Genomic DNA, 40,475 nt, shown 5'->3' on the forward strand with positions numbered 1-40,475 from the left:
GTCAATGCCGGAGGACTGGGGCTACACCCCCGACAACATGACCGGCCCGATCCGCGGCGCCGCCCTCCCCATGGCCTTCAACCGGCAGCCCCACTACACGAAGGGCCTGCTGCTCGTCGGCGACGCCGGCGGCCTGGTGAACCCCTTCAACGGCGAGGGCATCGCCTACGCCATGGAGTCCGGCCAGATCGCCGCCGACGTCATCGTCCAGGCCCACGCGCGGGCCACCCCGGCCCAGCGGGAGATCGCGCTCCAGCGCTACCCGCGCGTCCTCAAGGACACCTACGGCGGCTACTACACGCTCGGCCGCGCCTTCGTGAAGCTCATCGGCAACCCGCGGGTCATGAAGATCGCGGCCGAACGCGGCCTGACCCACCCCTTGTTGATGAAGTTCACCCTGAAGATGCTGGCCAACCTGACCGACCCGACGGGCGGCGACGCGATGGACCGCATCATCAACGGCCTGAGCAAGGTGGCCCCGAAGGCGTGACCGGCGAAGGCCCTCTCAGGCTCAGGAGGTGAGGGCCTGCTGCTCGGCGGCCCGTCGCGCGAACACCGCCTCGCGACGGTCCGCCACCTGCCGCAGCGCTTCCTTCCGCTCCCGCTTGGAGAGCCGGTCGAGATACACGTGCCCGTTCACGTGGTCGGTCTCGTGCTCCAGACACCGGGCGAAGTACCCCGTCCCCTCGACGACCAGAGGGTTCCCGTCCTGATCGAACCCGCGCACGACGGCACGGCCCGGGCGGGGTACGTCCATCACGGCCCCCGGCACGGACAGGCACCCCTCGCCCTCGTCGAGGATGCATCGTCAGGAACATGTCGTCGATGAGCGCCGCGAGTTCGGGCCCGAACTCGGTCACGGCCCGGCACGGCTTGTGCAGGACCTCTTCGCCCACTTCGGTGATCCGCCGCACGGCACAGGGTCGTGCGGCGAGCGCGAGCCGCGGATTTGAGGGGGGACACACACAGCCGTTCCCCCCGGCAGGGGCCCGCAGGGGACGGAGGCAGGGGACGGAGAAGGGTCGCTGCCGGCCAGCGGCAGCGACCCTCACCCGTGAAATCCGTGGATCACACGTCAGTCCTCGACGGTCCGCTCAGAGAACGCGCACCGCACCCGTCGCCGGGTAGCCCGAAAGGTCCTGAATGACAACGCCCTTGGACGGGTTCGCCGCGTCCAGGTACTGGCCGTTACCGACGTACACCCCGACGTGGTACGCCGAACCCTTCGCACCCCAGTACAGGATGTCGCCGACCTGGATGTTCGACAGGGAGACCTCGGTGCCCTGCATCGACTGGTCCTGGGAGACCCGGGGGAGATCCACGCCGACCTGCTTGAACGCGGCCTGGACCAGGGAGGAGCAGTCCCACGCGTTGGGGCCCGTGGCACCCATGACGTAGGCGTCGCCCAGCTGCGCCTTGAGGAAGTCGATGACGGTCGCGACGCTGCCGCTCGCGGGGGCGGTCACCTGCGACGAGTCCGAGCTGGAGGCGGACTCCGAGGAGGAGTCGGATGCCGCCAGCGTGGCGCGCTCGGCGGAGCGGGACACAGCGGCCTCTGCAGCCGCCTTGCGGGCGGCCTCGGCCTTCTCCTTGGCCTCCGCCTTCTTCTTGGCCTCCGCGAGGTCCTTCCTGGCCTCCTGGGCCGCCTTGGCGGCTGCGGCGTCACGCTCGGCCTGGAGCTCGTAGTTCGCGGCGGCCAACTGCGTGGCGTCCGCGGACTCGGCGATCTGAGCGGCCAGGTCGGCCGTGAGGGTGGGCAGTTCGAGTGTCTGCGTCACAGGCTGCTCGGCGGCGCTCGCCGCACTGGACGCACCAGCCACTGCCAGGGTGCTGAGAACGCCACCGGCGACTCCTGCGCGCATGGCCAACGACGAGTTGCCGGCACGCCGGGGCTTCCGGTGGCTTCGTATGTGAGCGGTAGCGGTGTGGGACATGGGTACTAGCGGTACCAGCGACTCCTCCATACCTTCAAGAAACGTGTGCTGCGCCACAGTTGTTCAACGGAGCACCCAAATTCCCCGAGTGTCACTCTTTATTGACGCCGTAACGGACATTGCAGACACAGGCGATCATGCCTGTGATCATGCACTTTCATCGGTACGCCCGAATTGCCCGCTGCTTACCATCGGTTGCGGTCCGTGGCCAACCCCCGATCTTCACAGACCTTCACGGGTGTGGCACAGGTCACGGAACGGTCACCGGTCGGGGTGCGTCCCGCGAGGGAATCGCCGACCCTCGCCGCTCGTGAACGCGTGCACGTGCAGGAGGGCGTCCACATTCGCCACTCGCCCCCCTCTGGCGTGTGAACGAGCTCCACTATCAAGCTGTCCTGTCCATCTCCAATTTGCATGCAGGGGAACTCTCTTGATATGGAGATGCCGCTCGTGACCAGCGGTAACCGGCGAAAATGTCACCTCTGGTGATCACGTGGACGCTTCGAGTGTGAAGATCACCGCTCATCCGACTTCATGATCCTTCGTCAGGTGGTGGAGATCACAAAGGTTCGGCAATACCCCGTGTCGCAGATCACAGACCGGCGGGCATAGGATGCGTGGCAGTTGGGCTTGTGACCTGCTTCACATGTTCTCGATCTTCGCCGGGACGGGCGGAGTTCACGGGGCGGACGAGGTGGGAGCGCCGGCCCGATGCAATCGCCAGCAGTCAGTGCCGACTGAGAGGAGCGAGGAGCGGTGAACGCGTATGCGCCCATCCTCGTACTGGGAGCCCTCGGGGCAGGCTTTGCGATCTTCTCCGTGATCATGGCTTCGCTCATCGGCCCGAAGCGTTACAACCGGGCCAAACTCGAAGCCTATGAATGCGGGATCGAGCCGACACCCACGCCGGCCGGCGGTGGGCGATTCCCCATCAAGTACTACCTGACGGCGATGCTCTTCATCGTCTTCGACATCGAGATCGTCTTCCTCTACCCCTGGGCGGTCACCTTCGACGCCCTGGGTGTTTTCGGGCTCGTGGAGATGCTGCTCTTCGTGCTCACCGTCTTCGTGGCGTACGCGTACGTATGGCGGCGCGGCGGCCTGGAATGGGACTGAGGGGCCTCTAAGACATGGGACTCGAAGAAAAACTGCCGAGCGGATTCCTGCTGACCACCGTCGAGCAGGCCGCGGGCTGGGTGCGCAAGTCGTCCGTCTTCCCCGCCACGTTCGGACTCGCCTGCTGCGCCATCGAGATGATGACCACCGGCGCCGGCCGCTACGACCTCGCGCGCTTCGGCATGGAGGTCTTCCGCGGCTCACCCCGCCAGGCGGACCTGATGATCGTGGCCGGCCGGGTCAGCCAGAAGATGGCGCCGGTACTGCGGCAGGTCTACGACCAGATGCCCAACCCCAAGTGGGTGATCTCCATGGGGGTCTGCGCCTCCTCGGGCGGCATGTTCAACAACTACGCGATCGTCCAGGGCGTCGACCACATCGTCCCGGTCGACATCTATCTGCCCGGCTGCCCGCCACGGCCCGAGATGCTGATCGACGCGATCCTCAAGCTCCACCAGAAGATCCAGACCTCCAAGCTCGGCGTGAACGCCGAGGAAGCCGCCCGCGAGGCGGAGGAGGCCGCGCTCAAGGCACTCCCCACGATCGAGATGAAGGGGCTGCTGCGATGAGCGACGCGAACGACACCGGAGCAGGCGGGGCGAGCAACGGGGTCAACCCCGAGAAGGACCTCGCCGCCTCCAACCTCCCCGGCCAGCGCGGCGACGGCGGCGAGGAGATCCGCGTCCAGCGCGGCATGTTCGGCGCCACCAACGGCGGCGACACCTCCGGCTACGGCGGCCTGGTCCGCTCCGTCCGGCTCCCGGGAGCCTCGGCGAGGCCCTACGGGGGCTGGTTCGACGAGGTCGCCGACGAACTCGAGGGCGCCCTGGAGGAACAGGGACTGGTCCCGGAGAACGTGATCGAGAAGACGGTCGTCGACCGCGGCGAGCTGACGTTCCACGTCGAACGCGCGTACCTGCTCCGTGTCGCCCAGACCCTGCGCGACGACCCCGCCCTGCGCTTCGAACTCTGCACGGGTGTGAGCGGGGTCCACTACCTGCAGGACAAGGGCCGCGAGCTGCACGCCGTCTACCACCTGCGCTCGATCACCCACAACCGGCTGATCCGCGTCGAGGTCAGCGCCCCGGACAGCGACCCGCACGTCCCGTCGCTGGTCTCCGTCTATCCGACGAACGACTGGCACGAGCGCGAGACGTACGACTTCTTCGGGATCGTCTTCGACGGTCACCCGGCCCTGACGCGGATCATGATGCCGGACGACTGGCAGGGCCACCCGCAGCGCAAGGACTACCCCCTCGGCGGCATCCCCGTCGAGTACAAGGGCGCCCAGATCCCGGCTCCGGACCAGCGGAGGTCGTACACATGAGCACGCAGCACGCAACTCCGCGCGAGACCACCGAGGGCACCGTATACACGGTCACCGGTGGCGACTGGGACGAGGTCGTCCAGTCCGCGGCCCGTGCCGACGACGAGCGCATCGTCGTCAACATGGGCCCGCAGCACCCCTCCACCCACGGTGTGCTCCGCCTCATCCTGGAGATCGACGGCGAGACGGTCACCGAGGCCCGCTGCGGCATCGGCTATCTGCACACCGGCATCGAGAAGAACCTCGAGTTCCGCACGTGGACGCAGGGCACCACCTTCGTCACGCGCATGGACTACCTGACGTCCTTCTTCAACGAGACCGCCTACTGTCTCGCCGTCGAGAAGCTCCTCGGCATCGAGGACCAGATCCCGGACCGCGCCACCCTCATCCGCGTGCTCCTGATGGAGCTGAACCGGCTGTCCTCGCACCTGGTGTGCATCGCCACAGGCGGTATGGAACTCGGCGCCACCACGATCATGATCTACGGATTCCGTGATCGTGAAATGATTCTCGACATCTACGAGCTCATCACGGGCCTGCGGATGAACCACGCGTACATCCGCCCCGGCGGACTCGCCCAGGACCTGCCGCCCGGCGCGGTGGACCACATCCGCGAGTTCGTGAAGAAGATGAAGAAGAACCTTCCCGAGTACGACAAGCTCGCCACCGGGAACCCCATCTTCAAGGCCCGTATGCAGGATGTCGGCTATCTCGATCTGTCCGGCTGCATGGCCCTCGGTGCCACCGGCCCGATCCTGCGCTCCACCGGCCTCCCGCACGACCTGCGCAAGAGCCAGCCGTACTGCGGCTACGAGAACTTCGACTTCGACGTCCCCACCGCCGACTCCTGCGACTCCTACGGCCGCTTCCTGATCCGCCTGGAGGAGATGCGGCAGTCGCTCAGGATCGTCGAGCAGTGCCTGGACCGGCTGCAGCCCGGCCCGGTCATGGTCACCGACAAGAAGATCGCCTGGCCCGCCCAGCTCGCCCTGGGACCGGACGGTCTGGGCAACTCCCTGGACCACATCAAGAAGATCATGGGCACCTCCATGGAGGCCCTGATCCACCACTTCAAGCTGGTGACCGAGGGTTTCCGCGTCCCGCCGGGACAGGCCTACGCGGCTGTCGAGTCACCCAAGGGCGAACTCGGGGTGCACGCCGTCTCCGACGGAGGCACCCGCCCCTTCCGGGTCCACTTCCGGGACCCGTCCTTCACCAATCTGCAGGCCATGGCGGCGATGTGCGAGGGCGGCCAGGTCGCCGACGTCATCGTCGCCGTCGCGTCCATCGACCCCGTGATGGGAGGCGTCGACCGGTGACCACCACCCCCGAGGGCGTCAGCCTGGGCATGCCCCAACTGCCCGCGCCCGATTACCCGGACGACGTTCGAGCCCGGCTCGAAGCGGACGCCCGCGAGGTCATCGCCCGCTACCCGGACTCCAGGTCCGCCCTGCTGCCGTTGCTGCATCTCGTGCAGTCGGAGGAGGGCCATGTCACGCGCACCGGGATGCGGTTCTGCGCGGACGTACTGGGCCTGACCACGGCCGAGGTCACCGCGGTCGCCACCTTCTACTCCATGTACCGCCGGGGCCCCTCCGGCGACTACCAGGTGGGCGTCTGCACCAACACCCTCTGTGCGGTGCTGGGCGGCGACGCCATCTTCGAGACCCTCCAGGAGCACCTCGGCGTCGCCAACGGCGGGACGACCGAGGACGGCAAGGTCACCCTGGAGCACATCGAGTGCAACGCGGCCTGCGACTTCGCACCCGTCGTGATGGTGAACTGGGAGTTCTTCGACAACCAGACCCCGGCCAGTGCCAAGCGTCTCGTCGACGACCTGCGCGCGGGTGCGCAGGTCGAGCCCACGCGCGGTGCCCCCCTGTGCACGTTCAAGGACACCGCCCGCATCCTGGCGGGCTTCCCCGACACCCGGGACGGGGCCGTCGAGGCGAGCGGCAGCGCCGGCCCCGCCTCGCTGACCGGGCTCCGGCTGGCCAAGGGCGAGAGCCCCGCGCGCGTGGTCCACCCCCGGGGCGGCGCCCCCAAGGGCACGCGGCCGCACGACCCGTCGCCCGCCGAGCACCTCAGTTCGCACGACGCGCCGCAGGACACGGCGGCGTCCGACCCCTCCCACCCGGCGGGGCCCGTCACCGAGGAGGGGGAGTGATGACATTGGCACCCGAGATCAACGAGACCAGCCCCGAGAAGCTGCTCGCACCCGTGCTGTCGGCCTTCTGGGACGAGGACAGGTCCTGGACGCTGGACGTCTACCGAAGGCACGAGGGTTACGAGGGACTCCGCAAGGCCCTCGCGATGACACCGGACGACCTGATCGCGTACGTCAAGGAGTCGGGTCTGCGTGGCCGCGGCGGTGCGGGATTCCCTACGGGAATGAAATGGCAGTTCATTCCTCAGGGTGATGGAAAACCACACTATCTAGTTGTCAACGCCGACGAATCCGAGCCGGGAACCTGCAAGGACATCCCGCTCCTCTTCGCGAACCCGCATAGCCTCATCGAGGGCATTGTGATCGCGTGTTATGCCATCAGGTCTTCGCATGCCTTCATCTATCTGCGCGGTGAAGTCGTACCAGTGCTGCGGCGGTTGCACGAGGCCGTACGTGAGGCCTACGCGGCGGGCTACCTCGGCAAGAACGTGCTGGGCAGCGGACTCGACCTCGAACTCACCGTGCACGCGGGCGCGGGCGCGTACATCTGTGGTGAAGAGACCGCACTGCTCGACTCGCTCGAAGGCCGCCGGGGTCAACCGCGGCTCCGTCCCCCCTTTCCTGCCGTCGCAGGGCTCTATGCCTGCCCAACTGTTGTGAACAACGTCGAGTCGATCGCGTCGGTTCCCGCGATTCTCCAAAAAGGAAAAGAATGGTTCCGGTCGATGGGCAGCGAGAAGTCCCCGGGCTTCACGCTCTACTCGCTCAGCGGCCATGTCACCAATCCGGGCCAGTACGAGGCCCCGCTCGGCATCACGCTCCGCCAACTCCTCGACATGAGCGGCGGGATGCGCCCCGGCCACCGGCTGAAGTTCTGGACACCGGGCGGCTCCTCGACACCGATGTTCACCGACGAGCACCTCGACGTCCCTCTTGACTACGAAGGAGTGGGCGCCGCCGGTTCCATGCTCGGCACGAAAGCACTCCAGTGCTTCGACGAGACCACCTGCGTCGTCCGGGCCGTCACCCGCTGGACCGAGTTCTATGCCCACGAGTCCTGCGGCAAGTGCACGCCCTGCCGCGAAGGGACGTACTGGCTCGTGCAGTTGCTGCGCGACATCGAGGCCGGCAAGGGCGCCATGTCCGACCTCGACAAGCTGAACGACATCGCCGACAACATCAACGGCAAGTCCTTCTGCGCCCTCGGCGACGGCGCCGCCTCGCCGATCTTCTCCTCCCTCAAGTACTTCCGCGAGGAGTACGAGGACCACATCACGGGCCGGGGCTGCCCCTTCGACCCGGCCAAGTCGACGGCCTGGGCCGACCGCACGGAGGTGAACGCATGACGGTGACCACGAGCGCCCCCTCCGGAGGAGGCGACGCGGCGGTCCCGCCGGAAGATCTCGTCTCGCTGAAGATCGACGGCATCGACATCAGCGTGCCCAAGGGCACCCTGGTGATCCGCGCCGCCGAACAGCTCGGCATCGAGATCCCGCGCTTCTGCGACCACCCCCTCCTCGACCCGGCCGGCGCCTGCCGCCAGTGCATCGTCGAGGTCGAGGGCCAGCGCAAGCCCATGGCGTCCTGCACGATCACCTGTACGGACGGGATGGTGGTGAAGACTCACCTCACCTCGCCCGTGGCCGAGAAGGCCCAGCACGGTGTGATGGAGCTGCTGCTCATCAACCACCCGCTCGACTGCCCGGTCTGCGACAAGGGCGGCGAGTGCCCCCTGCAGAACCAGGCCATGTCGCACGGCCAGTCGGAGTCCCGCTTCGAGGGGAAGAAACGGACCTACGAGAAGCCGGTCCCGATCTCCACGCAGGTGCTGCTCGACCGCGAACGCTGCGTGCTGTGCGCCCGCTGCACCCGCTTCTCCAACCAGATCGCGGGCGACCCGATGATCGAGCTGATCGAGCGCGGCGCGCTCCAACAGGTCGGCACCGGCGAGGGCGACCCCTTCGAGTCGTACTTCTCCGGGAACACGATCCAGATCTGCCCGGTCGGCGCGCTGACCTCGGCGGCGTATCGCTTCCGCTCCCGCCCCTTCGACCTGGTGTCGTCGCCGAGCGTGTGCGAGCACTGCTCCGGCGGCTGCGCCACCCGCACCGACCACCGGCGCGGCAAGGTCATGCGGCGCCTCGCGGCCAACGAGCCCGAGGTCAACGAGGAGTGGATCTGCGACAAGGGACGCTTCGGCTTCCGGTATGCGCAGAAGCCCGACCGGCTCCAGACCCCCCTCGTACGCAACGCCGCCGGAGTCCTGGAGCCCGCCTCCTGGCCCGAGGCTCTGGAGGCGGCGGCCCAGGGACTCCTCGCGGCCCGCGGCCGTGCGGGCGTGCTCACCGGCGGCCGGCTCACCGTCGAGGACGCCTACGCGTACAGCAAGTTCGCGCGCGTGGCCCTCGACACCAACGACATCGACTTCCGCGCGCGCGTGCACAGCGCCGAGGAAGCCGACTTCCTCGCCGCCCGGGTCGCCGGACGCGGCCGCGACCTCGACGGTACGGGTGTCACGTACACCTCCCTGGAGAAGGCCCCCGCGGTCCTCCTGGTCGGGTTCGAGTCCGAGGAGGAGGCGCCCGGCGTCTTCCTGCGGCTGCGCAAGGCCTGGCGGGGACACGGGCAGAAGGTCTACTCACTCGCCACGCACGCGACCCGCGGCCTGGAGAAGGCCGGCGGCACGCTGCTGCCCGCCGCCCCCGGCACCGAGACCGAGTGGCTGGACGCGCTCGGCAGCGGGTTCGGCCTGGAGGAGAGCGGGGCCAAGGCCGCCGAGGCGCTGCGCACCGAGGGCGCGGTGATCGTCGTAGGGGAGCGGCTCGCGGCTGTGGCGGGCGGGCTCACCGCCGCCGTACGGGCCGCCTCCACGACCGGCGCCCAGCTGGTGTGGATCCCGCGCCGGGCCGGGGAGCGCGGCGCCGTCGAGGTCGGCGCGCTGCCCTCGCTGCTGCCGGGCGGACGTCCGGCGACCGACCCGCGCGCGCGGGACGAGGTCGCCGTCGCCTGGGGCGTGGCCGAGCTGCCGCACCGCTTCGGCCGCGACACCGGCCAGATCGTCGAGGCCGCCGCCGCGGGCGAGTTGCGGGCCCTGGTGGTCGCCGGCGTCGAGGTCGCCGACCTGCCCGATCCGGCACGCGCGCGTGACGCCCTGCACGAAGTGGGCTTCCTGGTGTCGCTGGAACTGCGGCCCAGCGAGGTCACCGAGCACGCCGACGTCGTACTCCCGGTCGCCGCGGTCGCCGAGAAGGCGGGCACCTTCCTCAACTGGGAGGGCCGGGCCCGTCTCTTCGAGGCCGCGCTCAAGCCCGACCAGATGACCCGTCGTCTCGCACCGCCGGACGCGCGCGTGCTGCAGATGCTGGCCGACGCCATGGACGTACACCTGGGCCTGCCGGACCTGCGGACCGCGCGGCAGGAACTGGACCGACTCGGGGCCTGGGACGGGGCGCGGGCCACCAACCCCCTGGAGATCGGCGCCCAGTTGCCGCGTCCGGCCGCCGGGGAAGCGGTGCTCGCGGGGCACCGGCTGCTGCTCGACCAGGGGCGTCTCCAGGAGGGCGACGACGCGCTCGCCGGGACGCGGCACGCGGCACACGCGCGCGTGTCCGCACCGACGGCCGCCGAAGCCGGTGTGAAGGACGGTGACCTGCTCGCCGTGACGGGTGCCACCGGGACGGTCGAACTGCCCCTCCGGGTCACCGAGATGCCCGACCGCGTGGTCTGGCTGCCCCTGAACTCCACCGGAGGCGGCGTCGCCTCCGACACCGGGGCGCTGCCCGGCGCACTCGTCCGCATCGGTCCGGCGACGCTCGCCTCCGAGGCCCCCAAGGAGGTGGAGGCATGAGCAGCCCGTACCTCGCCGCTGAAGACCTCTCCATGTTCGGCACCGACCCCTGGTGGCTGGTCGTCGTCAAGGCGGTCTTCTGCTTCGCCTTCCTGATGATCACCGTGCTGTTCTCCATCGTGTGGGAACGCAAGGTCGTCGCCTGGATGCAGCTGCGCATCGGCCCCAACCGGCACGGCCCCTGGGGCATGCTCCAGTCGCTCGCCGACGGCATCAAACTGATGCTCAAGGAAGACCTGATCGTCAAGCGCGCGGACAAGGTCGTCTACATCCTCGCGCCGATCGTCGCGGCCATCCCGGCCTTCATGGCGATCGCGGTCATCCCCTTCGGACCGGCCGGCAACGAGGTCTCGATCTTCGGCCACCGTACGACGATGCAGCTCACCGACCTGCCGATCGCGATGCTCTACGTCCTCGCGGTCGCCTCGGTCGGCATCTACGGCATCGTGCTCGCGGGCTGGAGCTCCGGATCCACCTACCCCCTGCTGGGCGGACTGCGGTCCTGCGCGCAGATGATCTCGTACGAGATCGCCATGGGCGCCGCGTTCGCCTCGGTGTTCCTCTACTCCGGGTCGATGTCGACCTCGACCATCGTCGAACAGCAGCACGACCGCTGGTACATCGTCCTGCTGCCGGTCTCCTTCGTCATCTACATCATCACGATGGTCGGCGAGACCAACCGCGCTCCCTTCGACATGCCGGAGTCCGAGGGCGACCTGGTCGGCGGCTTCAACACCGAGTACTCGTCCATCAAGTTCGCGATGTTCATGCTCGCCGAGTACGTCAACATGGTGACCGTCTCGGCCGTGTCGGTGACGCTCTTCCTGGGCGGCTGGCGGGCTCCCTGGCCCATCAGCACCTTCTGGGAGGGCGCCAACCACGGCTGGTGGCCGATGGCCTGGTTCGTCCTCAAGGTGCAACTGCTGCTGTTCTTCTTCATCTGGCTGCGCGGCACCCTCCCACGCGTCCGCTACGACCAGCTGATGAAGCTCGGCTGGAAGGTCCTCATCCCGGTCTCGCTGGTCTGGTTGATGCTCGTCGCGACCGTACGGACCCTGCGCAACGAGAACTACGACTTCGCCGACATCGCCCTCTACGTCGGCGGCGGTGTCCTCGTCCTGCTCCTGCTCTCCTTCGTGGCCGACATGTTCCGCGACCGGGGCAAGGCACCACAGACAGCCGACGACGAGCCCGTCGCCTTCGACCCGATGGCGGGCGGATTCCCCGTACCGCCACTGCCGGGACAGGAGGCGCAGACGGTGCCGCGCAGGCGCCCGCGCCGTGAGCGCGAGTTGATTGTCAGTGGTGGACCGGATACTGGCAGTGACGGATCTCTGGATGGAAAGGAGGCGTCCGATGGCTGAGGAACCCAAGGAGACCAAGCCCGGTTTTCAGAACCCCGTGGCCGGCTTCGGCGTGACCTTCAAGGCCATGTTCAAGAAGCGGCTGACCGAGCAGTACCCCGAGCAGCAGAAGACCACCGCCCCACGGTTCCACGGACGGCACCAGCTCAACCGCCATCCGGACGGCCTGGAGAAGTGCATCGGCTGCGAACTGTGCGCCTGGGCCTGCCCCGCGGACGCCATCTATGTGGAGGGCGCCGACAACACCGACGAGGAGCGCTACTCCCCGGGCGAACGGTACGGCGCCGTTTATCAGATCAACTACGCCCGCTGCATCCTGTGCGGCCTGTGCATCGAGGCGTGCCCCACGCGCGCGTTGACGATGACCAACGAGTTCGAGCTGGCCGACAGCAGCCGCGCCAACCTCATCTACACCAAGGAGCAGCTGCTCGCCGGACTCGAGGAGGGCATGGTCGAATCGCCCCACTCGATCTTCCCGGGCACCGACGAACAGGACTACTACCGAGGTCTGGTGACTGAGGCCGCGCCCGGCACGGTGCGTCAAGTGGCCGTCTCCAAGGGCGAGAAGCCCGAGGACGAGGAGGTGGGGGCATGAGCGCACAGCTCGCCGCCGCAGCCACTCTTTCTGCTGGCACCTCCACTGGTGAGGCCTTCCAGTTCTGGGTGCTCGGTACCGTCGCCGTGGCCGGGGCCCTGTGCACCGTCTTCATGAAGAGGGCCGTGCACAGCGCGCTCTGTCTCGCCGGAACCATGATCATCCTGGCGGTGTTCTACCTCGCCAACGGCGCCTACTTCCTGGGCGTCGTCCAGATCGTCGTCTACACCGGCGCGATCATGATGCTGTTCCTCTTCGTGGTCATGCTCGTCGGTGTCACCGCCGCGGACTCCCTCAAGGAGACCATCAAGGGCCAGCGCTGGCTGGCGCTGGTGTGCGGGCTCGGCTTCGGCATCCTTCTGGTCGCGGGTGTCGGGAACGCCTCCCTGACGGAGTTCACCGGCCTCGGCCAGGCCAACGCGAACGGCAACGTGGAGGGCCTCGCCGGCCTCATCTTCACGAAGTACGTGTTTGCCTTCGAGATCACCGGCGCCCTGCTGATCACGGCTGCCGTCGGCGCCATGGTCCTCACGCACCGCGAACGCACCGAGCGCGCCAAGACCCAGCGCGAGATGGCCGAAGAGCGCGTACGGGACGGCAAGCACCTGCCGCCCCTGCCGGCCCCGGGTGTGTACGCCCGGCACAACGCGGTGGACATCCCGGGCCTGCTGCCCGATGGCACCCCGGCCGAGCTGTCGGTCATGCAGACGCTGCGCCAGCGCGGCCAGATCCGCGATGTGTCCGCCGAGGCCATCAGCGACCTCAAGGCCCTGGAGCAGCGCTCCGAGGACCGCCTGGAGCGCACCAACAGCGGCCCGGGCAAGGGCTCGAACAGTGGGGAGGCGTCGAAGTGAACCCGGTCAACTACCTCTATCTCGCCGCCCTGTTGTTCACGATCGGCGCCACCGGCGTCCTGATCAGGCGCAACGCGATCGTCGTCTTCATGTGCGTCGAGCTGATGCTCAACGCCTGCAACCTCGCGTTCGTCGCCTTCTCCCGGATGCACGGCAATCTCGACGGCCAGGTCATCGCCTTCTTCACGATGGTCGTCGCCGCCGCGGAGGTCGTCGTCGGGCTCGCGATCATCGTGTCGCTGTTCCGTTCCCGCCACTCGGCCTCGGTCGACGACGCCAGCCTGATGAAGCTGTAAGGGGTCGCTGAATCGTGGAGAATCTGATCGCGCTGCTGGTGGCGGCGCCTCTGCTCGGAGCGGCCGTACTGCTGTGCGGCGGCCGGCGGCTCGACGCCGTCGGCCACTGGATCGGCACGGCCCTCGCCGCCTGCTCCTTCGTGATCGGCGTGATCCTCTTCGCCGACATGCTGGGCAAGGACGCCGAACACCGCGCCCTGATGCAGCACCTGTTCAGCTGGATCCCCGTCGAGGGCTTCCAGGCCGACGTCGCCTTCCAGCTCGACCAGCTGTCGATGACGTTCGTCCTGCTGATCTCCGGCGTCGGCTCGCTGATCCACGTGTACTCGATCGGGTACATGGAGCACGACGAGCGGCGCCGCCGCTTCTTCGGCTATCTCAACCTGTTCCTCGCGGCGATGCTGCTGCTCGTCCTCGCCGACAACTACCTGCTGCTGTACGTCGGCTGGGAGGGCGTCGGCCTCGCCTCGTACCTCCTGATCGGCTTCTGGCAGCACAAGCCCAGTGCCGCGACCGCCGCGAAGAAGGCCTTCCTGGTCAACCGCGTCGGCGACATGGGCCTGTCGATCGCCATCATGCTGATGTTCACCACCTTCGGGACCTTCGCCTTCGGGCCGGTCCTCGAAGCCACCGGTGAGACGAGCGAGGGCAAGCTCACCGCCATCGCCCTGATGCTGCTGCTCGCGGCCTGCGGCAAGTCCGCCCAGGTGCCGCTTCAGTCCTGGCTCGGGGACGCGATGGAGGGCCCGACCCCGGTCTCGGCCCTCATCCACGCGGCGACGATGGTGACCGCGGGCGTGTATCTGATCGTCCGCTCCGGGGAGATCTTCAACGCGGCGCCCGACGCCCAGTTGGTGGTCACCGTGGTCGGCGCCGTCACGCTCCTCTTCGGTGCGATCGTCGGTTGCGCGAAGGACGACATCAAGAAGGCGCTGGCCGGCTCGACCATGTCGCAGATCGGCTACATGATCCTCGCGGCGGGCCTCGGTCCCATCGGCTACGTCTTCGCGATCATGCACCTGGTGACGCACGGCTTCTTCAAGGCCGGGCTCTTCCTCGGCGCCGGCTCGGTCATGCACGGCATGAACGACGAGGTCGACATGCGCAAGTACGGCGGCCTCAGGAAGTACATGCCGGTCACCTTCGTGACCTTCGGTCTCGGGTACCTCGCCATCATCGGCTTCCCGGGTCTGTCCGGCTTCTTCTCCAAGGACAAGATCATCGAGGCGGCGTTCGCCAAGGGCGGCACCGAGGGCTGGATCCTCGGCGGCGTGGCCCTGCTCGGCGCGGCCATCACCGCGTACTACATGACGCGCGTGATGCTGCTGACCTTCTTCGGCGAGAAGCGCTGGCAGCCCGACGAGCACGGCCACGAGCCGCACCCGCACGAGTCTCCGAAGTCCATGACGATCCCCATGATCGTGCTCGCCTTCGGGTCGGTCTTCGCGGGCGGGTTCTTCGGCATCGGCGACCGCTTCCTGCACTGGCTGGAGCCCGTCACCGAGCACGCGCACGGACACCCGCCGATCAGCGCCCTCACGGTCACGCTGTCGACGATGGTCGTGCTCGTCATCGGCGCGGGCACCGCGTATGTCCAGTACGGGCGCCGTCCCGTCCCGGTCGTCGCCCCGCGCGGGTCGCTGCTCACCCGGGCTGCCCGGCGCGACCTCCTCCAGGACGACTTCAACCACGTCGTCCTCGTACGCGGCGGAGAGCACCTCACGCGCTCCCTGGTGTACGTCGACCACACCCTGGTCGACGGGGTCGTCAACGGTACGGCGGCCTCCATGGGCGGCCTCTCCGGACGGCTCCGCAAGCTGCAGAACGGTTACGCGCGGTCGTACGCGGTCTCGATGTTCGGCGGTGCGGCGGTCCTCATCGCCGCGACCCTGCTGATGAGGGCGGTCTGATACCGATGTCCTTTCCCCTCCTGACAGCGACGGCGGCGCTCCCGGCCCTCGGGGCGATCGCCACGGCGGCCGTACCGGCTGCCCGGCGCACCGCCGCAAAGTGGCTGGCGTTGATCGTCTCGCTCGCCACGCTGGTGCTCGCCGCGATCGTCCTGGTGCGCTTCGACCCGGGCGGCGACCGCTACCAGCTCACCGAATCCCGCGCCTGGATCAAGGACTTCGGGGTGCGGTACGAACTGGGTGTGGACGGCATCGCCGTGGCGCTCATCGCGCTGACCGCACTGCTGATCCCGTTCGTGATCCTGGCCGGCTGGCACGACGCCGACCCCCTGGAGACCGGGAACACACGCTGGCGGCCCACGCAGGGCTTCTTCGCGCTGATCCTGGCCGTCGAGGCGATGGTGATCATCTCCTTCGAGGCCACCGACGTCTTCCTCTTCTACATCTTCTTCGAAGCCATGCTCATCCCGATGTACTTCCTCATCGGCGGCTTCGGCGACCGTGCCCACGAGCACGGCGAGGAAACGGCGTCCACCCAACGCTCGTACGCGGCCGTGAAGTTCCTCCTCTACAACCTCGTCGGCGGTCTGATCATGCTGGCGGCGGTGATCGGCCTCTACGTGGTGGCCGGGAACTTCTCGCTCACGGAGATCGCCGCCGCGCGGGCCAACGGCTCGCTGGACATGGCGACGAACACCGAACGCTGGCTGTTCCTCGGCTTCTTCTTCGCCTTCGCGGTGAAGGCGCCCCTGTGGCCGCTGCACACCTGGCTGCCCAACGCCATGGGGGAGGCCACCGCGCCGGTCGCCGTGCTGATCACGGCGGTCGTCGACAAGGTGGGCACCTTCGCGATGCTCCGCTTCTGCCTCCAACTGTTCCCGGAGGCGTCGAAGTGGGCGACGCCCGTCATCCTCGTACTGGCGCTGATCAGCATCATCTACGGGGCGCTGCTCGCGGTCGGGCAGCGGGACATCAAGCGCCTGGTCGCGTACGCGTCGATCTCGCACTTCGGGTTCATCGTCCTGGGCATCTTCGCGATGACCAGCCAGGGCCAGTCGGGCGCGACGCTGTACATGGTCAACCACGGGATCTCGACGGCCGCGCTCATGCTGGTGGCCGGCTTCCTGATCTCGCGGCGCGGCTCGCGGCTCATCGCCGACTACGGAGGCGTCCAGAAGGTCGCCCCGGTGCTCGCCGGCACCTTCCTGATCGGTGGCCTCGCGACCCTGTCGCTGCCGGGCCTCGCGCCGTTCGTGAGCGAGTTCCTGGTCCTGGTGGGCACGTACGCGCGCTATCCGGTGGTCGGCATCATCGCCACCTTCGGCATCGTCCTCGCCGCACTCTACACCCTCGTCCTCTACCAGAGGACGATGACGGGCCCGGTGAAGGCGGAGGTCGCCAAGATGCCGGACCTCAGGGTGCGTGAGCTCGTGGTCGTGACGCCGCTGATCGTGCTGCTGATCTTCCTGGGCGTCTACCCGAAGCCCTTGACGGACATCGTCAACCCGGCGGTCAAGCAGACCATGTCCGACGTCCAGAAGAAGGACCCCCAGCCCGAGGTGGAGGCGGCCAAGTGAGCGCATCAGCCGTCCACAGCCTGTGGACAACGGCGGCCGACCCGATCTCCAAGATCGACGCGCCGAAGATCGAATACGGGCAATTGTCGCCCACCCTGATCGTCATCGGAGCGGCGATCGTCGGGATCCTGGTCGAGGCCTTCGTGCCCCGCAAGTCCCGCTACTACGTGCAGTTGTTCGTGTCCGTCGTCGCCCTCGCCGCGGCCTTCGCCGCGGTCGTGGGGCTCGCGGCGAGCGGGTACGGCACCACCAAGGCCGGTATCGCGGCGATGGGCGCCATCGCCGTCGACGGGCCCGCACTGTTCCTCCAGGGCACGATCCTGCTCGCGGGACTGGTCGGGCTGTTCACCTTCGCCGAACGGCGGCTCGACCCGGAGGCCCACGGCAACCGCGTCGACTCGTTCGTCGCGCAGGCCGCGTCCGTACCGGGCAGCGACAGCGAGAAGGCGGCGGTGAAGGCCGGGTTCACCACCACCGAGGTGTTCCCGCTGCTGCTCTTCGCGGTCGCCGGCATGCTGATCTTCCCCGCGGCCAACGACCTGCTGACCCTGTTCGTGGCCCTGGAAGTCTTCTCGCTCCCGCTGTACCTGCTGTGCGCCCTGGCCCGCCGCAAGCGGCTCATGTCGCAGGAGGCCGCGGTCAAGTACTTCCTGCTCGGCGCCTTCGCCTCCGCGTTCACCCTCTTCGGCATCGCCCTGCTGTACGGCTACTCGGGCTCCATGTCGTACGGCACGATCGCCCAGGTCGTCGACGGCACCGTCCAGGACGTCAACCCGGCCCTCGCCGACACCATGGGCAACGACGTACTGCTGCTCATCGGCGCCGCGATGATCGTCATGGGCCTGCTCTTCAAGGTGGGCGCCGTCCCGTTCCACATGTGGACGCCGGACGTGTACCAGGGCGCGCCCACACCGGTGACGGGCTTCATGGCGGCGGCGACCAAGGTGGCCGCCTTCGGCGCGCTGCTGCGGCTGCTGTACGTCGTGCTGCCGGGGCTGCGCTGGGACTGGCGGCCGGTCATGATGGGCGTCGCGGTCGTCACCATGGTGGGCGGCGCGATCGTCGCGATCACGCAGACCGACATCAAGCGGCTGCTGGCGTACTCGTCCATCGCGCACGCCGGGTTCATCCTCGCCGGTGTCATCGCCATGACACCGGACGGGATCTCGTCCGTGCTCTTCTATCTGGCCGCGTACTCGTTCGTGACGATCGGGGCGTTCGCCGTGGTCACGCTGGTGCGGGACGCCGGGGGAGAGGCGACCCATCTGTCCAAGTGGGCGGGGCTGGGGCGCCGGTCGCCGCTGGTGGCCGCCGTGTTCGCGGTGTTCCTGCTGGCCTTCGCCGGCATTCCGCTGACCTCCGGGTTCGCCGGGAAGTTCGCCGTGTTCAAGGCGGCGGCGGAGGGCGGCGCGAGTGCGCTGGTCGTGGTCGGTGTGATCTCGTCGGCGATCGCCGCGTTCTTCTACATCCGGGTGATCGTGCTGATGTTCTTCAGCGAGCCCCGGCCCGAAGGACCCACCGTCGCCGTGCCGTCGCCGCTGACCATGACGGCGATCGGGGTGGGGGTGGCGGTCACCGTGGTGCTGGGTGTGGCGCCGCAGTACTTCCTCGACCTGGCCAACCAGGCGGGCGTCTTCGTGCGCTGAGCAGGTCGTTTCGCGGATTGCGCTGGGCCCCGGTCTCCCAAGGAGACCGGGGCCCAGCGTCTGTCCCTCAGGCGGCCGGGCACGGCTCCGCGAGGTTCGGCCGGGGGAACATGCCGCTGGGATTCTTCTTCCAGATCCAGGCTTGCAGGTTGTAGTGGATCGGCACACCGCTGCTGACCACCGGCCCGTTGAAGGGGACACCGAACAGGCTGGGACGGTCGTCGTCGGTCGTCGGATCCTGGTCCTTGTCCAGCACGATCCACTCGGCGGCGACGAGCCTGCGGGACTCGGTGGCGGCCGACGGAGCGACCGGTGGGGTGCCTCCGTCGAGCGCGTCCAGATCGTCGAGCCAGCTCGTGTCGGACGCCTCGTCGATCCAGTCCTCGTTGGTCCGGTCCTCGTACAGCAGGGCCGCCGGCTTCGCCGGATCGAGCGAACCGTAGAGCTTCTTGTTGACGTAGTGGTAATTCGTCCCCCCGAGTGCCGGGTCGGCCGAGCACCAGAGGGGCTCGTAGCCGTCCGTGACGGCGAACGGGGCGTACTGGTACTTCGCCGTGCCTTCGAGCGTTTTGGCCAGCTCGATCCAGACCGCGGGGTCGACGGGATCGCTCGGCGCGGAGTGCGCGGGGGCGACGGCCAGGGAGAGGGATGCGGCGGCGGCCGTGGCGAGGGCGACGGTGACCTTGAGCTGGCGGCGGGGCATGTGGGGACTCCTTGAGCGGGAGAGGCGCCCCGGAGGGCGCCGGTCCGAGGGCGCGCGCGGGGCGCCGGTCCGTTGTACGGGCCTCCCCCTCGTCCCGCCCGAGCAGCATGTCCCGGGGTATTCGGGGTCGCCACGCGAAGCGGCCATTGGGCTGAACACCCCGGTTCGGCCGAGGGCGCCGGTGACACGGGCCGCAGGTGTGGCGGGACAGCCTGTGGATAACTCCGGGGCTGTCGGTGCGGGCCCCTATGGTGGACGCAGTGGTCGAGGCGCGACGTACGGGGGACACGACGATGAGCGCGATGAGCGTGATGGGCGGGTCGGGTGTGATGACGGAAGCGGGCGAGGGTCCGGGCACGGTCGTCGGATCGGCGGCCGGGGCGGAGGACAGCGAAGCGCTGGCCACGCTGCACCGGGTCTTCGGGTACGACTCCTTCCGCGGCGAGCAGGCGGCGGTCATCGATCATGTGGTGGCGGGCGGCGACGCCGTCGTCCTCATGCCGACCGGTGGCGGCAAGTCGCTCTGCTACCAGATTCCGTCCCTGGTCAGACCGGGTACGGGGATCGTCGTCTCGCCGCTCATCGCGCTGATGCAGGACCAGGTGGACGCGCTGCGGGCGCTCGGCGTGCGGGCCGGGTTCATGAACTCCACGCAGGACTTCGGCGAGCGGCGGGTGGTGGAGGCCGAGTTCCTGGCCGGTGAGCTGGACCTCCTGTATCTGGCTCCGGAGCGGCTGCGACTGGATTCGACCCTGGACCTGCTCTCCCGGGGGAAGATCGCTGTCTTCGCCATCGACGAGGCGCACTGCGTCTCGCAGTGGGGCCACGACTTCCGGCCCGACTATCTGGCGCTGTCGCTGCTGGGTGAGCGCTGGCCGGACGTCCCGCGGATCGCGCTCACGGCGACGGCCACGCACGCGACGCACCAGGAGATCACCCAGCGCCTTGGCATGCCGGACGCCCGTCACTTCGTGGCGAGCTTCGACCGGCCCAACATCCAGTACCGGATCGTGCCCAAGGCCGACCCCAAGAAGCAGCTGCTGACCTTCCTGAAGGAGGAGCACGACGGCGACGCCGGCATCGTCTACTGCCTCTCGCGCAACTCCGTGGAGCGCACGGCGGAGTTCCTCGCCGCCCACGGCGTCCGGGCGGTGCCGTACCACGCGGGTCTGGACTCGGGCACCCGCGCGGCGAACCAGTCGCGCTTCCTGCGCGAGGACGGCCTCGTCGTGGTGGCGACCATCGCCTTCGGGATGGGCATCGACAAGCCGGACGTCCGGTTCGTCGCCCACCTCGACCTGCCCAAGTCGGTCGAGGGCTACTACCAGGAGACGGGCCGCGCCGGCCGTGACGGACTGCCGTCCACGGCCTGGATGGCCTACGGACTGAACGACGTCATACAACAGCGCAAGATGATCCAGGGCAGCGAGGGCGACGAGGCGTTCCGCCGCCGCGCGCAGGCACACCTGGACGCGATGCTGGCGCTGTGCGAGACGGTGCAGTGCCGGCGTGGGCAACTGCTCGTCTACTTCGGCCAGGACCCGGTGCCGGGCGGCTGCGGCAACTGCGACACCTGCCTGACCCCGCCGGAGAGCTGGGACGGCACGGTCGCCGCGCAGAAGGTGCTGTCCACGGTCTGGCGGCTGGAGCGTGAACGGCGGCAGAAGTTCGGCGCGGTGCAGATCGTCGACATCCTGCTGGGGCGGCGCACGGCGAAGGTGATCCAGTTCGACCACGACCAGCTCTCCGTGTTCGGCATCGGAGAGGAACTGTCCGAGGGCGAATGGCGCGGTGTCGTACGGCAGCTGCTGGCCCAGGGGCTGCTCACGGTCGAGGGCGAGTACGGCACGCTGGTGCTGACCGAGACGAGCGGTGCCGTGCTGGGGCGCGAGCGGGAGGTGCCGCTGCGCAAGGAGCCGAAGAAGGCGGCGACCGCACGGTCGGCGGCCGGTGGCGGCCGGAGTGAGAAGAAGGCGAAGGCGGCGGCTGTCGCGTTGCCCGAGGAACTGCAGCCGGCGTTCGAGGCCCTGCGCGCCTGGCGCGCCGAACAGGCCCGCGAGCAGGGCGTTCCGGCGTACGTCATCTTCCATGACGCCACGCTCCGGGAGATCGTCAGCGTCTGGCCCGGGTCGGTGGCGGAGCTGGGCGGAATCAGCGGAGTGGGCGAGAAGAAGCTCGCCACGTACGGGGAGGGCGTGTTGGGGGCGCTTTCGGCACTGGGCGAGGCGCCTGAGGTGTCCGCGGCGGCTCCACAGGTCCCGGAGACTGGCTCGGCGCCCGGCTCCAAGTCCGGCTTCAGGTCGGGCTCTTCGGGCAGTGACAGCGGCCGGGGTGCGGGATCCGGGCCGAGGGACGAGCAGTTGGGGCCGGACGACTGGCCCGAGATGGAGATGGAGCCCGAGCCGGAGGACTGGATGTAGAGGGCTCGACGTAGAGGGGGAGCGCGGGGCGAGGCCGGGGCGCGTGGGGCCCCTTCCCGTGCGGCGCCGAATCGCTTGCCCCGCCCGCGGCTCCGGGCGCTGCGCTCAGCCTGCCGGAGTGATCCTGCCCGTCACCTCGCCCAGGCCTACACGGGTGCCGCCCGGGCCCGGGGCCCAGGCGGTGAGGGTGACCTCGTCGCCGTCCTCCAGGAAGGTGCGCTTGCCGGTGGGGAGGTCGATGGGGGCGGTGCCGTTCCAGGTGAGTTCGAGGAGGGAGCCGCGTTCCCGTTCGGTGGGGCCGCTGACCGTGCCCGAGCCGTAGAGGTCGCCGGTGCGGAGGGACGCGCCGTTGACGGTCATGTGGGCGAGTTGCTGCGCGGCCGTCCAGTACATCGTGGAGAAGGGGGGCTCGGAGATGGTGTGGCCGTTCACGGCGACGGAGATACGCAGGTCGTAGCCGCCGGGCTCGTCCTCGGCGTCGTCGAGGTAGGGGAGCAGGGCGTGGGTGCGGGCGGGCGGGGAGACCCGGGCGTCCTCCAGGGCGTCCAGCGGGGTGATCCACGCCGAGACGGACGTGGCGAAGGACTTGCCCAGGAACGGGCCCAGCGGGACGTACTCCCAGGCCTGGATGTCGCGGGCGGACCAGTCGTTCAGCAGGCAGAGGCCGAAGACGTGGTCCCGGAAGGCGGACAGGGGTACCGCGCTGCCCATGGGTGACGGTGTGCCCACCACGAAGCCGACCTCCGCCTCGATGTCCAGGCGGACCGACGGGCCGAAGAGCGGGGCCGGGTCGGTGGGTGCCTTGCGCTGGCCCGACGGACGTACGACCTCCGTGCCGGAGACGACGACCGTGCCCGAGCGGCCGTGGTAACCGATCGGCAGGTGCTTCCAGTTGGGGGTCAGGGAGTCCGCGGCGTCGGGGCGGAAGATCTGGCCGACGTTCCGGGCGTGGTTCTCGGAGGCGTAGAAGTCGACGTAGTCCGCGACTTCGAAGGGGAGGTGCAGGCTCACCGAGGAGAGGGGGTGGAGGAGCGGGGCGACGGTCTCCTGGTGGGACGGGACGGTGACCCAGGCGGTGAGGGCGCGCCGGATGTCGGACCAGGTCGTACGGCCTGCGGCGAGAAGGGGGTTGAGGGTCGGGCGGGCCAGTACGGAGACATAGGGGGAGCCGAGCGCGGCGGCAGCGGCACCCGCGTCCAGGACGTGGTCGCCGAGCCTGACGCCGACCCGGCGGTCCGTGGAGCCGGGCGGGGTGAACACGCCGTACGGGAGATTGTGCGGGCCGAAGGGGTCGCCCTCGGGGACATCGAAGGGGGGCATGGGGTGCTGCCTCGCTCTCGTGTGTCGTGCCGTGTGGCCATGTGGTCGCGCCACAGGTTACGGGTGAGTTGCGGGCTCGGGGCAGTGTCCCCAGTGTCTAAAGAGTTCGTAATGTCCGGATAAGCCTTGTCCGGAGCGGATGATTCCGGCTTAGCGTCCTTTGGGGGGACACGGACGGGGTGGGTCCGGTCCGTAGGGGGGACACGTGGGGGGACCCGTGGCCAGGAGCAGCACTGTGCCGTTTTCGGCCGACCATGCCGTGCCGGCGCTGATCGTGAAGTTCGGTGACTATCCGCTGCACCACGGAGGCGTCGGGGCCATCCGCAGTCTGGGACGGCTGGGCGTTCCGATGTATGCGATCACCGAGGACCGCTGCACGCCGGCGGCCGCCTCGCGTTATCTGCGGCGCGCGTTCGTCTGGCCGACCACCGGGACCGAGGAACCGGAGCGGCTCGTCGAGGGGTTGCTGCGGATCGGGCGGCGGATCGGGCGTCCAGCTCTGCTCGTTCCCACGGACGAGGAGGCGGCCGTGCTGATCGCCGAGCGGCAGGAGGAGCTGGGGGACGCCTTTCTCTTCCCGCGCGTGGAGGCGGCGCTGCCGCGTCGGCTCGCCAGTAAGCAAGGGCTGCACGAGTTGTGCGTGGAGCACGGCATACCGACTCCGGCCGCCGCGTTCCCGCAGTCGTACGAGGACATCGAGCGGTTCGCGCGGACGGCCCGGTTCCCGTTGGTGGCCAAGAACCGGGAGGCGTTCGTGCGGCGCGCCCGGCCCGCCGTCAACGGCACTACGCGCATCGCGAGTCGGCAGGCGCTGCTGTCCCTGGCCCGCGACTGGGGCGAGCGTCCCGGCGTGATCCTTCAGGAGTACCTGCCCCGGGAGGAGGCCGAGGACTGGATCGTGCACGCCTACTTCGACGCCGACTCGAATCCGCGCGCGTTGTTCACGGGCGTGAAGGTCCGTTCCTGGCCCCCGCACGCGGGAATGACGGCAAATGCGTACGTCGTCGACAATCCGGAACTCGCGGACCTTGCCGCACGTTTCATCAAACAGATCGGCTTCACCGGAATCATCGACCTCGACCTGCGCTTCGACCGGCGCGACGGACAGTACAAGCTCCTCGACTTCAACCCGCGGATGGGCGCCCAGTTCCGGCTCTTCGAGAGCGAGTCGGGGGTGGACGTCGTGCGGGCCATGCATCTCGATCTGACCGGGCGCACCGTTCCGGAGGGGGAACAGCGCGCCGGGCACCGGTACATCGTGGAGAACATCGACCTGCCCGCCCTCCTCGCCTATCGGCGCAGCGGCTACACGACGCCGCACGCACCGACCCGGGCGAGCGGGACGGAACTGGCCTGGCTCGCGGGTGACGACCCGCTGCCGTTCCTCACGATGCTCGCCCGCATCGTACGGCCGGGCGCGAAGCATCTGTATCAGCTGTGGCGGGCCGGCCGTCGTGGCGGCAAGGCGTAGGTATCAGGCGTAGTGGCGACAACTGCTGACCGGTTGGGCGGCAGCAGCAGAGCAGTAGAACAGCGCGAAGTGGCGAAGCAGCGTCCTGGGAGGGGACTTCGTGAATCATCCGGTAGCGGTAATCGGCGCGGGACCGTTCGGTCTGTCAACCGCCGCGCATCTGCGGGCGCGTGGCATTCCGGTGAGAGTGTTCGGCGAGCCCATGGTGAGCTGGCGGGACCACATGCCCGCCGGGATGCTCCTGAAGTCGACTCCGGTGGCCTCCAACATCGACGCCCCGCAGCGGGGTCACAACCTGGTCGACTACTGCGACGCGGCGGGGATACGCCGGTTGGTCACGGACGAGGACATCGTCCCGGTGGAGACCTTCATCGCGTACGGCGAGTGGTTCCAGCAGCGGCTCGTGCCCGAGTTGGAGCGGGTACGGGTGGTGTCCGTGGACCGGCGGCAGCACAAGGGCGCGGGCAGCGGTGGCGGCGACGGTGGCTTCGAACTCAAGCTGGACTCGGGTGAGTTGTTCACCGCGCGGGCGGTCGTGGTGGCGACCGGGTTGTCGGGGCTCGCGCATCTGCCCCCGGAGCTGGCCGGCGCCGCGCCGGACGGGCCCTCGCCCACGGGGCCGGTGTCCCACAGTTCGCAGCACCATGATCTGGGCCGGTTCGCGGGCCGGGAGCTGATCGTCGTCGGTGCGGGCCAGTCCGCGCTGGAGACGGCGGCGCTGGCGGCGGAGGCGGGGGCACGGGTACGGGTGGTGTCGCGGGGGCGCGGTCGCGTCGCCTTCGGTGCGCCCCCGTGGCGGCAGCCCAGGCTGCGGCCCGAGTCGCCGTTCGGCAACGCGTGGTCGCTCTGGGCCCTCACCTACTACCCGCATCCCTACCGCCATCTCCCGGCCCAGGCCCGCCACTATCTGGTCCGCCGGGTCCTCGGACCGCTCGGGGCGTGGTGGCTGCGCGACCGGTTCGAGGAGAAGGTGCAGGTGAGCGAGGTCGCGCGGATCGTACGGGCAACGGGGGACGCACGGGGTAGCGGGGCTGCGGCGGGCTCTGCCGGTGGGCGGCCCGTGTTGACCGTGGAGGATCTCGGCGGACGTACCCGGGAGTTGTCGGCCGACCACGTCATATCCGCGACCGGCTACCGCGTCGACATCGCCGCGATGGACTTCCTCGGGCACGAGCTGCGTGCGGAGCTGGCGGTGAGCCGGGGCACGCCGAGGCTCGGTGCCGGGTATGTGTCCTCCGTACCGGGGTTGTACTTCACGGGGTTGCCGGCGGCCGCTTCGTACGGGCCGGTGATGCGGTTCGTGTGCGGGACGGAGTTCGCGTCACCGAGGTTGGTGGGGCATCTGGCGGCCGCGCACGGGTAGGGCGCGGACGGGGGCGGGCGGCAACGGGTGCGGACCGCGATTTCATGCCGTTCGGGCCTTCCCGGGGCGGGAGTTGGGGCAGGCTGGGAGGCTGTTGCTGTCGGGATGCCGAACGTCGTCCGGTTCGGGCGGAGACCGATGTGCCGAACGATCCGTATTCTCTGGATCATGGCCGCTCCCACCTCATACGCACTTATCGCCACGGACCTGGACGGAACGCTCCTGCGTGCCGACGACACGCTCTCCGACCGGTCGCGGACCGCGCTGGCGCGTGCCACGGCCGCCGGCGCCCAGCACTTGGTGGTGACGGGACGGCCGGCGCCGAGAGTCCGGCCGCTGCTCGACGACCTCGGGGCCGGGGGGCTCGCGGTGTGCGGACAGGGCGCGCAGTTGTACGACGCCGGCGCGGACCGTCTGCTGTGGTCGGTGACCCTGGACCAGGAGCTGGCGGAGACCGCGCTCGGCAAGATCGAGGCGGAGGTCGGGCAGGTGTACGCCGCCGTGGATCAGGACGGTGTCGACGGGCTGACGCTCATCGAACCCGGGTATCTGATGCCGCACCCGACGCTGCCCGCCGTACGGGTGCCGCACCGGGACGACCTGTGGGCCGCACCCATCAGCAAGGTGCTGCTGCGTCACCCGTCGCTGTCCGACGACGAGTTGGCGTCGGCGGCGCGTGGAGCGGTCGGTTCGCTCGCGACCGTCACCATGTCGGGGCCGGGCACCGTCGAACTCCAGCCATGCGGCATCACCAAGGCGACGGGGCTCGCGCTCGCCGCCGAGTACCTCGGGCTGGCCTCGTCCGCCACCATCGCCTTCGGCGACATGCCCAATGACATCCCCATGTTCGACTGGGCGGCCCATGGGGTGGCCATGGCCAACGCCCATCCCGAACTCAAGGCGGTGGCGGACGAGGTCACCCTCTCGAACGAGGACGACGGGATCGCGGTCGTGCTGGAGCGGTTGTTCGGAGCCGGAACCGGAGCCGGGGACGGGAACGAGTACTGGAACGCGCCCGGGGCGTGGCGGTGAGGGCGGGCCGGTCTAGTAGGCGCCGTACACGTTGTCTATCGAGCCGTATCGAGCCGCCGCGTAGTTGCAGGCCGCTGTGATGTTCGCGATCGGGTCGTAGGGGTCGTACGAGGTGCCGGCGACGTGGTAGGCGGCGAAGGTCGGGTCGATGACCTGGAGGAGGCCCTTGGAGGGGGTGCCGGCCGCCGCGTTCGAGTCCCAGAGGTTGATGGCGTTCGGGTTGCCCGAGGACTCGCGGATGATGTTGCGGTAGATGCCGTTGTACGTTCCCGGGATTCCGTTCTGCGCCATGATGTCGAGCGATTCGCGGATCCAGCCGTCCAGGTTGTTCGCGTAGTTCGTCGCCGACGACACGGACGCGGCGGACGACGGTGCGGCTGATGCCGTTGTCGCGGTCAGGAAGGGAAAGGCCAGGGCTACGGCGGCCGTTCCGGTGATGGCGAGTGTGCGCGGGAGCGTGAGCGGGCGGCGGGTGGTTCTCGCGCGGCCGTGCTGACCTCGTGCGGGCATGGTGAGTCCTCTCCGACGCCTACGAGGTGAGCTGTCGGGTTCGGGCGGGAGATGCCCGGCCGGGCGCCTGCTTCGGCGCGCGACTTCACCCCTAGCCGCTCCGGCGTCGTGCCCGGACCGGCGGCTTACCTGGGTCCCCCGCTCCTGCCTGCGTGAGTCACGTGTGGGTGGGTGGGATGGTGCTCTGCGGGCGGTGGCAGGATTCGGCGATCCGCCCGGCGTGGCGAGAACGTATGCGAGAGCACACGGGTGGAACAAGGGGCGGAAACGCAGGACTTGGTCATTTGGGGCGCATGTTGGGGACAAAACGGGCGGAGGTGTGGAGCGGGTGGGAAGTAACTTGCCTTTTGCGAACGGGGAGTTTGTGGGGGAGGGGGTGGCGGGGGCTGGAATTTGGAGTGACTCGAATCACGGGGTGGGGGTAGTCGTGGTCTGGGTGGGATGAGTGGGGTGAATAGGGGGTTTTAGGGTTTTTAGGCTTCTTGTGGGTGTGTCTGCCGGGAGGGTGGAACCTCTCGTGCGATGCGCGTCGTTGTCGTAGCGACGGGCGCGGCGGGTGCCGTCAGGGAGGTGGTGGCGTATGCGCGGGTGCGGTCACTGGTGTCACGGGTGGGGCGCGGGATGTTTATGAATGTCCATACTTATGGGCTGATCAAAAACATTCCGGTCGTGATCCGATACCGCCTGGCCTGGACGGGCGGGCGCTCGTGGTGATCGAAACGTGACCGGATACGCTGACTTGAGTGATGGCAGCGACCTATCGACACACCGTGTGACCGCCAGTAGACACCAGCAGACAGGAGATCCCTCGTGACCGTCGTCGGGCCGTTCGGGCTGAGCGTGCGGGACCAGGCTCTCGAAGCCGATGTCCAGGCCGGATTGGCGGCTGTCGAGGAAGGTTTGCTCGAAGCCACCAAGAGCGAGGTGCCCTTCATCACGGAGGCCGCGCAGCACCTCGTACGGGCCGGCGGGAAGCGGTTCCGGCCGTTGCTCGTGATGCTCGCCTCGCAGTTCGGCGACCGGCACGCGCCGGGGATCGTGCCGTCGGCGGTGGTGGTGGAGCTGACCCACCTCGCGACGCTGTACCACGACGACGTCATGGACGAGGCCGAGGTGCGGCGCGGGGTGCCCAGCGCCAACACGCGCTGGGGGAACTCCGTAGCGGTCCTGACCGGCGACTTTCTCTTCGCGCGCGCCTCGCACATCCTCGCCGACCTCGGGCCCGAGGCGGTGCGGGTGCAGGCGGAGGCGTTCGAGCGGCTGGTGACCGGGCAGATCCTGGAGACGGCGGGGCCGTCGGACGGGCGGGACCCGGTCGAGCACTACCTGGACGTACTGGGCGGGAAGACCGGGTCGCTGGTGGCCGTGGCCTGCCGGTTCGGGGCGATGATGTCCGGCGCCGACGACAGTGTCGTGGATGTGCTCACCCAGTACGGGGAGCGGCTCGGGGTCGCCTTCCAGCTCGCGGACGATGTGCTGGACATCGCGTCCGACTCCCACGAGTCCGGGAAGACCCCCGGGACGGATCTGCGGGAGGGCATTCCCACGATGCCCGTGCTGCGGTTGCGGGAGCGGGTGGCCCGGATGGGGCTGGCCGAGGATGTCGCGCTGTGCGAGTTGCTGGACTCCGATCTGAGTGACGATGCGCGGCATGCGGAGGCGTTGGCTCGGCTGCGGGTGCATCCGGCGTTGGCGCAGGCTCGGCGGGACACGGTGCGGTTCGCTGAGGAGGCGCGGGCTGCGTTGGTGCCGTTGGCTGAGTGTGATGCGAAGGTGGCGTTGGGGGAGATGTGTGACGCGGTGGTGCATCGGGCTGGGTAGGGTTTTTCGCCCCCGCCGCCCTTACCCGTCCCATCCCTGGGGGCTGCCGCCCCCAGACCCCCGCTTCGGCCTGAACGGCCTCGTCCTCAAACGCCGGACGGGCTAAAGATGTGCGTGACGCACGTCACATTATTGGACTAAGTCCAAATCGAGACCTCTTCCGTATGGGTTCACAGAAGCTGACGCAGGGGGCGTCAGCTGCGATACGGGGAGAAAAAGAATCATGGGCCGTAAAAGCCTGATCGTTTCCGGGGGTGCGGTGGTCGCCGCTGCCGGGATTGCCGCCGCTGTCCTTCCGGCGGTGGCCGCGAACGGGGATCGTGGTGGTGATCGCAATGCCCACGGCGACCACGTGGGCATCGTCACCCAGGGTGTGGGTGCCGGAGGCGGTGGCACCGTTCTCGTCGCCAGTCTTCGGGGTGCCAACGAGGTGCCCGTGGCCGGTGGGCCCGCCGTCGGGGACCGGGACGGGGCTGCCGTCGAGTTCGTCAAGGTCAAGGGCGACAAGGTGTCCGTCGCCGTGGCCTGGCGCGGTATCGGCAAGCCGACCCTCCTCCACATCCACCAGGGCGCCAAGGGTACGAACGGCGGCGTCAAGATCGACTTCACCGGGTTGCTCGGCAAGGGCAGCGGTGGCGGCAAGGGACGTACCGTCACGGGAACCGTCAAGGTCAACGACGCCGCCCTGCTCGCGAAGCTCAAGTCCGACCCCGGCGCCTTCTACGCCAATCTGCACACCGCCGAGTTCCCGGGCGGAGCCGTCCGCGGGCAGCTCCACAAGGTCACCGTCGCCTCCTTCGACTTCCGGGACGCCCTCGACAACTTCCAGGCGTCCGTCGTCAAGGGCAAGCAGATCTACCAGTGCAAGCCCGCCGAGGGCGGCGGATACGCCTTCGCGCAGCGGGACGTCAGTGCCGTACTCGGCGGGAACATCGCGCACACCTTCGTGAAGCCCAACTCCGGTACGCCGCAGTGGATCGCCCCCGACCGCAGCGCGGTCACCGGGTCGCTGATCTCCAAGACCCCGAACGGCGCCAGGAACATCCCCGAACTGGACCTCAGGGCCACCCAGTCCGGCAAGCACCGCGGGCTGCTCGCCCGTACGACCGAGATCCTGCGGCTGAACACCGTGGGCGGTGTCGCACCGGCCGGCTCCTGCTCGCCCGGCGCCATCGTGGGCGTGCCCTACCAGGCGGACTACGTGTTCCTGCGGAGCTGAGCCGCGGAGTCGCCGGACGGTCGGCATCGAGGCGGGGCTTCCCCGGTACCGCCACCGCACGACCCCTACGGGTCGGGGGAAGCACCGCCTCCTCATGTCATCCCGTAGCAGTACGCGGAGTTGAGACCAAGGTCTGACGATTCCTCTTCGCCGATTTGGTGAGATGGAAAGCACCACTCCTCACCGGTTCGGGTGAGAATGGCGGCTCAGGGTGGACAGGTGTGGGACTGACAGCCGCCGCCGACGACGGAGGTAAGGCACACATGGCACCGTACGAAGAGGCCAAGTCCGGCAACCGGATCGAGGCCGAGATCGAGACCGAGGCCGAGGACGTGCCGTCGCGACGCCGCAAGGCCGCGCGGTACACCGCCCCGGCCGTGGTGATCGGTCTGACGGTCGCGACGATCGGGCTGGTACCGGCGTTCGCCGGCTCCGGTGATCCCGATCTGCCGAAGATCAGCGCGCAGGAACTCATCGAGAAGATCGCCGCGTCGGACACTCAGCAGCTGTCCGGCACGGTGAAGATCAGCACGGACCTGGGGCTGCCCGACCTCGGTGGTCTGGAGAGCGGCCTGCTCTCGGGCGGCCTCGGCGGGGGTGCCAGTGGTTCGGGGTCGGCCGCCGATCCGAGCGCCAAGCTCCTCGAACTGGCCTCCGGCACGCACACGGTCCGGGTCGCCGTCGACGGCCCCGACAAGCAGAAGGTGTCGCTGCTGGAGAAGGCCGCCGAGTACAGCGTCATCCACAACGGCGACGAGGTGTGGGCGTACGACAGTTCGTCGAACGAGGCGTACCACGCGACGGCTCCCGCATCCGAGGGCGGCAAGGACAAGGCCGACGGCAAGGACCAGGCCCTGCCCGACGACGTGCCCGCCACGCCCAAGGAGTTCGCCGAGGAGGCCCTGAAGGCGGCCGACGGCACGACCTCCGTGACCGTCGACGGCACCGCCCAGGTCGCCGGCCGCGACGCCTACAAGCTGGTCATCAAGCCGAAGGAGTCCGGGTCTACGGTCGGGGCGATCAGCATCGCGGTCGACTCGAAGACCGGTACGCCGCTGAAGTTCACGCTCACCCCGGCGAGCGGTGGCGCGGCCGTCGTGGACGCCGGCTTCGTCGACGTCGACTTCGCCAAGCCCGCCGCCTCGACCTTCGACTTCACCCCGCCCAAGGGAACGAAGGTCACCGAGGAGGGCTCGGGCACGGCCGAGGAGGACTTCGGCGGTGACTCCGGCAAGAAGTTCGAGGAGGACCTCAAGGGTCTCGAGGACCACGAAGGGGCAGTGGACGGGCTCGAAGGCGATGACGTCAAGGTCATCGGCGAGGGCTGGAACTCCATCGCCGCCTTCGACTCGGGCGCCGAGAGCGGCCTGCCGTCGGCCGGTGACTCCCCGGACGCCGGCGCGTTCGGCGGCTTCCTCGACTCCTTCGGCGACAAGGTCTCCGGCGACTTCGGCTCCGGCACGGTCTTCAAGACCCGCCTGATCAACGCCCTGATGACGGACGACGGCAAGCTCTACGTCGGCGCCGTCACGAAGGACGCGCTGGTGAAGGCGGCGAACGCGGCCCAGTAACTCGCGTAACTCCCGTTCGGGAACCTCCGGACGAGAATCCCAGTTGTACGAGTAGACGACCGAGGGAGCCGGGGGAGCCCATGGAGGAAGCGTCCGCCGCGGAGCGGGGAGAGCCGGAAGAGGTGCACCGGGGTGACGATGGCGCGGTCATCGTCACCCGTGCCCTCACCAAGCGTTACCGCGGTGGACAGCTCGCCGTCGACGCTCTCGACCTCACCGTCCCGGCGGGCAGCGTCTTCGGTTTCCTCGGGCCGAACGGCTCCGGCAAGACGACCACCATCCGCATGCTGATGGGCCTGATCGAGCCGACGTCGGGCACGGCGCGGGTGCTGGGGCGGCCGATGCCCCGCGCCACCCGCGCCGTACTGCCGCATGTCGGCGCGCTCATCGAAGGGCCCGCGCTATACGGCTTCCTCTCGGGCCGCGACAACCTCGTCCGGTACGACGCCGCCGACCCGACCGCCGATCCGCGCACCCGGCGTACGCGCGTCGCGCACGCCCTGGACCGGGTGGGCCTCACGGCCGCCGCCGGCAAGAAGGCGAAGGCGTACTCGCTGGGCATGAAGCAGCGGCTCGGTCTCGCGGCCGCGCTGCTCCAGCCGCGCCGCCTGCTCGTCCTCGACGAGCCGACGAACGGGCTCGACCCGCAGGGGATGCGCGAAATCCGTTCCCTGGTACGGGAGTTGGCCTCCGACGGCACCACCGTCTTCCTCTCCTCCCACCTCCTCGACGAGATCGAGCAGGTCTGTTCGCACGCGGCCGTCATGGCACAGGGCCGACTGATCACCCAGGGCCCGGTGTCCGAACTGGCCGCCGGCGCACGCGGACGCCTCGTCGTCACGACACCGGACACGGCGGACGCGGCCCGCGTACTGAAGGAGCAGGGCGCTTCGGACGTCGTCATCACCGAGGACCAGGTGACCGCGGAACCTCCGGACCGCGAACTCGCCGACGTGAACGCCGCGTTGGTCGGCGCGGGCGTCCGCGTCCGAGGCTTCGGCGTCAAACAGGCCTCCCTGGAGGACGCGTTCATGGCGCTGACGGGGGAGGGCTTCGATGTCGCAGGCTGAGGTTCAGGCAAGCGCCCCAAAGGGGCGCGAGGCTGCATCGGATGTGCGGCTACCGCCGCGTGAGCGCGACCAGCCACAACAAACCGTCAGCCGCCGAACAACCGTCCGAGGCACCCTCTTCGGCAACGAACTACTCACCACCTTCCGCCGCTGGCGCACCCTCGCCCTCCTGGGCGTACTGGCGGCGGTACCAATCCTCATCGGCATTGCAATCAAGATCGAGACCGGCGACGGTTCGTCCGGCGTCGGCGGCGGCCCGGGCGGAGGCGGCGGCCCCGCCTTCATCTCGCAGATCACCAACAACGGCCTCTTCCTGGTGTTCACGGCCCTGGCCGCAACCCTCCCCTTCTTCCTCCCGATGGCCATCGGCGTCATCGCGGGCGACGCGATAGCCGGCGAGGCAAGCGCGGGCACCCTCCGCTATCTGCTGGTCGCCCCGGCCGGCCGCACCCGCCTGCTTCTCACCAAGTACGCGACCACGCTGACGTTCTGCCTGGTCGCGACGCTGGTGGTGGCACTGTCGGCGCTCACAGTCGGCGCGCTGCTCTTCCCACTCGGCGATCTGATGACGATCTCCGGTACGAGCATCAGCTTCACGGAGGGACTGGGGCGGGCGCTGCTGATCGCACTGGTCGTCGCCGCGTCACTGATCGGGGTGGCGGCGCTCGGCCTGTTCATCTCCACCCTGACGAGCAGCGGCATCGCGGCGATGGCGACGACCGTCGGACTGCTCATCACCGTCCAGATCCTCGACCAGATACCCCAACTGCACGCGCTCCAGCCGTACTTCTTCTCCCACTACTGGCTGTCCTTCGCCGACCTCATGCGCGAACCGGTCTACTGGGACGACCTGGTGAAGAACCTCGGCATCCAGGCCGTGTACGCGGCGGTGTTCGGCTCGGCGGCCTGGGCGCGGTTCACGACGAAGGACATCACGGCCTGAAGTCCCCTCGCCCGAATGGGCCGAACCGGCCGGACTATTCGAAGAACGTCTTCGCGCGGGTGAGCGCGCCGGTGTCCTTCAGTACGTCACCGGGCTTGCTCCCGTTGCCGAGCAGCACCCCGCCGAACCGCATCCCCATGTACGCGGCCGAGTTGCGGAGCGTACCGACCAGCGGGTCGGCGAGCGCCGGGTCCGGGTCGGCGAGGACGGTGACGCCCCAGAGCGTGCGTCCGGCGAGGGTGGCCTTGAAGTCCAGGTCAGGAGTGCGCAGCCAGCCCGACCAGTAGTCGAGATAGCGCTTGACGGGGGCGGACACCGAGTACCAGTACAGCGGCGAGACGATCACGATGTCCGTGGCCGCGAGCGTCGCGTCGAGCAGGAGGGCCGTGTTGTTTCCGGTGGGCCGGACGTGGTCCGCGTCATGGCGCAGATCCTCGAAGTCGGGCAGTGGATGCTCGGCGAGACTCAGCCAGTGCTGCTCGACCTCGGCGGGCAGCTGTTCGGCGGCCCGGCGGGAGAGCGCCTCGGTGTTGCCGTCGGTGCGGCTGCTGCCCAGGAGGAAGAGGAAGCTGCGGTTCATGGTGGGCCCCCGGTGCGGTTGGAGTACGGCAGGTGTGGCGCGCACGGTGAGTCGATGCACGCACAGTACATGCGTGTGCATTAACGGCCCGCCTGTGCATCAACAACTGGCCAGACCCGCCTGTTCCTCCGCCTCCGCCATGACCCGCAGCAGCACCTGCTCCTCGCCGTGCCGTGCCACCGCCTGGAGTCCGACGGGGCAGCCGTCCGGGCCGAAGCCCGCCGGGATGCTCGCCGCCGGGTGCCCGCTGAGGTTGAACGCCCAGGTCAGCGCGGTCGAGTACCGGTCGCCCGGGCCCTCGTGGCCGTGCGGCGGGTTCGGCGTCGTGGGGGTCAGCAGCAGGTCGGCCCGGCTGAACAGCTCCGCGAGCCGCCGGTCGTTGGCGGCGCGCAGCCGGTACGCCGCCGCCGTATCGCCGCCCGTGTCCGCACCCCTAGCCCCACCCTCACCCGTGCCCCCACCCGGCGCCCGCAGCGCCAGCCAAGCCGGCCCCGGATCGTCGAGGCGCACGAGGGCATCGTCCGGCGGCAACAGCCGTACGACCCCGGCACCGTCGAGCCGCAGCGCGGCCCCGTGCGCGACGAGGGCGGGACCGGGATCGGCGCGGGCGAAGCCGAGGGAGTCGGACCAGAGGGCTGTGAGAGGCCGCCGTACGCACTCGCCCTCCTGGTCCCCCTCCTCGGTCACGCACCGCCAGTACGCCCCCAGGTCAACCGCCCGCCGAGCCACCGCCCCCACCGCGCTCAGCCCCGTCCGGTCGGGATGCGGCAGGCGCCCGTTCGTCGACTTGAGCCCGAACACCCCGCACCAGGCGGCCGGGATGCGTATGGACCCGGCGCCGTCCGCGCCGGTCGCGAGAGGGACCAGGCCCGCTGCCACAGCCGCCCCTGCCCCCGCCGACGAACCGCCCGGCACCCGGTCCGCACGCCACGGGTTGACCGTCCGTCCGCCGGCCCCAAGTCCCCATGTCTGCCAGGGAGTTCCAGGCGCGGGTACGGACGTGGCGCCCACCGGTACGCACCCGGCGGCGATCAGCCGTACCGCGTCCGCCGTCCGCTCCCCGTACCGCCCCTTCACCGCGAGCGGTACGCCCGCGAGCGGCAGCCGCTCACCCGCCGCGACCCGGACATCGACCTCGCGCGCCCGCCGTACCGCCGCCTCGCCCCACACCTCCCTGAACGCGCACAACTCCGGTTCCACGGCGGCGATCCGCGCGAGCGCGGCCGTGACGACCTCGACGGCGGTCACGTCCCGCGCCCGTACGGCGGCGGCGATCTCCGAGACCGAGACGGAGGGGAGGCTGCTCAACTTTCCACACACCCCGAGGCCATGCGCCCCGACACCCGAACACGCGCACCGCGCATGGAACGTTCCTTCCCCCATACCGAACCGACGACCTGCCGACCGATCTTGGCATCCGTGCGATGCCATCGCCGGTGCGGTACGGGGGAGTTGGACCACCGACTGCGCGCGTGTTACTCCGACAGCTCCCAGACCGCGTACGCCGCCGCGTCGCTGTTGCGGTCGAGGGCGGTGTCGTTGATGTTGGCCGTCGTGTCGCAGGACGAGTGGTAGCAGCGGTCGAACGCCTGGCCCGACGTACCGCCCCACTTGGCCGCCTGCGCCGCCGACTTGGTGTTGCTGGCGCCGGTGAACAGACCGCCGACCGGGACGCCCACGTTCTTGAAGGGCGCGTGGTCGGAGCGGCCGTCGCCCTCGGTCTCGATCTCGGTCGGGACGCCGAGGCCCGCGTAGTAGTCCTTGAAGGTCTGCTCGATGGTCGGGTCGTCGTCGTAGACGAAGTAGCCGGGGTTGGGCGAGCCGATCATGTCGAAGTTCAGATAGCCGTCGATGCGCGCGCGGTTCGCGGCGGAGAGGTTGTTGACGTAGTACCGGGACCCGACCAGCCCCAGCTCCTCCGCTCCCCACCAGGCGAAACGCAGATGCTTCGTGGGCTGGTACTGGGCGCGGGAGACGGCGAGCGCGATCTCCAGGACGGCGGCCGAACCACTGCCGTTGTCGTTGATACCGGCGCCGGAGGTGACGCTGTCGAGGTGCGAGCCCGCCATGATCACCTGCTCGGGGTCGCCGCCGGGCCAGTCGGCGATCAGGTTGTAGCCGGTACGGCTCGACGCGGTGAACTGCTGGATGGTCGTGGTGAATCCGGCCGCGTCCAGCTTGGCCTTCACATAGTCGAGCGAGGCGCGGTAACCGGTTCTGCCGTGCGCCCGGTTGCCGCCGTTGGCGGTGGCTATGGACTGCAACTGGGTCAGATGCGCCTTGACGTTGGCCAGCGGCAGGTCGGGCGCGGCGGCGAGCTTCACGGACGAGTCGGGTGCGGGGGCCGCGCCGGCCGCAGCGCTCGTGGTGAGGAGCGCGGTGGTGGCGAGCACGGTGACGGCCACAGCGGTGGCTGTGGCGCGTCCGGGAACCGAGAGCTTCATGTGGGGGGCTCCGAATTCCTTGGGAATCACAGGGATTCCACAGCGGATAGGTGCCTGGATGGTGAAGCTCTGGCCAACTGTTCGTCAAGAGCGCTATCTGGACAGGGAGTTCGCATACCGGATGAACATGGACATGACCAGTAGGCCGCTGTGCCCGGTGTTCGGTCAGTGGACGCAGAACTCGTTTCCCTCCGGGTCCGCCATCACCACCCACTCACCGCCCATCTCCTGTACCTCCCGCAGCACTCTCGCCCCCAGCTCGGTCAGCCGCTCGACCTCGGATGTGCGCAGGTCCGGGCCCGGGTGCAGATCGAGGTGGAGCCGGTTCTTGCCCGTCTTCTGCTCCGGCACGCGCTGGAACAGCAGCCGCCGCCCGAGCCCGGTCCCGCTCTCCTCCTCGTACGGATCACCGGGATGCCGTACGGCGGCCAGGTCCCGCCAGGCGCGCCGGCCGTCCACCTCGACGGTCAGCTCGTCCGGCACGGCACCGATGTCCAGCAGCCGCTCGACCAGCGCACTGTGGTCCTCGACGGTGTACGCGAGCGCGGCACCCCAGAAACCGGCCTGCGCGTGCGGGTCCGCGCAGTCGACGACCAGCTTCCAGTGGACGGGGGTGGGTGTGGGGACGGGAGCGGATTGGGTGGATCCGGGCGTCAGTGTCATGGAAACCACTTATAACGTGCCGCACTGACAACGCCCCGCTTCAGCGGCGGACGTCCCGCGTGTTCAGGCGTGCATCCCGCGTGTTCAGCCGCGCACGTCCTGCGCGGCTTCCGCCGTCCGGGGAGCGGGGATCCCCTCGGCCCCCGCCCTCAGCGCCCGCGCCCCCCGCCGAGCCGCCCGCAGCGCGTCCCACGTCAGCAGGGCGAGTGCCAGCCACACCAGGGCGAAGCCGGCCCAGCGTTCCGGGGGCATGGCCTCGTGGAAGTAGAAGATGCCGAGGAGGAACTGGAAGACGGGGGCCAGGTACTGGAGCAGGCCCAGCGTCGACAGAGGCACCCGGATCGCCGCCGCGCCGAAGCAGACCAGCGGGAGGGCGGTCACGATGCCGGTCGCCGCGAGCAGGGCCGCGTGCCCGGCGCCCTCCTGACCGAAGGTCGCCTCGCCCTGTCCGCCCAGCCACAGCAGATACGCCAGCGCGGGCAGGAACTGGACCGCGGTCTCGGCGGCCAGCGACTCCACGCCACCCAGATTGACCTTCTTCTTCACCAGGCCGTATGTCGCGAACGAGAAGGCCAGACAGAGGGAGATCCAGGGCGGCCGGCCGTATCCGATCGTCAGGACGAGCACGGCGGCGAGACAGACGCCGACCGCCGTCCACTGCACCGGCCGCAGCCGTTCCTTCAGCAGGATCACGCCCATGGCGATGGTGACCAGCGGGTTGATGAAGTAGCCGAGCGAGGCCTCGACGACGTGCCCGGTGTTCACGGCCCAGATGTAGACGCCCCAGTTGACCGTGATGAGCGCCGCCGCGACCGCTATCAGTGCCAGTCGGCGCGGTTGCCGCAGCAGTTCGCCTGCCCAGGCCCAGCGGCGCAGCACCAGCAGTGCGATACCGACGAAGGCGAGGGACCACACCATCCGGTGGGCCAGGATCTCGACCGCCCCGGCCGGCTTCAGCAGCGGCCAGAAGAGCGGGACGAGGCCCCACATCCCGTATGCCGCGAAGCCGTTCAGCAGACCCGTGCGCTGCTCGCTCGTGGGCTTCCCGGCCACCGGTGCCTCCCCCTCGTATCAGCACATCAGCAGATGGACGTGCGTCCCTGACGGTAACGCCGAGCGCCCCCGGCTGTCATGCTCGTATCGCGATACGGTCATGACAGCCGGGGGTGGCGTCCTCAGGGGCGCTACGGGGGAGTGCGCGCCCCTGAGTGTTCTGGGGGTTACGGGTGACGTCAGGCCTTGAGCGCGGCGGCGATCGACTCGGCGATCGGCGTGGTCGGGCTGCCGGTCAGGCGGGACAGGTCGCCCGGGGTGCCGGCCAGCTGGCCCTGCTCGATGGAGGCGTCCACGCCCGCCAGGATCGCGGCGAAGGCCTCGGGCAGACCGGCGCCGGTCAGGATGCCGGTGAAGACCTCGACGGAGACGGCGTTGTAGGGGACATCCTTGCCGGACTGCTTGGACACCTCGGCGGCGTACTCGGCGAAGGTCCACGCCGTGTCGCCGCTCAGCTCGTACGTCGAGTTCTCGTGGCCCTCGCCGGTCAGCACCGCGACAGCGGCGGCGGCGTAGTCGGCGCGCGCGGCCGAGGCGACCTTGCCCTCTCCGGCGGCCTGCGTGACGCCGTGCTCCAGAGCGACGGCGATCTGCTCGGTGTAGTTCTCGTTGTACCAGCCGTTGCGCAGCAGCGAGTAGGGGACGCCGGACTCGAGGATCGCCGCCTCGGTGCCCTTGTGGTCGTCGGCGAGCGCGGCCGTCAGGGTGCCCGGGGCGCTGGTGTACGCGAGCAGCGCGGCGCCCGCGGCCTTGGCGGCCTCCAGGACGACCTTGTGCTGGCCGACACGGCCCTTGTCGAACTCGTTGCCGGAGATGAGCAGCACCTTGTCACCGGCGGCTATGACACCGTCGAAGGTCTCGGGCTCGTTGTAGTTGGCGACGGCGATCTTCACGCCGCGGGCCGCGAAGCCGGACGCCTTCTCCGCGTCGCGCACGACGGCGGTGATCTGGTCGGCCGGAACCTTCTCCAGCAGCTGCTCGACGACGTGACGACCGAGGTGGCCGGTGGCTCCGGTGACGACGATGCTCATGATGCGTATCTCCTTGTGGGATGCGGGCTGGCACTAACCCTAGGAGAAGCGCTAACTCTTGGAAAGTACCCACTTTCAAGTAAGGTACTTACATGACAGTAAGTGCGGCAGTGAGCGGCGAGGCCGAAGCCAGGAGCAAGTACACGACGGTCGACGCCGAGGGCAGGTGCCCGTACCGCCTGGTCATGGAGCATGTCACCAGCCGCTGGGGTGTGCTCGTCCTCATGGAGCTGCAGGAGCGCTCGTACCGCTTCAGCGAGCTGCGCCGGGCCATCGGCGGGGTCAGCGAGAAGATGCTGACGCAGACCCTCCAGACGCTGGAGCGCGACGGCATGGTCCACCGGGACGCGAAGCCGGTCATCCCGCCCCGCGTCGACTACTCGCTCACCGACCTCGGCCGCGAGGCCGCCGCCCAGGTCAGCGCCCTGGCCGGCTGGACGAAGGACCGCATGCAGGACGTGGCCCGGGCTCGCGAGGCGTACGACGAGGCCCGGGCCGAAAGGGCCCGGGCCTCGTAGTCACTCGCGAACAGATCAGCCGGTGACGGTCCAGGTGTCGCTGCCGGCGAGCAGTGCGCCGAGGTCGCCCTTGCCGTTCTGGACGATCGCGGTGTCGAGCTGCTCGGCCA

At 69.2% G+C, this 40,475-nt stretch carries 35 protein-coding genes and 1 pseudogene (1 of these 36 cut by a window edge); 25 read left to right on the forward strand and 11 right to left on the reverse strand.

The genetic code is table 11. The features are described 5' to 3' along the window. Window positions 1-490: the 3' portion of a geranylgeranyl reductase family protein gene (locus ACWCRB_RS10595; RefSeq protein ID WP_450995687.1), read on the forward strand. 794 nt of this gene lie to the left of the window's left edge; the window shows 490 of its 1,284 coding nt (coding positions 795-1,284); its start codon lies off the left edge, out of view; it ends in the stop codon at window positions 488-490. Window positions 491-511: 21 nt separating this feature from the next. Here ACWCRB_RS10595 and ACWCRB_RS10600 read toward each other — a convergent pair. Continuing rightward, window positions 512-1,052: pseudogene (locus ACWCRB_RS10600) on the reverse strand (peptide deformylase). Window positions 1,053-1,094: 42 nt separating this feature from the next. Then, window positions 1,095-1,964 carry a C40 family peptidase gene (locus tag ACWCRB_RS10605; protein ID WP_450995688.1) on the reverse strand — a complete coding sequence of 290 codons (870 nt, stop codon included), beginning with the start codon at window positions 1,962-1,964 and terminating at the stop codon, window positions 1,095-1,097. A gap of 726 nt (window positions 1,965-2,690) precedes the next feature. Between ACWCRB_RS10605 and ACWCRB_RS10610 the strand changes: the two genes are divergently transcribed. The 14 genes from ACWCRB_RS10610 to nuoN are packed head-to-tail and all read left to right on the forward strand — an operon-like array spanning window position 2,691 to window position 18,633. Further along, the gene (locus ACWCRB_RS10610) at window positions 2,691-3,050 is read left to right on the forward strand and encodes an NADH-quinone oxidoreductase subunit A (protein WP_005476348.1); all 360 of its coding nucleotides are present in this window, start codon (window positions 2,691-2,693) and stop codon (window positions 3,048-3,050) included. Between the two features lie 14 nt (window positions 3,051-3,064). Then, window positions 3,065-3,619, forward strand: a complete 555-nt coding sequence (locus tag ACWCRB_RS10615; RefSeq protein WP_301983200.1) for a NuoB/complex I 20 kDa subunit family protein — start codon at window positions 3,065-3,067, stop codon at window positions 3,617-3,619. Next, entirely contained in the window at window positions 3,616-4,377 is a 762-nt protein-coding gene (locus tag ACWCRB_RS10620) for an NADH-quinone oxidoreductase subunit C (RefSeq protein WP_450995689.1), read from the forward strand. The genes ACWCRB_RS10615 and ACWCRB_RS10620 overlap by 4 nt, the downstream gene beginning before the upstream one ends. Continuing rightward, on the forward strand, window positions 4,374-5,696 hold the full coding sequence (locus ACWCRB_RS10625) for an NADH-quinone oxidoreductase subunit D (RefSeq protein ID WP_450995690.1): 1,323 nt from the start codon (window positions 4,374-4,376) through the stop codon (window positions 5,694-5,696). Before ACWCRB_RS10620 ends, ACWCRB_RS10625 begins: the two co-directional genes overlap by 4 nt. A gap of 29 nt (window positions 5,697-5,725) precedes the next feature. Further along, on the forward strand, window positions 5,726-6,544 hold the full coding sequence (nuoE, locus tag ACWCRB_RS10630) for an NADH-quinone oxidoreductase subunit NuoE (RefSeq protein ID WP_369033630.1): 819 nt from the start codon (window positions 5,726-5,728) through the stop codon (window positions 6,542-6,544). Beyond that, on the forward strand, window positions 6,541-7,890 hold the full coding sequence (gene nuoF, locus ACWCRB_RS10635; protein WP_450995691.1) for an NADH-quinone oxidoreductase subunit NuoF: 1,350 nt from the start codon (window positions 6,541-6,543) through the stop codon (window positions 7,888-7,890). The genes nuoE and nuoF overlap by 4 nt, the downstream gene beginning before the upstream one ends. Continuing rightward, a complete protein-coding gene (locus ACWCRB_RS10640; RefSeq protein ID WP_450995692.1) occupies window positions 7,887-10,391 on the forward strand; it encodes an NADH-quinone oxidoreductase subunit G in 2,505 nt (834 codons plus the stop codon). Before nuoF ends, ACWCRB_RS10640 begins: the two co-directional genes overlap by 4 nt. Further along, window positions 10,388-11,755 (forward strand): NADH-quinone oxidoreductase subunit NuoH, encoded by a 1,368-nt coding sequence (gene nuoH / locus ACWCRB_RS10645; protein ID WP_450995693.1) that lies wholly within the window; start codon window positions 10,388-10,390, stop codon window positions 11,753-11,755. The genes ACWCRB_RS10640 and nuoH overlap by 4 nt, the downstream gene beginning before the upstream one ends. Next, entirely contained in the window at window positions 11,748-12,350 is a 603-nt protein-coding gene (gene nuoI, locus ACWCRB_RS10650; protein ID WP_450995694.1) for an NADH-quinone oxidoreductase subunit NuoI, read from the forward strand. The genes nuoH and nuoI overlap by 8 nt, the downstream gene beginning before the upstream one ends. Beyond that, window positions 12,347-13,204, forward strand: coding sequence for an NADH-quinone oxidoreductase subunit J (locus ACWCRB_RS10655; RefSeq protein WP_450995695.1), 858 nt, complete (start codon window positions 12,347-12,349; stop codon window positions 13,202-13,204). The genes nuoI and ACWCRB_RS10655 overlap by 4 nt, the downstream gene beginning before the upstream one ends. Then, on the forward strand, window positions 13,201-13,500 hold the full coding sequence (nuoK, locus tag ACWCRB_RS10660; protein WP_037929353.1) for an NADH-quinone oxidoreductase subunit NuoK: 300 nt from the start codon (window positions 13,201-13,203) through the stop codon (window positions 13,498-13,500). The genes ACWCRB_RS10655 and nuoK overlap by 4 nt, the downstream gene beginning before the upstream one ends. A gap of 14 nt (window positions 13,501-13,514) precedes the next feature. Continuing rightward, window positions 13,515-15,410: an NADH-quinone oxidoreductase subunit L gene (gene nuoL / locus ACWCRB_RS10665; protein ID WP_450995696.1), complete on the forward strand. Its 1,896-nt coding sequence runs from the start codon at window positions 13,515-13,517 to the stop codon at window positions 15,408-15,410. Window positions 15,411-15,415: 5 nt separating this feature from the next. After that, entirely contained in the window at window positions 15,416-16,987 is a 1,572-nt protein-coding gene (locus ACWCRB_RS10670; protein WP_450995697.1) for an NADH-quinone oxidoreductase subunit M, read from the forward strand. Beyond that, complete coding sequence (gene nuoN / locus ACWCRB_RS10675; protein WP_450995698.1) at window positions 16,984-18,633, forward strand: NADH-quinone oxidoreductase subunit NuoN; 1,650 nt, start codon at window positions 16,984-16,986, stop codon at window positions 18,631-18,633. Before ACWCRB_RS10670 ends, nuoN begins: the two co-directional genes overlap by 4 nt. A 67-nt stretch (window positions 18,634-18,700) precedes the next feature. On the opposite strand, the gene ACWCRB_RS10680 is transcribed toward nuoN, so the two are convergent. After that, window positions 18,701-19,336: a hypothetical protein gene (locus ACWCRB_RS10680; RefSeq protein WP_450995699.1), complete on the reverse strand. Its 636-nt coding sequence runs from the start codon at window positions 19,334-19,336 to the stop codon at window positions 18,701-18,703. A gap of 311 nt (window positions 19,337-19,647) precedes the next feature. Between ACWCRB_RS10680 and recQ the strand changes: the two genes are divergently transcribed. Next, entirely contained in the window at window positions 19,648-21,756 is a 2,109-nt protein-coding gene (recQ, locus tag ACWCRB_RS10685; protein ID WP_450995719.1) for a DNA helicase RecQ, read from the forward strand. 105 nt (window positions 21,757-21,861) lie between these two features. Here the strand turns inward: recQ and fahA are convergent, their stop codons facing one another. Beyond that, entirely contained in the window at window positions 21,862-23,076 is a 1,215-nt protein-coding gene (gene fahA / locus ACWCRB_RS10690) for a fumarylacetoacetase (protein ID WP_450995700.1), read from the reverse strand. A gap of 235 nt (window positions 23,077-23,311) precedes the next feature. Between fahA and ACWCRB_RS10695 the strand changes: the two genes are divergently transcribed. From ACWCRB_RS10695 to ACWCRB_RS10705, 3 genes are all read left to right on the forward strand, one after another. Next, the gene (locus tag ACWCRB_RS10695) at window positions 23,312-24,547 is read left to right on the forward strand and encodes a carboxylate--amine ligase (protein WP_450995701.1); all 1,236 of its coding nucleotides are present in this window, start codon (window positions 23,312-23,314) and stop codon (window positions 24,545-24,547) included. Between the two features lie 100 nt (window positions 24,548-24,647). Beyond that, complete coding sequence (locus ACWCRB_RS10700) at window positions 24,648-25,910, forward strand: FAD-dependent oxidoreductase (RefSeq protein ID WP_450995702.1); 1,263 nt, start codon at window positions 24,648-24,650, stop codon at window positions 25,908-25,910. A gap of 168 nt (window positions 25,911-26,078) precedes the next feature. Continuing rightward, window positions 26,079-26,942, forward strand: a complete 864-nt coding sequence (locus ACWCRB_RS10705) for an HAD family hydrolase (RefSeq protein WP_450995703.1) — start codon at window positions 26,079-26,081, stop codon at window positions 26,940-26,942. Between the two features lie 12 nt (window positions 26,943-26,954). On the opposite strand, the gene ACWCRB_RS10710 is transcribed toward ACWCRB_RS10705, so the two are convergent. Next, entirely contained in the window at window positions 26,955-27,452 is a 498-nt protein-coding gene (locus ACWCRB_RS10710) for a transglycosylase SLT domain-containing protein (RefSeq protein ID WP_450995704.1), read from the reverse strand. Between the two features lie 810 nt (window positions 27,453-28,262). Between ACWCRB_RS10710 and ACWCRB_RS10715 the strand changes: the two genes are divergently transcribed. The 5 genes from ACWCRB_RS10715 to ACWCRB_RS10735 all read left to right on the forward strand — a co-directional run bounded on the left by ACWCRB_RS10715 (window position 28,263) and on the right by ACWCRB_RS10735 (window position 34,076). Further along, on the forward strand, window positions 28,263-29,273 hold the full coding sequence (locus ACWCRB_RS10715) for a polyprenyl synthetase family protein (protein WP_450995705.1): 1,011 nt from the start codon (window positions 28,263-28,265) through the stop codon (window positions 29,271-29,273). 223 nt (window positions 29,274-29,496) lie between these two features. Further along, window positions 29,497-30,492: a CHRD domain-containing protein gene (locus tag ACWCRB_RS10720; protein ID WP_450995706.1), complete on the forward strand. Its 996-nt coding sequence runs from the start codon at window positions 29,497-29,499 to the stop codon at window positions 30,490-30,492. Between the two features lie 263 nt (window positions 30,493-30,755). Further along, complete coding sequence (locus tag ACWCRB_RS10725; protein WP_450995707.1) at window positions 30,756-32,063, forward strand: LolA family protein; 1,308 nt, start codon at window positions 30,756-30,758, stop codon at window positions 32,061-32,063. Window positions 32,064-32,143: 80 nt separating this feature from the next. Further along, the gene (locus tag ACWCRB_RS10730) at window positions 32,144-33,133 is read left to right on the forward strand and encodes an ATP-binding cassette domain-containing protein (protein WP_450995708.1); all 990 of its coding nucleotides are present in this window, start codon (window positions 32,144-32,146) and stop codon (window positions 33,131-33,133) included. After that, entirely contained in the window at window positions 33,120-34,076 is a 957-nt protein-coding gene (locus tag ACWCRB_RS10735; RefSeq protein ID WP_450995709.1) for an ABC transporter permease, read from the forward strand. Before ACWCRB_RS10730 ends, ACWCRB_RS10735 begins: the two co-directional genes overlap by 14 nt. Before the next feature lie 34 nt (window positions 34,077-34,110). Here ACWCRB_RS10735 and ACWCRB_RS10740 read toward each other — a convergent pair whose 3' ends face one another. From ACWCRB_RS10740 to ACWCRB_RS10765, 6 genes are all read right to left on the reverse strand, one after another. Continuing rightward, on the reverse strand, window positions 34,111-34,656 hold the full coding sequence (locus ACWCRB_RS10740) for a flavodoxin family protein (RefSeq protein WP_450995710.1): 546 nt from the start codon (window positions 34,654-34,656) through the stop codon (window positions 34,111-34,113). 99 nt (window positions 34,657-34,755) lie between these two features. Next, window positions 34,756-35,964 carry an amidase gene (locus tag ACWCRB_RS10745; RefSeq protein ID WP_450995711.1) on the reverse strand — a complete coding sequence of 403 codons (1,209 nt, stop codon included), beginning with the start codon at window positions 35,962-35,964 and terminating at the stop codon, window positions 34,756-34,758. A 167-nt stretch (window positions 35,965-36,131) separates the two neighbouring features. Beyond that, a complete protein-coding gene (locus ACWCRB_RS10750) occupies window positions 36,132-37,100 on the reverse strand; it encodes a M28 family metallopeptidase (RefSeq protein WP_450995712.1) in 969 nt (322 codons plus the stop codon). 165 nt (window positions 37,101-37,265) lie between these two features. Continuing rightward, the gene (locus ACWCRB_RS10755) at window positions 37,266-37,763 is read right to left on the reverse strand and encodes a VOC family protein (protein ID WP_450995713.1); all 498 of its coding nucleotides are present in this window, start codon (window positions 37,761-37,763) and stop codon (window positions 37,266-37,268) included. An 84-nt stretch (window positions 37,764-37,847) separates the two neighbouring features. Then, entirely contained in the window at window positions 37,848-38,816 is a 969-nt protein-coding gene (gene rarD / locus ACWCRB_RS10760) for an EamA family transporter RarD (RefSeq protein ID WP_450995714.1), read from the reverse strand. A 179-nt stretch (window positions 38,817-38,995) separates the two neighbouring features. After that, window positions 38,996-39,847 (reverse strand): NAD(P)H-binding protein, encoded by an 852-nt coding sequence (locus tag ACWCRB_RS10765; protein ID WP_450995715.1) that lies wholly within the window; start codon window positions 39,845-39,847, stop codon window positions 38,996-38,998. A 92-nt stretch (window positions 39,848-39,939) separates the two neighbouring features. On the opposite strand from ACWCRB_RS10765, the gene ACWCRB_RS10770 reads away from it, so the two are divergent. Beyond that, window positions 39,940-40,365 carry a winged helix-turn-helix transcriptional regulator gene (locus ACWCRB_RS10770; protein ID WP_450995716.1) on the forward strand — a complete coding sequence of 142 codons (426 nt, stop codon included), beginning with the start codon at window positions 39,940-39,942 and terminating at the stop codon, window positions 40,363-40,365. The last annotated feature ends 110 nt before the right edge of the window (window positions 40,366-40,475 follow it).

It is taken from the genome of Streptomyces sp. NPDC002156 (genome assembly GCF_053593675.1).

What these genes read in the sequence shown, in the direction of transcription:
- ACWCRB_RS10605 (WP_450995688.1), bottom strand. Translation starts at nt 1,964, where the DNA reads ATGGAGGAGTCGCTGGTACCGCTAGTACCCATGTCCCACACCGCTACC.
- ACWCRB_RS10615 (WP_301983200.1), top strand. Translation starts at nt 3,065, where the DNA reads ATGGGACTCGAAGAAAAACTGCCGAGCGGATTCCTGCTGACCACCGTC.
- ACWCRB_RS10620 (WP_450995689.1), top strand. Translation starts at nt 3,616, where the DNA reads ATGAGCGACGCGAACGACACCGGAGCAGGCGGGGCGAGCAACGGGGTC.
- ACWCRB_RS10625 (WP_450995690.1), top strand. Translation starts at nt 4,374, where the DNA reads ATGAGCACGCAGCACGCAACTCCGCGCGAGACCACCGAGGGCACCGTA.
- nuoE (WP_369033630.1), top strand. Translation starts at nt 5,726, where the DNA reads ATGCCCCAACTGCCCGCGCCCGATTACCCGGACGACGTTCGAGCCCGG.
- ACWCRB_RS10640 (WP_450995692.1), top strand. Translation starts at nt 7,887, where the DNA reads ATGACGGTGACCACGAGCGCCCCCTCCGGAGGAGGCGACGCGGCGGTC.
- nuoH (WP_450995693.1), top strand. Translation starts at nt 10,388, where the DNA reads ATGAGCAGCCCGTACCTCGCCGCTGAAGACCTCTCCATGTTCGGCACC.
- nuoI (WP_450995694.1), top strand. Translation starts at nt 11,748, where the DNA reads ATGGCTGAGGAACCCAAGGAGACCAAGCCCGGTTTTCAGAACCCCGTG.
- ACWCRB_RS10655 (WP_450995695.1), top strand. Translation starts at nt 12,347, where the DNA reads ATGAGCGCACAGCTCGCCGCCGCAGCCACTCTTTCTGCTGGCACCTCC.
- ACWCRB_RS10670 (WP_450995697.1), top strand. Translation starts at nt 15,416, where the DNA reads ATGTCCTTTCCCCTCCTGACAGCGACGGCGGCGCTCCCGGCCCTCGGG.
- ACWCRB_RS10680 (WP_450995699.1), bottom strand. Translation starts at nt 19,336, where the DNA reads ATGCCCCGCCGCCAGCTCAAGGTCACCGTCGCCCTCGCCACGGCCGCC.
- recQ (WP_450995719.1), top strand. Translation starts at nt 19,648, where the DNA reads ATGGGCGGGTCGGGTGTGATGACGGAAGCGGGCGAGGGTCCGGGCACG.
- fahA (WP_450995700.1), bottom strand. Translation starts at nt 23,076, where the DNA reads ATGCCCCCCTTCGATGTCCCCGAGGGCGACCCCTTCGGCCCGCACAAT.
- ACWCRB_RS10705 (WP_450995703.1), top strand. Translation starts at nt 26,079, where the DNA reads ATGGCCGCTCCCACCTCATACGCACTTATCGCCACGGACCTGGACGGA.
- ACWCRB_RS10710 (WP_450995704.1), bottom strand. Translation starts at nt 27,452, where the DNA reads ATGCCCGCACGAGGTCAGCACGGCCGCGCGAGAACCACCCGCCGCCCG.
- ACWCRB_RS10720 (WP_450995706.1), top strand. Translation starts at nt 29,497, where the DNA reads ATGGGCCGTAAAAGCCTGATCGTTTCCGGGGGTGCGGTGGTCGCCGCT.
- ACWCRB_RS10725 (WP_450995707.1), top strand. Translation starts at nt 30,756, where the DNA reads ATGGCACCGTACGAAGAGGCCAAGTCCGGCAACCGGATCGAGGCCGAG.
- ACWCRB_RS10730 (WP_450995708.1), top strand. Translation starts at nt 32,144, where the DNA reads ATGGAGGAAGCGTCCGCCGCGGAGCGGGGAGAGCCGGAAGAGGTGCAC.
- ACWCRB_RS10735 (WP_450995709.1), top strand. Translation starts at nt 33,120, where the DNA reads ATGTCGCAGGCTGAGGTTCAGGCAAGCGCCCCAAAGGGGCGCGAGGCT.
- ACWCRB_RS10740 (WP_450995710.1), bottom strand. Translation starts at nt 34,656, where the DNA reads ATGAACCGCAGCTTCCTCTTCCTCCTGGGCAGCAGCCGCACCGACGGC.
- ACWCRB_RS10750 (WP_450995712.1), bottom strand. Translation starts at nt 37,100, where the DNA reads ATGAAGCTCTCGGTTCCCGGACGCGCCACAGCCACCGCTGTGGCCGTC.
- ACWCRB_RS10755 (WP_450995713.1), bottom strand. Translation starts at nt 37,763, where the DNA reads ATGACACTGACGCCCGGATCCACCCAATCCGCTCCCGTCCCCACACCC.
- ACWCRB_RS10765 (WP_450995715.1), bottom strand. Translation starts at nt 39,847, where the DNA reads ATGAGCATCGTCGTCACCGGAGCCACCGGCCACCTCGGTCGTCACGTC.
- ACWCRB_RS10770 (WP_450995716.1), top strand. Translation starts at nt 39,940, where the DNA reads ATGACAGTAAGTGCGGCAGTGAGCGGCGAGGCCGAAGCCAGGAGCAAG.